The organism is Streptomyces sp. NPDC000878 (assembly GCF_053599695.1).
In genome coordinates this window covers 112,610-170,280 of record NZ_JBSFMT010000015.1, presented here as the reverse complement: position 1 = coordinate 170,280, position 57,671 = coordinate 112,610, and the positions used below count along the sequence as shown (strand labels likewise).

Here is a 57,671-nt window from a genome sequence, read left to right as displayed (position 1 = left end):
CGTCCTGCTCCAGCTCGATCGCCTGCTCCAGGACGATCAGTGTGTGCTCGTAGACGTCCTTGTGCCGGTGGTGCTCGTCGCGCTCCAGGCGCAGGGCCGGCAGCTCGGGCAGTACGTGATCGGCGAGGCCGGTGTCCACCAGCAGCGTCAGGCCCTTGCGGGGGTGCGCGGACAGGACCAGCTTGTTCAGCTCGTCCCGCACCCGCTCGGCCGAGACGATCTCGATACGCCCGGCCATCTCGGTCATGGCGGTGACGACCTCGGGGGCCACCTCGAAGTCGAGCTGGGCGGCGAACCGCGCGGCCCGCATCATCCGCAGCGGGTCGTCCGAGAAGGACGCCTCGGGTGTGCCGGGGGTACGCAGCACACGCGCCGCGAGGTCCTCAAGTCCGCCGTGCGGATCGATGAACACCTTCTCCGGCAGCGCCACGGCCATCGCGTTCACCGTGAAGTCGCGCCGGACGAGGTCCTCCTCGATGGAGTCGCCGTACGACACCTCGGGCTTGCGCGAGGTCCGGTCGTACGCCTCCGACCGATAGGTGGTCACCTCGACCTGGTAGCCGTCCTTCTGGGCCCCGACCGTCCCGAAGGCGATCCCGACCTCCCACACCGCGTCAGCCCAGGGCCGCACGATCTTCAGTACGTCCTCGGGACGGGCGTCGGTCGTGAAGTCCAGGTCGTTGTCGACCCGCCCCAGCAGCGCGTCCCGGACGGAGCCGCCGACCAGGGCGAGGGAGAACCCGGCCCCCTGGAACCGGCGGGCGAGATCGTCTGCGACAGGGGCGATCCGCAGCAGTTCACTGACCGCGTGGCGCTGCCCCTGGCTCGGGGCGCTGGAGGTGTCTTCGTTGGCGTTCGGCACAACAGAAAAGGGTACGTGGCCCGGGCGACGGCCCGCGCCTTCATAAAACGTCCACGCACGCCACCGGGGACTCCTCCATCAATACACGCACATAGAGGACAGCCGGACGGTGTTCCACGATCTTGTGGAGCAGTCCGCGGCACTTACCCTCAGCGCGCATCGTTACCATGCGTGGACGCACATTCCGACGACCACTGACGACTAGGGACGGGCGAACGCGTGGCCGAGCCGGCAGACTTCCCGGGGCTGACTCCCTCTCCCGCGCGCCGGTGGTTCCGGCGGGCCGGAGTGCTGCTCACGGGGGCGCCCCTGCTGGCCGGTCTCCTCCAGCTCCCCGTCGGCCAGCCGGCATACGCCGCCGGGTCGGACCCGGTGGTCGTCTCCGTCGACACACTCACCCCCAGCGCCCCCACGGACGGGGACACGCTGACCGTGTCCGGCACGGTGACCAACAAGGGCAAGCGGACCGTCACCGACGCCCACGTGGACCTGCGTGTCGGACAGCTCCTGACCACCCGCTCGGGGATCGACGACGTCGCCGCGCGCACCGACTACGTACCGGGAGCCGACGGGACGGAGATCGGCGGGAAGTACGTCGAGAAGTTCTCGAAGCTCACTCCGGGCGTCTCCCAGCCGTTCACCATCTCCGTACCGGTCGACAAGCTGGACCTCGGCCAGGACGGCGTCTACCAGTTCGGTGTCTCGCTGTCCGGCGAGACCGCCACGGAACCGTACGAGCAGGTGCTCGGGATCCAGCGGACGTTCCTGCCGTGGCAGCCCGAGGAGGCGGACACCAGGACGCGGACGACGTATCTGTGGCCGCTGATCTCCACGGTCCACATGACGGCCGAGACCGGCCCGGGCGAGCAGCAGACACCCGTCTTCCTCAACGACGACCTCGCCACGGAGATCTCCCCGGGCGGACGCCTGGACCAGTTGCTCACCCTGGGCAAGGACCTCGACGTCACCTGGGTGATCGACCCCGACCTGCTGGCCTCCGTCGACGCGATGATCGGCACCTACGGCGTCCAGGGCGCCGACGGCACCAGTACACCCGGCACCGGTCGGGCGGTCGCCATGCAGTGGCTAGCCGAGCTCCAGGACGCGGTCGAGGGCAAGGAGGTCGTCGCCCTCCCCTTCGCCGACCCCGACCTCGCCTCCATCGCACACAACGGCAAGAACGTCACCGGCACGCTGAGCCACCTCAAGAGCGCCACGGATGTCGCCGCCAGCACGGTGGAGACGATCCTCCACGTCACACCGAGCACCGACTTCGCCTGGCCGGTGAACGGCGCCATCGACCCGTCGATCGTCAAGATCGCCACCTCGGCGGGCGCCGACAAGGTGATCGCGCGCAGCGACAGCCTCAAGGAGACCGGCGACCTCCCGTACACGCCCTCCGCCGCCCGCCCCGTCGGCGGCGGCACCACGGCGGTGGTCGCTGACACACGGCTGTCCACGGCCTTCCAGGGCGACATGACGAACGCCGACGGCTCCACGCTCGCGGTGCAGAAGTTCCTCGCCCAGAGCCTCACGACCACCCTCCAGACCAACAAGCAGCGCACCGTCGTCGTCGCCCCGCAGCGCATGCCGTCCACGAGCCAGGCCCAGACGATGGCGGAGGCGGTCACCGCCCTCCAGAACGCGAACTGGTCCCAGTCGCAGGACCTCACCGCGACCGCCGACACGAAGCCGGACCCGGGCGCCACCACCAAGGTGCCCTCGGCGTCCTCGTACCCCGCCACACTGCGCAGGCACCAGTTGCCGCAGTCGGCCTTCGCGCAGATCGCGACCACGCAGGACAAGCTCGACAACTTCAAGATCATCCTCACCGACCGGACCCGCGTGGAGACCCCCTTCGGGCGGGCCATCAACCGTGAGATGGCCACGTCCTGGCGCGGCCGGTCCGGCGCGGCGGACAGCTTCCGCAAGGGCGTGGAGTCGTACCTCGACGATCTGACCGACCAGGTCAAGCTGATCGAGAAGTCCGAGACGAAGCTATCCGGCGGCAGCGCCACGATCCCGGTGACCGTCCAGAACAACCTCGTCCAGCCCGTCGACAACCTCGTACTGCGGGTCACGTCGACGAACCCGACGCGGCTCAAGATCGGTGGCGAGGACTACCAGGAACAGCCTGTCGAGGTCTCCGGCGGGCACAGCCAGTCGGTGAAGTTCACCACGTCGTCCAACGCCAACGGCCCGGTCACGGTGATCGCCCAGCTGTACACGAAGGACGGCCAGAAGTACGGACCGGCCGTCACCTTCGACGTGAAGGTCACCGAGTTCACGGCCATGGTGATGCTGGTCATCGGCGGCGGCTTCCTGCTGCTCGTACTCGCCGGCCTGCGCATGTACACCCAGCGCAAGCGCGCCGCCGCCCGGCGCCCCGAGGAGTCCGGCCACGGATCCGAGGACGCGGCCACGGACGAGGACGACGGCACCGACAGGAACGACGAGAACCACGCCAGCCCCGAGAACCGTCCTCAGGGGGAGTCGGACACAGCGTTGCGGGCAGACGCCCCGGAGCAGCCGAGTGACCCGACGCCGGACACCGCACCGGAAAGCGCAGACCCGTCCGGGACGGGTGAGAGAGTGGACCGTTGAGCGATGTCGTGGCCGGTGGGCCCGGTGAACGATGAGGTGGGGTAACCATGAACGCGCCGTACGACGGTGACCGCGGTCAGGGCGCGGGCGACTCGGGCCACCCCGAGGGTCCGCCGCCCGAGCACGGCCAGGTGCCGGCGCAGCCCCCCGCCGACATGTACCTCCAGGACGCCTACACCCAGGATCCGTACCGGGCGCAGGACCTCTCCGCCCAGGACCCGGTGGCCGAGGCGCTCTACGACCGCGCCGCGCACCCTCCGCCGCCCCCCGGGACGTATCAGCCGCAGCCCCCGCTCTACGGACAGCCCGCCCCGTCGCCGAACGCCCCCGACCCCCAGGTCTGGGCCCAGACCCCGGCTCCCGAGCCGGACGGAGCCACGCAGTACCTGCCGTACGGCGACGACCCCCGCACCACCCAGTACGTGGGTGTCGACGCCCTGGTGACCCAGGCCGGGGAGGAACGGCACGAGCCGGACGCCTTCGCTCATCTCTTCCGGGACCAGCAGCAGGGCGGCGGACAGCAGCCCATGGAGCCTCCGGCGGTGCCCGGCCCGTCCCCCTCGCCCACCCCGGGCCACGGCCCCGCGCCGCAGGCGCAGACCCCGGCATCCGACGCCACGATGCAGCTCACCCCCAGAACAGCGCCCGCCCCCGCCGCGGCACCGGCGGCCCCCAAGAAGAGCGGTCGCGCCGCGGGGCTGCTGAAGTCGAGCGCCGTCATGGCGGCGGGCACGATGGTCTCCCGCCTCACCGGCTTCATCCGCTCCGCGCTGATCGTGTCGGCCCTCGGCCTCGGCATGCTGGGCGACTCCTTCCAGGTCGCCTATCAGCTGCCCACCATGATCTACATCCTGACCGTGGGCGGCGGCCTCAACTCCGTCTTCGTGCCGCAGCTCGTGCGCGCCATGAAGGAGGACGACGACGGCGGCGAGGCGTACGCCAACCGCCTGCTGACCCTCGTCATGGTGGCCCTCGGCACGCTCACCGCACTCGCGGTCCTCGCGGCCCCCCTGCTGGTGCGCGCCCTGTCGGTCAAGATCGCCGACGACCCGGCCGCCAACGAGGTCGCCGTCACCTTCACCCGCTACTTCCTGCCCACGATCTTCTTCATGGGCATCCACGTCGTGATGGGCCAGATCCTCAACGCGCGCGGCAAGTTCGGCGCGATGATGTGGACGCCGGTCCTGAACAACGTCGTCATCATCGTGACCCTCGGCATGTTCATCTGGGTGTACGGCAGCGCGGCGGACTCCGGCATGGGCGTCACCACCATCCCGCCGGAGGGCCAGCGGCTCCTCGGCATCGGCGTGCTGCTCGGCCTCGTAGTACAGGCCCTGGCGATGATCCCGTATCTGCGCGAGACCGGCTTCCGGATGCGGCTGCGCTTCGACTGGAAGGGCCACGGCCTCGGCAAGGCCGCGATGCTCGCCAAGTGGACGATCTTGTTCGTCCTCGCCAACCAGGCGGGCGCCCTCGTCGTCACCCAGCTGGCCACCGCCGCCGCGGGCGAGAACCCCAAGGTCCAGGGCACCGGCTTCGCGGCCTACGCCAACGCCCAGCTCGTCTGGGGCCTGCCCCAGGCCATCATCACGGTCTCCCTGATGGCGGCCCTGCTGCCCCGGCTGGCCCGCTCCGCCCACGAGGGCGACGCCGGCGCGGTCCGCGACGACATCTCCCAGGGCCTGCGCACCACCGCCGTCGCGATCGTGCCCATCGCCTTCGGCTTCGTGGCCCTCGGCATCCCGATGTGCACCCTGATCTTCGGCTCCTCGGGCACCACCGAGGCCACCAACATGGGCTTCATGCTGATGGCCTTCGCCCTCGGCCTGATCCCCTACTCCGTGCAGTACGTCGTCCTGCGCGCCTTCTACGCGTACGAGGACACCCGCACGCCCTTCTACAACACGGTGATCGTGGCCGCCGTCAACGCGACGGCCTCCGCCCTCTGCTTTTTCGTACTCCCGTCCCGCTGGGCCGTGGTCGGCATGGCGGCCTCGTACGGCCTCGCGTACGCGATCGGTGTCGGCGTCGCCTGGAACCGGCTGCGCAAGCGGCTGGGCGGCGACCTCGACGGCACCCGTGTCCTGCGGACGTACGCCCGGCTGGGCATCGCCTCGGTACCGGCCGCGCTGCTCAGCGGCACGGCCTGCTACGGCATCGGCCACACTCTCGGCCAGGGCGTCGGCGGCTCGTTCGCCTCCCTGCTCGGCGGCGGTGCCGTCCTGCTCGTCGTCTTCTATGTGGCCGCCCGCCGTATGCGCATTGAGGAACTCAACTCGTTGGTGGGTATGGTGCGCGGGCGACTGGGACGGTAAGTCGAGGGCACGCGCACAACCATCGTCCGCCACCGCGTGTCGTGCAGAGCGGCGGACTGTGGGCACAATTGGGTTTGGCGTCGGAAAGCTCGCATTGGATGGGGAGGCAGGAGCGACGGTGGCGGAACGGAGCACGGCTGCCGTCGACGTGGCAGACAACAGCGGCGACGAGCCGCTGACCGCGCAGGCGGACGAATCCACGGCCGACGGCGTGGCCCAGAATCGGGAGCGGGACACGGAGAACGACGAGGCACAGGGGAGCGGCGGGACCGAGAGTCCCGAAAAGGCCTCACCGCCCGAACTGCACAGCGGACACAAACTCGCCAAGCGATACCGCCTGGAGGAGTGCGTCACCCGTCTGGACGGATTCAGCAGTTGGCGCGCGGTCGACGAGAAGCTTCGTCGCGCCGTCGGCGTGCACATCCTGCCCGCGGACCACTCACGGGCGCGTTCCGTGCTGGCCGCGGCCCGCTCCTCGGCGCTGCTCGGCGACCCCCGCTTCGTGCAGGTCCTCGACGCCGTCGAGGAGAACGACCTCGTGTACGTCGTCCACGAGTGGCTGCCCGACGCCACGGAGCTGACCGCGCTCCTGGCCGCCGGCCCGCTGGAGGCGCACGACGCCTACCAGATGGTCAGCCAGATCGCCTCCGCGATGGCTGCCGCCCACCGTGAGGGCCTCGCGCATCTGCGCCTGACCCCGGGCACCATCCTGCGGAGTTCGTCCGGCCAGTGGCGCGTGCGCGGCCTCGCGGTCAACGCCGCGCTGCGCGGCATCACTTCCGACACCCCGCAGCGCACGGACACGGAGGCGATCGGCGCCCTGCTGTACGCCGCCCTCACCCAGCGCTGGCCCTACGAGAGCGACGCGTACGGCCTGTCCGGGCTGCCCAAGGGTGTCGGCCTCATCGCACCCGACCAAGTGCGGGCCGGAGTCCACCGCGGCCTGTCGGAACTCGCGATGCGCGCGCTCGCCAACGACGGCGCCACCGCCTCGCGGCACGAGTCCGCGTGCACGACGCCCGAGGAACTGGTCAAGGCGATCGGCGAGATGCCCCGCATCCGCCCGCCGGAGCCGGTGTTCACGGCCCCGCCCGAGTACCAGCGCACCACGTACCAGCAGGGCTCGTACGGCCGTCAGGCGCCCCGCCCGGGTGCCACACAGCCCCTGCCCAACCCGCCTCCCCCGCTGCAGAGCCGTACGGGCAAGGCGCTCAAGTGGGCCGTGTCGGCGCTGCTGATCGCCGCGCTGGGCCTGGGCAGCTGGCAGCTGGCGGACGCGCTCATCGAGCAGGGCAACAAGTCCGAGGACACCGACCAGACGCAGACAACGGACGGTGGAGACAAGAGCCCGGCGAAGCCTGTCAGCAAGCCGATCGCCATCGAGGGTGCCCGTGACTTCGACCCGCTCGGCGCGGACGGATCCGAGAATCCGGACGACATAGACAAGATCTACGACACCGCTGCGGGCACGTACTGGCAGACGAGCTACTACACCAGCTCCGACTTCGGACGGTTGAAGTCGGGCGTCGGAGTCATCCTCGATCTCGGCAAGGTCCAGCAGGTCGGAAAGGTGACCGTCACCTTCGTCGGTAACACTTCCGTCGAACTCCGCGCCGCCTCCGGGGACACCGGTACCGAGCCGACATCCCTCGACGATTACAACAAGGTGGCCGAGGGCTCGGGTGCGAGTGTGACGCTCAAGCCTGCCAAGTCCCTCAAGTCTCGCTATCTTCTGGTCTGGCTGACCGATCTCCCGAAGCAGGTGGACGACGGCCAGTTCCGCGGCAGGATCGTGGACGTCAAAGTGAGCAGCTGACAAGTGAAGGGGGAGGGGGTCCGATGGCAGATGGCAGCACATACGGTGACACAAGCGACCAGGACCTTCTCGCCCGGCATGTAGAAGGTGACCCCGACGCCTTCGGTGAGATCGTGCGTCGGCATCGTGACCGGCTCTGGGCGGTGGCCCTGCGGACGCTGGGGGACCGCGAGGAGGCCGCTGACGCCGTCCAGGACGCCCTCGTCTCCGCCTACCGGGCCGCCCACACCTTCCGCGGCCAGTCGGCCGTCACGACGTGGCTGCACCGCATCACGGTGAACGCCTGCCTGGACCGCGCCCGCAAGGCCGCCTCCCGCAAGACCTCACCGGTCGACGACACCGAACGGCTGGAGCAACTGCTCGAACCGCACGAGTCGGCGTCCGCCCCGGCCGAGCGCAACGATCTGCACCGCCAGCTCATCGAAGCCCTCGGCACCCTTCCGCCCGACCAGCGCGCCGCCCTCGTCCTGGTCGACATGCAGGGCTACCCGGTCGCGGAGGCCGCCCGCGTCCTCGACGTGCCCACCGGGACGGTGAAGAGCCGCTGCGCCCGGGGCAGAGCCAGACTGCTGCCGCTGCTCACCCATCTGCGGCCGGAAAACACCGGTGGCGGCAAGGAATCAGGTGATGGACGGAACCGGGCGCAGGGGACATCCGTCCCACCCGCAGCGGGACCAACGGATGCAGGGCCAAGCGATTCAACTGCTGTGAAGGGCGGAGGTGGGCGAGCGTGACATCAACGACCGACACGGCCGGGCATCCGGACGTCACGGAGATCTCCGACCTCACCGAAGGCCTGCTCACACCGTCCCGGACCGCAGACGTGGAACGGCATCTGGACGGGTGTGTCCTCTGCACCGACGTGTACACCTCCCTGGAGGAGATCCGCGGCCTCCTCGGCACCATGCCGGCCCCCGTGCGCATGCCCGACGACATCGCCGACCGCCTCGACGCCGCGCTCGCCGCCGAGGCCGATGTTTCACGTGAAACATCGGCTCCCGCCGACCGGCTCGCGGACCGTCCCACGGGTCACGCTCACGCGGCCACCGGGCCGGGGCGGAAGGACCGTGCGCGACGCGGGCGGCGCCGGACCATTGTCCTGAGCACCGTCTTCACCGCTGCCGCCCTGGGACTCGGCTCCCTGCTCGTGTCGTCGCTGGGCGACGACTCCAAGCAGCCCGAGGCCGCGAGCACGTTCTCCGGGCAGAAGGTCGAGACCCAGGTCGCGGAACTCCTCAAAGGCGGCAAGGTCAAGAACAGCCCCCGCAGCGGAGGGCCGTCAGTGGGCATCGAGTCCCATCCCAGTGAGCCGGGGACCAACGAACACGATGGCCTCATCTTCAACGTGCCTACAGTGCCCGACTGCGTCATGAAGGGCATCGGCCGCAAGGGCGCATCCGTCCTCGGGGTCAAGGAAGGCACCTACAACGGCACGGACGCGTACCTCGTTCTGCTGCCCGCAGCAAACGACGACACCCGCGTCACCGCCTACGTCGTCGACTCGGCTTGTGTGAAGCAGCCGTCGGTTCCAGGAGAGGTTCTGCTGACGCAGTCCTACGCGCGTCGCTGAGCGCGAACACCCTCCTCCCTCCGCGATATCCCGTACCGAGTGGCGCCTCTGTGTGCCCGGACACAGCGGGAATGCGGGCCCCGTAGGATCCGTTGGGTGGGGTGAGAGTTCTGAGAGAGGCTCCCACCGGTCGACGAAGCCGTCCAGAAACGAGGAAACACGCCGTGAGCGACGTCCGTAACGTGATCATCATCGGCTCAGGGCCTGCCGGCTACACGGCGGCGCTCTATACCGCACGCGCGTCGCTGAAGCCGCTGGTCTTCGAGGGCGCCGTCACTGCCGGCGGTGCGCTCATGAACACCACCGAGGTCGAGAACTTCCCCGGCTTCCAGGACGGCATCATGGGCCCCGACCTCATGGACAACATGCGGGCCCAGTCCGAGCGCTTCGGTGCCGAACTCGTTGCGGACGACATTGTCTCCGTCGACCTCACGGGTGACATCAAGACCGTCACGGACACCGCGGGCACCGTGCACCGGGCGAAGGCCGTCATCATCGCGACCGGCTCGCAACACCGCAAGCTCGGTCTGCCGAACGAGGACGCCCTGTCCGGCCGCGGTGTCTCCTGGTGCGCGACGTGTGACGGCTTCTTCTTCAAGGACCAGGACATCGCCGTGATCGGCGGCGGCGACACCGCGATGGAGGAGGCGACCTTCCTCTCCCGCTTCGCCAAGTCGGTGACGATCGTCCACCGCCGGGACAGCCTGCGCGCCTCCAAGGCGATGCAGGAGCGCGCCTTCGCCGACCCGAAGATCCGCTTCGTCTGGGACAGCGAGGTCGCCGAGATCCAGGGCGACCCGAAGCTCTCCGGACTGAAGCTACGCAACCTGAAGACCGGCGAGCTGTCCGACCTGGCCGTGACCGGCCTGTTCATCGCGATCGGCCACGACCCGCGCACCGAGCTTTTCAAGGGCCAGCTGGACCTCGACGAAGAGGGCTACCTGAAGGTCGAAGCTCCCTCGACCCGGACCAACCTGAGCGGTGTCTTCGGCGCCGGCGACGTGGTCGACCACACCTACCGCCAGGCGATCACCGCCTCTGGCACCGGCTGCTCCTCGGCTCTGGACGCCGAGCGCTTCCTCGCCGCCCTGGCGGACAACGAGGAGCAGGCCGAGCCCGAGAAGACCTCTGTCTGACCCCCATCCGCCCCACCGCAGTATCGAATTAAGGAGCCCCCTGTGGCCGGCACCCTGAAGAACGTGACCGACGACTCCTTCGACGAGGACGTCCTCAAGAACGACAAGCCCGTCCTGGTGGACTTCTGGGCCGCTTGGTGCGGACCGTGCCGTCAGATCGCGCCGTCCCTTGAGGCGATCGCCGCCGAGTACGGCGACAAGATCGAGGTCGTCAAGCTCAACATCGACGAGAACCCGGGTACGGCCGCCAAGTACGGCGTGATGTCCATCCCGACCCTGAACGTCTACCAGGGTGGCGAGGTCGCCAAGACCATCGTCGGCGCCAAGCCGAAGGCCGCGATCGTGCGTGACCTTGAGGACTTCATCGCCGAGTAGTTCGACGCAGCAGCCGATGTTTCACGTGAAACATCAGTGGGCCGGTCCGAAAGGACCGGCCCACTCGTCTTTTCCCAGCTCCTAGAGCGGCCGAAGCACCGGCTCCTTCTGTACTGCTCCCAGCAGTCGGTCGATCGCCAACTCGACGTCTTCCTTCCAGGAGAGCGTCGTCCGCAACTCCAGCCGGAGGCGCGGATGCACGGGATGGGGTCGCACCGTCTTGAAGCCCACGGCAAGCAGATGGTCGGCGGGCAGGACGCAGGCCGTCTCCTTCCACCGGGCGTCCCCGAAAGCCTCGATCGCCTTGAAGCCCCGTCGCAGCAAGTCCTTGGCGACCGTCTGCACCATCACGCGCCCCAGTCCCTGCCCCTGGTAGCCCGGCATGATGAAGGCGGTCATCAGCTGCACCGCGTCCGGCGAGACCGGGCTCGTGGGAAACGCCGTGGCGCGGGGAACGTAGGCCGGAGGGGCGTAGAGCACGAACCCCACCGGGTTGTCGTCGACGTAGACGACACGGCCGCAGGAACCCCAGTCGAGCAGGACGGCCGAGATCCACGCCTCCTTCTCCAGCGCGGGCGTGCCCGCCTTTACCGCGGCTTCCCCGCTGACGGGATCCAGCTCCCAGAAGACACACGCACGACAGCGCTTGGGAAGGTCCTGAAGGTTGTCCAGCGTGAGCGGTACGAGCCGACGCCCCATGAAGGCTGTTCCTCGCTTCCCTCGCCCGCAGCGTCGCGGGCGGCTGTCAGAGCGCTCCGTTCCCTGAGCAGACTGCCGACGAACCCGCCGACGGCGCCCAGTCCCAGACCCGCGCTCACCAGTCCGGTGCGGCTCACCGTTCGCATGGCCCTCGCCTCCTCAACTCAGAGGTGCTGCCAGGTGGATGCGCCATACCCGAACGCATCGTATCCACGAAGCGATTGCATCGATACTGCCTGAAAGCAAAGAGCGGGCCGTGTCCCGGTACACACCGGAACACGGCCCGCTCCGACCGCCGAACGAGCGGAAACCCGCCCGGCCGGTCGAGGCCTCAGTCCTCCGAGTCCTCGGAGTCGTCGTCCAGAAGGCTCTTCTGAAGGACCGGCCCCTCGCCCGGGGCAAGGCTGCTGAGGATGCGCTCCAGATCCTCCATCGAGGCGAACTCGACGGTGATCTTGCCCTTCTTCTGCCCGAGGTCGACCTTCACCCGCGTCTCGAAGCGGTCCGAGAGGCGGCCCGCCAGATCGGTCAGCGCCGGAGACACCAGGGCCCCCGCCCGCGGCCCCTTGGAACGCGCAGCCGACTTCGGCCGCGAGCCCATCAGGGTCACGATCTCCTCGACGGCCCGCACCGAGAGGCCCTCGGCCACGATCCGGTGGGCCAGTCGGTCCTGCTCCTCCGAGTCGTCCACGGAGAGAAGCGCCCTGGCGTGCCCGGCGGAGAGGACTCCGGCGGCGACACGGCGCTGGACCGCCGGCGAGAGTTTCAGCAGCCGCAGGGTGTTGGAGACCTGCGGACGGGAACGGCCGATCCGGTCCGCCAGCTGGTCGTGCGTGCAGTGGAAGTCCTGGAGCAACTGGTCGTAGGCTGCCGCCTCTTCCAGCGGGTTCAGCTGGGCCCGGTGGAGGTTCTCGAGCAGCGCGTCCAGGAGGAGCTTCTCATCCTCCGTGGCCCGGACAATCGCCGGGATCGCCTCAAGGCCAGCTTCGCGGCAGGCCCGAAAGCGGCGCTCGCCCATGATGAGCTCGTAGCGAGCGGGCCCCACCTGCCGTACGACGACGGGCTGGAGGAGACCGACCTCCCTGATGGAGGTGACCAGCTCCGCCAACGCGTCCTCGTCGAACACGTCACGCGGCTGACGCGGGTTCGGCGAGATGGAGTCGAGGGGCAGTTCGGCGAAGTGAGCACCGATGGGCGGCGCCGGTGCCTCCCCGAATTCGTTCGAGGAGAAGTCCTCTGTTTCACGTGAAACAGGCGGCAGCGTGGCCACCTTCGCCGCGGCCACTCCGCGCTCGGCGGTGAGTACGGGTACCGCCGCCGGTGAAGTGGAGGCTGAACCCCCCATCGCCGGTGGCGTCGGCCTGTCTCCGGTCGGTGCAGCAGGGATCAGTGCGCCGAGACCACGGCCCAACCCCCTCCGTCGCTCACTCACTGGATCCCCTCCACGAGGCTCTGTTCACTCTGTGCGCCGATATGGGCGTGCTGCGCGTCATAGCTGACGCCGACACCCTTCAGCGCGATTTCCCGGGCTGCCTCAAGGTAGGACAGGGCACCGCTCGATCCTGGATCGTAGGTGAGCACCGTCTGACCGTAGCTCGGCGCCTCGGAGATACGGACCGAGCGCGGAATGCTCGTCCGCAGCACCTCGTCGCCGAAGTGGTTGCGCACCTCGTCCGCGACCTGCGACGCAAGACGCGTCCGGCCGTCGTACATGGTGAGCAGGATCGTCGTTACATGCAGATCCGGGTTGAGGTGGGCCCGTACCAGATCGACGTTGCGCAGCAGCTGGCCCAGTCCCTCCAGCGCGTAGTACTCGCACTGGATCGGGATGAGGACCTCGGCGCCGGCGACCAGTGCGTTGACCGTCAGCAGACCGAGCGAGGGCGGGCAGTCGATGAGGATGTAGTCCAGAGGCTGTTCATACGCCTGGATCGCACGCTCAAGCCGGCTCTCTCGTGCCACCAGTGACACCAGCTCGATCTCCGCACCGGCGAGATCGATGGTGGCGGGTGCACAGAAGAGGCCCTCGACATCGGGGACCGGCTGAACGACTTCCGAGAGTGGCCTGCTGTCGATCAACACGTCATAGATAGAAGGAACATCGGCGTGATGGTCGATCCCCAGTGCCGTGGAAGCGTTGCCCTGAGGGTCGAGGTCCACGACCAGAACGCGAGCCCCGTGCAGGGCCAGCGAGGCGGCGAGGTTGACGGTTGTCGTCGTCTTCCCCACTCCGCCCTTCTGGTTGGCGACCACCATGACGCGGGTCTGCTCCGGCCGTGGCAGGCCTTCGCCGGCCCGCCCCAGAGCCTCCACCGCCAATTGGGCAGCACGACCGATGGGAGTGTCGTCCATCGGGGGCGGTGTTTCACGTGAAACATCCTCCCCAATCGACTCGGTTCGGGGACCGGGGACCGGATCGGTCATCGGTCCCGCGATGTTGGCGTTGGACCGCAAGGATTCACTCTCCTCGACTTCAGGCTCGCAATGAACAGAGCCTGCCATGTCTTCGGGGTCGCGAACCAGTGAGGCCTGGTGTTCTGTGGAGAAATCCACCTCTGTGGACAACTCCGTTACCTCTCCGGGTGAACGGAGAGGCTTTCGGTCGCGGGGGGCGGCCGCGGCCCGGCCGCGGCTGATGATGCCGTGCAGCAGTGAGCGACGTTTCACGTGAAACAAGATGCCTAGCTGCGAGGGCCACGGTGGCGCGACACTCCGAGATGTGTAGGTTTGACAGCTTGTGTGGAGTAAGGCTCGTCGTCAGTGCGGATCAACGAACGTGACGAAAAACTCCCGACTCAACGCCGACGCTCTCCACACCGACGCCCTCAGCGCCGACGACGTGTCCGTCCCGTCCGGGCAGCCTTGGCCCGCTTCGCCGCGAACCGCACCCCACCGGGACTCTCCCCGACCACGACCCGCACAACGGTGGACAGCGGGTCCACCACTCCCTCACCCACATGCAGGATGGACGTCTCGACCGCCCCGAGCTTGCTCAGCGCGGTGGACGAAGCCTTCAGCTCCTCCTCCGCGGTGTCCCCCTTGAGCGCGAGCATCTCCCCGTACGGACGCAGCAGCGGGATGCCCCAGGTGGCCAGCCGGTCCAGCGGAGCCACGGCACGCGCCGTCACCACATGGACCGGCTGAAGCGACCCCATGACCTCCTCGGCCCTCCCACGGACAACCGTCACATGGTCCAGGCCCAGCAGCTCGACGACCTCGGTGAGGAAGTTGGTCCGGCGCAGCAGGGGTTCGAGCAGCGTGATCTTCAGGTCCTCCCGGACCAGTGCCAGCGGAATACCGGGCAGACCGGCACCCGAGCCGACATCGCACACCGTGACGTTCTCGGGCACGACCTCCGAGAGCACCGCACAGTTCAACAGGTGCCGCTCCCACAGGCGGGGCACCTCACGCGGCCCGATCAGACCGCGCTGCACACCCGCCTCGGCGAGCAGCTCCGCGTATCGGACCGCGTCCGCGAAGCGATCGCCGAACACCTCGCGCGCCTCCTCGGGCGCCGGGGGAAGCTCCGCTGCCTCCGTCACGGGGGACCGTCCTTCCGTACCGCATGAGCGCACTGGGCGCTGATCACCAGGACTATCAGGGACCGGTGCTGTCGAGGACCACAAGGGGACGAACAGGGGGCCAACAGCTGCCGGGAACCAAGGCTGACAAAGTTCGGCCCCGCCTGCGCAACAGACGGGGCCGGAGGGACGTACGTACCGGTCAGGCGGGAAGGACGACGACGAAGCGCTGGGGCTCCTCGCCCTCGGACTCGCTGCGCAGGCCGGCGGCCTTCACCGCGTCGTGCACGACCTTGCGCTCGAACGGGGTCATCGGCTTCATCTTGACGGGCTCGCCGGAGCTCTTGACCTCGGCCGCGGCCTTGGCGCCCAGCTCCGAGAGCTCCTCGCGCTTCTTGGCACGGTAGCCCGCGATGTCGAGCATCAGTCGGCTGCGGTCCCCGGTCTCCCGGTGCACGGCCAGGCGCGTGAGCTCCTGGAGTGCCTCCAGCACCTCGCCGTCCCGGCCGACCAGCTTCTGCAGGTCGCGGCTGCCCGCGTCGCTGATGATCGAGACAGCGGCGCGGTCGGCCTCGACATCCATGTCGATGTCGCCGTCGAGGTCGGCGATGTCCAGCAGACCCTCAAGGTAGTCCGCCGCGATCTCGCCCTCCTGCTCCAGGCGGGACAGGGTGTCGACACCCTCTGCTGCGGCGGAGGTGGTGGTGCCTTCCGTCACGGGATGGACTCCTTCTTACTTCTTGGACGGGGACTTGGGGCGCTGCGGACCCTTGCGCTGTCCGGACTGGGCCTTGCTGCGGCCACCGGAGCCGGGCTTGGAGGCTGCCTGCTTGGCGGCTCCTCCGGCCGGCTTGGCGTCCTCGGGCTCGTCGGACTTGATCAGCGACGTGGTGGGGGTGTCCGGATCGGCACCGCCCGCGGGCTTGGGGCCGCCCGACTGACGCTGGGACTTGCTCTGACGCTTGGGCTGCTGGCGCTTGGCGGTGCCGGTGGCGGGCGTACCGTCCTCGGTCTCGGTGACCTCCGGGTTCACGCCCTTCGTCACCGTGCCGTCGGCCTGGGCCGCCAGACCCGCCTTGTTCAGACCGTTGATGAACTTGCGCTCGAACTCGTTGCGGTCACGGCCCTTGGAGACGATGGCCTTCACGATGGCACGCTCACCGCGGCTGCGGGTCTTGCCGTGCTGCGTGACGTGCTTGTGCAGGCGCTCCAGGTAGGCGGCCTGAGCCTTGCTGCCCGGGGTCGGGTTGTTGCGGATGACGTACATCTGCTGGCCCATGGTCCACACGTTGGTGGTCAGCCAGTAGACGAGGACACCGACCGGGAAGTTGATGCCGAAGACGGCGAACATGATCGGGAAGACGTACATCAGCATCTTCTGCTGCTGCATGAACGGCGTCTTCACCGTGGTGTCGACGTTCTTCGTCATCAGCTGGCGCTGCGTGTAGAACTGCGACGCCGACATCAGGACGATCATGACCGCGGTGACGATGCGGACGGTGGTCAGCGAGGCGTCGAGCGCCGTGACGTCAGCCGCGCTGTCCGTGAACTTCGCGGCCAGTGGAGCGCCGACGATATGCGCCTTCTGCGCGCTCTCCAGCAGTCCCTGGTTGATGACACCGATCGTGTCGTTGTTCGCGATGCTGTTGAGCACGTGGTACAGCGCGAAGAAGAACGGCGACTGCGCCAGGATGGGAAGGCACGAGGAGAGCGGGTTGGTACCCGTCTCCTTGTACAGCTTCATCATCTCTTCGGACTGGCGCTGCTTGTCGTTCTTGTAGCGCTCCTGGATCTTCTTCATCTCGGGCTGCAGTGTCTGCATGGCCCGGGTCGCCTTGATCTGCTTCACGAAGAGCGGGATCAGGCAGATGCGGATCAGGATCACCAGGGACACGATGGACAAGCCCCAGGCCCACCCGGTGTCGTCGCCGAAGATCGCGCCGTACACGCTGTGGAACTGGACGATGACCCAGGAAACGGGTGTCGTGATGAAGCTGAAAATACTGGCAATCGTGTCCACTAATCATGCTCCTTGGACATGGGACGGGGTCTCGGCGGCCGGGCTCGAAGGATTCTGCCCCTTGATGGCCGCGCCGGCGGCGGAGGTCCCGCCCTTGCGTGCATGCCAGGCGTTGCGCAGCATTTCGTGCCACCGCGGACGCTTGCGCGGCGGGACATGGTCCACACCGCCGAGCGACCACGGGTTGCACCGCAGGATGCGCCAAGCCGTGAGTGCCGTTCCCTTGACCGCGCCGTGCCGGTCGATGGCCGTATGGCCGTAGTGGGAGCACGACGGGTAGTACTTGCAGACCGGCCCGAGCAGCGGACTGATCGTCCACTGGTACAGCTTGATCAGAGCCAGTAGCGGGTACTTCATCGCGCGCCCCCTCCCAGCAGCCGCTGCAGAGCGGCGTCCAGGTCTCGGGCCAGCTGTGCATGGTCGGCATCGCCCGCACCGGGCAACGCTCGTACGACTACCAGGCTACCGGGGGGCAGCTCGGCGACTCTGTCCCGCATCAGGTGGCGAAGCCTGCGCTTCACCTTGTTGCGGACGACCGCGCCGCCCACTGCCTTGCTGACGACGAAACCCGCACGCGTCGGGGGAGCGCTCTCCCCAGGCGCGTGCGGGTCCGTGGTACCGCTACGAAGATGGACGACGAGAAGCGGGCGGCCGGCCCGGCGACCCCGTCGTACCGCGGTCGCGAAGTCCTCGCGCCGCCTCAGCCGATGCTCGGTAGGCAGCACGACGTCATGACCTGATCAGGATCAGGCGGACAGGCTCGCGCGACCCTTGCCACGGCGGTTCGCGAGAATCGCGCGACCGGCACGGGTACGCATCCGCAGGCGGAAACCGTGGGTCTTCGCGCGGCGACGGTTGTTCGGCTGGAAGGTGCGCTTGCTCACTCGGGGGCTCCAGAAAGAATCGGTAGGTACCGGGGTGCCGTCTTGGCTGTCACCGTGCGCCCACGAGTAGCTCGCTTACGCCCGAGTGCACCGCTCCCGATCACTGGAAGGTGCCCTGGTGGGAGCACTTGTTGGTGATCTATGCCCATCGGAGGCAGGCGGCAGCAGCCATCGACAACTCGACCTGGTCACGGTACGCGGGGCTACGCCATCCGGTCAAACCAGCACCCGGGGCGAGACACTATCCACAGCCTGGGGACAACAACTTGAACCGCACCCGTCGCCCTGACTACCTTGGCCGGACTCCCATTCGCCCGTCCCACCCGATGTACATCCCGATACGTCCCAGAACCACACGTTCGTGGGACCCGCGAGAGAGCGTGCCCTGTGGCTGACGTACCTGCCGATCTTGCCGCAGTGTGGCCACGAGTGCTCGAACAACTCCTCGGTGAGGGCCGTGGACAGGGCGTCGAGGTGAAGGACGAGCGCTGGATCAGGCGCTGTCAGCCGCTGGCCCTGGTCGCGGACACCGCACTGCTCGCCGTACCGAACGAATTTGCGAAAGGCGTGCTCGAAGGCCGCCTCGCGCCGATCGTCAGCGAAACCCTCAGCCGCGAGTGCGGCCGGCCGATCCGTATCGCGATCACCGTGGACGACTCCGTCGGCGAGCCCTCCCCGCCCGCGCCCCCCGCCCCGCCGCAGTCGCGCTACGAGGAGCCCGAGCTGCCGTCGGCCCGCGACCCGTACCAGGGGTACGGCCGCCATCGCGCCGACGACCACTCCCAGACGCGCGACGGCCAGCAGCCCTCCCACGGGGACCAGCTCCCCACCGCCCGCCCGGCCTACCCCTCCGAGTACCAGCGCCCCGAACCCGGCGCCTGGCCCCGGACCACCCAGGACGACTACGGCTGGCAGCAGCCCCGGCTCGGCTTCCCGGAGCGCGACCCGTACGCCTCACCGTCCTCGGACTACCGCCCCCAGCCGCCGCGCGACCGCTCCCCGTACGAACAGCAGCGGTCCGAATACGAGCAGCAGCAGTCCGAGTACGGCCAGCAGCGCAACGACTACGAACAGCAGCGCTCGGAGTACGAGCAGCGCGACAACCGCCGCGACCTCTCGGAGTCCCCGTCGGGCGGCGGCCACGCACACCGGGGCGGACCCGGCGGCTCCATGCGCCCCGGCGGAGGCGCACCCGGCCCGTCGGCTTCGCGGCAGAGCCCGGCGCAGGGCCCCGGCGAACCCACGGCACGCCTCAACCCCAAATACCTGTTCGACACCTTCGTCATCGGGGCGTCGAACCGTTTCGCCCACGCGGCGGCCGTCGCCGTCGCCGAGGCACCCGCGAAGGCGTACAACCCCCTCTTCATCTATGGGGAGTCGGGGCTCGGCAAGACGCACCTCCTGCACGCGATCGGGCACTACGCGCGGAGCCTCTACCCCGGCACGCGCGTGCGGTACGTCAGCTCGGAGGAGTTCACCAACGAGTTCATCAACTCCATCCGCGACGGCAAGGGCGACAGCTTCCGCAAGCGCTACCGCGAGATGGACATCCTGCTCGTCGACGACATCCAGTTCCTCGCGGACAAGGAGTCGACGCAGGAGGAGTTCTTCCACACCTTCAACACGCTCCACAACGCGAACAAGCAGATCGTGCTCTCGTCCGACCGGCCGCCCAAGCAGCTGGTGACGCTTGAGGACCGGCTGCGGAACCGTTTCGAGTGGGGACTGATCACCGACGTCCAGCCGCCCGAGCTGGAGACGCGCATCGCGATCCTCCGTAAGAAGGCGGTCCAGGAGCAGCTCAACGCCCCGCCGGAGGTCCTGGAGTTCATCGCCTCCCGCATCTCGCGCAACATCCGCGAGCTGGAGGGGGCGCTGATCCGGGTGACGGCGTTCGCGTCGCTCAACCGGCAGCCGGTGGACCTCGGCCTCACCGAGATCGTCCTGAAGGACCTGATCCCCGGCGGCGAGGACTCGACCCCCGAGATCACCGCGCCGGCCATCATGGCGGCGACCGCCGACTACTTCGGCCTCACGGTCGAGGACCTCTGCGGCAGCTCACGCGGCCGTCAGCTGGTCACGGCCCGCCAGATCGCCATGTACCTGTGCCGCGAACTCACGGACCTGTCCCTGCCGAAGATCGGCGCGCAGTTCGGCGGCCGTGACCACACGACCGTCATGCACGCCGACCGCAAGATCCGTGCGCTGATGGCCGAGCGCCGCTCCATCTACAACCAGGTCACCGAGCTGACCAACCGCATCAAGAACGGCTGACAGCAGCGCGGTCACCCCACCGAGGGCGCCCCGGGACGAGTTCCCGAGGGCGCCCTTCGGCGTTCTCCGGCAGCTCTCTGAAGGGTTCCTGGAGGGTTCCCGCCCGTTCTCCCGCCGTTCCCGGTGCCCGTCGGCCGTTGCCGGGCCGCAACCCGCTGTTCGAATGCGGGCCGAGTTACGGCCACCCTCCACAGATTTGGTGACTTTCTCGCGTCCACACCCTGGGGACCGGGAAGTTGTCCAGACTGTGTCCACAGGCAAGGCTGGTGATAGACCATCAGACCAGGTCAGGTGGTTGTGGATTGGTGGACAAAAGATCTCCACAGGCTGTGGACGAAGAAATGATCCACAGGCTGTGCACGGAGTTGTCCACCGACGGCCCACAGGCTGCGGCCGGTTGTCCCCAGCGATCACCGGCTTCTCCACACCTCTGTCCACTGTTCGGCAACACGACGCGCCTCCTCACCGTGTCGAGTGAAAGGCGTCACACGAAGGTGCCGGGTTGGGCTGTGGGAAAGGTGGGTAAAGCTGGGGACGGCGCTGGGGAGAAGTGACCCCCGCCTGTGCATGGGGTGTGCAGAACTTTCTGTTCTCCACAGAGAGGGCGAGTTATCCACCGCCTCCACCCACAGGGTCAGTGGACAAAATCTCCCGCCTGAGCTGCGAAAACGGGGTTATCCACGGTATCCACAGCCCCTACTACTACTGACAACTAGAGAGAGCTCGGAATCCGTTTCGAAGCGGGTCCTGTGCACAACTCGCTGTCGGGAGCCCGGCTGCCCCTCGTCACGACTTGACCCCGACAGGCACCTACTGTCAGTGCCGTGCGTCAGACTGTTCCCCGGTGTCCTTCCCAGCACGGGGACCGACGACACCGAGACAGACGACGAAGCCAGGCAGGCCGAGAAGCGCCGGCAACAGCAGGAGGCGGCAACAGTGAAGATCCGGGTGGAACGCGACGTACTCGCGGAGGCAGTTGCCTGGGCGGCGCGCAGCCTCCCGGCCCGTCCGCCGGCCCCTGTCCTCGCCGGGCTGCTGCTGAAGGCCGAGGAAGGCCAGCTGAGCCTGTCGAGCTTCGACTACGAGGTCTCCGCGCGGGTCTCGGTCGAGGCCGAGGTCGAGGAGGAGGGCACGGTCCTGGTGTCCGGCCGCCTCCTCGCCGACATCTGCCGCGCCCTGCCCAACCGCCCGGTGGAGATCTCCATGGACGGCGTACGGGCGACGGTGGTGTGCGGCTCCTCCCGCTTCACGCTCCACACACTGCCTGTGGAGGAGTACCCGGCGCTGCCGCAGATGCCCACCGCGACCGGCACGGTGCCCGGTGAGGTCTTCGCGTCCGCCGCCGCCCAGGTGGCCATCGCGGCCGGCCGTGACGACACGCTGCCCGTCCTCACCGGTGTGCGCATCGAGATCGAGGGCGACCGGGTCACGCTGGCGTCCACCGACCGCTACCGCTTCGCGGTCCGTGAGTTCCTGTGGAAGCCGGAGGACCCGGAGGCGTCCGCGGTGGCCCTGGTGCCCGCCAAGACGCTCCTGGACACCGCCAAGGCCCTCACGAGCGGCGACAGCGTGATCCTGGCGCTGTCCGGCTCGGGTGCGGGCGAGGGCCTCATCGGTTTCGAGGGCGCGGGCCGCCGTACGACGACCCGGCTCCTGGAGGGCGACCTCCCGAAGTACCGCTCGCTGTTCCCGACGGAGTTCAACTCCATCGCCGTGATCGAGACCGCCCCCTTCGTGGAGGCCGTCAAGCGTGTGGCCCTGGTGGCCGAGCGGAACACCCCGGTGCGGCTCAGCTTCGAGCAGGGCGTGCTCATCCTGGAGGCCGGTTCCAGCGACGACGCACAGGCTGTGGAAAGGGTCGACGCCCAGCTGGAGGGCGACGACGTCTCGATCGCCTTCAACCCGACGTTCCTGCTGGACGGCCTGAGCGCCATCGACTCCCCGGTCGCCCAGCTCTCCTTCACGACGTCCACGAAGCCCGCGCTGCTCAGCGGCAAGCCGGCCGTGGACGCCGAGGCGGACGAGGCGTACAAGTACCTGATCATGCCGGTGCGCCTGAGCGGCTGAGCGGCTCCGGAAGGACACCGCAGGTGTGGGCATACGTTTGAGCGCGTATGCCCACAGATGTGCGTGAGCGTCCGGGTTTAGGCTCGGACGTGGGTACGAGCAACAGGAGTGCCCTCATGCCACGTCGCAACCTAAGGAACAACTGATGCAGCTCGGTCTCGTCGGCCTCGGCAAGATGGGCGGCAACATGCGCGAGCGGATCCGCCGCGCAGGCCACACCGTCGTCGGATACGACCGCAACCCGGACGTCGCCGATGTCCACAGCCTCAAGGAGCTTGTGGACGGGCTCAGCGCCCCGCGGGTGGTGTGGGTGATGGTCCCGGCCGGCGCCCCGACCCAGTCCACCGTAGACGAGCTGGCCGAGCTGCTTGAGCCCGGTGACGTCGTCGTGGACGGCGGCAACTCGCGCTGGACGGACGACGAGAGGCACGCGGAGGAGCTGGCGGCCAAGGGCATCGGCTTCGTCGACTGCGGTGTCTCCGGGGGCGTCTGGGGCCTGGAGAACGGCTACGCGCTGATGTACGGCGGCGACGCCGAGGACATAGCCAAGGTCGAGCCGGTCTTCGACGCCCTCAAGCCCAAGGGCGACTTCGGGGCGGTGCACGCGGGCAAGGTGGGCGCCGGGCACTTCTCGAAGATGGTCCACAACGGCATCGAGTACGCCATGATGCAGGCCTACGCCGAGGGCTGGGAGCTCCTCGAGAAGGTCGACTCCGTCACGGATGTGCGCGAGGTCTTCCGGTCCTGGCAGGAGGGCACCGTGATCCGTTCCTGGCTGCTCGACCTGGCGGTCAACGCCCTCGACGAGGACGAGCACCTGGACAGGCTGCGCGGGTTCGCCGCGGACTCCGGGGAGGGCCGCTGGACCGTGGAGGCCGCGATAGACCACGCCGTTCCGCTGCCCGCGATCACCGCGTCGCTGTTCGCGCGGTTCGCGTCCCGGCAGGACGACTCCCCGCAGATGAAGATGATCGCAGCGCTGCGCAACCAGTTCGGCGGCCACGCGGTCGAGGCGAAGTAATCCACAGGGCCGCCCAGCGGTCCACAAGCTCGGGGGAGGTCGGCGAACGACCATGCACGTCACGCATCTTTCGCTGGCCGACTTCCGCTCGTACGCCCGGGTCGAGGTCCCGCTCGATCCGGGCGTCACCGCGTTCGTGGGCCCCAATGGGCAGGGCAAGACCAACCTCGTCGAGGCGGTCGGCTATCTCGCCACCCTGGGCAGTCACCGGGTCTCCTCGGACGCGCCCCTGGTCCGCATGGGCGCCGACCGGGCGATCATCCGGGCACAGGTCAAGCAGGGCGAGCGGCAGCAGCTGGTCGAGCTGGAGCTGAACCCCGGCCGTGCGAACCGCGCCCGCATCAACAGGTCGTCGCAGGTCAGACCCCGTGACGTCCTGGGGATCGTACGGACTGTGCTGTTCGCGCCGGAGGATCTCGCGCTGGTGAAGGGGGATCCGGGTGAGCGGCGGCGGTTCCTCGACGAGCTGATCACCGCGCGCTCCCCGCGGATGGCGGGTGTGCGCTCCGACTACGACCGTGTCCTCAAGCAGCGCAACACGCTCCTCAAGTCGGCGGCGCTGGCCCGGCGGCACGGCGGGCGCACGATGGACCTGTCGACGCTCGACGTGTGGGACCAGCATCTCGCGCGCGTGGGAGCCGAGTTGCTGGCCCAGCGGCTCGACCTGGTGGCCGCGCTCCAGCCGCTGGCCGACAAGGCGTACGAGCAGCTGGCGCCCGGCGGCGGTCCGATCGCCCTGGAGTACAAGCCGTCGGCGCCGGGTGAGGCACACGCGCGCGAGGAGCTGTACGAGCAGCTGATGGGGGCTCTGGCGGAGGTCCGCAAGCAGGAGATCGAGCGGGGTGTGACCCTGGTGGGTCCGCATCGGGACGATGTGCATCTGAAGCTCGGTCAGCTGCCCGCCAAGGGGTACGCGTCCCACGGTGAGTCGTGGTCGTACGCGCTGGCGCTGCGGCTGGCCTCGTACGACCTGCTGCGGGCCGAGGGGAACGAGCCGGTGCTCGTGCTCGACGACGTGTTCGCGGAGCTGGACACCCGGCGCCGGGAGCGGCTGGCGGAGCTGGTGGCGCCCGGCGAGCAGGTGCTGGTGACGGCCGCGGTCGACGACGACGTACCGCATGTGCTGGCGGGGACGCGGTACTCGGTGGCGGACGGGGCGGTGGAGCGCGCATGAGCGCCCAGGAGCCCCTGTCCGGGGGAAGCCCCGAGGAAGCCCCCAAGCCGTCCCCCGAGCCCTCCGGGGTGGATCTCGCGCGGGTGGCGCTGCGGGCGGCGAAAGAGGCCGCACGCGCGCGTGGGGACGCGGCGCAGCAGAAGAAGCAGTCGCGGCGCGGGGGCGGGCTGCGCTCCGGCTCGGGGCGGGACGGGCGTGACCCCATGGCGCTCGGTGCGGCGATCAACCGGCTGGTGACGGAGCGCGGGTGGGAGGCGCCGGCCGCGGTGGGCGGGGTGATGGGCCGCTGGCCGCAGATCGTCGGTGAGGATCTGGCCAACCACTGTGTGCCGGAGTCGTACGACGAGGACGAGCGGGTGCTGATCGTGCGCTGCGACTCGACGGCGTGGGCGACGAACCTGCGGCTGCTCGCTCCGCAGCTGGTCGCACGCCTGAACGAGGACCTGGGGCACGGCCGGGTGCGGCTGATCAAGGTGCTCGGCCCCCATGGTCCGGCCCGTCGGTTCGGCCCGTTGCGGGCGCCCGGGAGCACGGGCCCGGGCGACACCTACGGGTGAGCCCCGCCACTCTCTGTGGGTGAGGTGTGTCACATGCCGGGCAGGTCGGGGGCGTGCGGACGGTGGTGCGCGCTTTTGCGAATCGCCACCTGACTCCCCGGTAGCCAAGGGTTGACACCCGGAAGCGCTGAGTGCCTCTCCAAGCCCCTTGGAGCCCCGCTCCGCATATGGGGACTCGGGAGAGACCGGTTGAGGGCGGCACATGCGGACTCAGGTACCGGCAAACCCCCATCACTGTCGGCGCTACCGGTAGACTGGGAGCTAATCCCGCCCCACGGGAGGGGAACACCGGGAAATGCGTTCCCACCGCTGACCAAGGCTTACCAACGCAACATGCCGCAGCCGCTCCGGCCACCCCGCCGGGAGTCGGCTTGTGCTGTGCCAGAAAGGGCGCTTCGTGGCCGATTCCGGCAACCCCAACGAGAACATCCCGTCCACCGACGCCGGCGCGAAACCCGAGGCGACCTCCATGAACGGCGAGGTCACCGCCTCGTACGACGCCAGCGCCATCACCGTCCTCGAGGGTCTGGACGCGGTCCGCAAGCGACCCGGCATGTACATCGGTTCGACCGGTGAGCGTGGTCTGCACCACCTGGTGCAGGAGGTCGTCGACAACTCGGTCGACGAGGCGCTGGCCGGTCACGCGGACACCATCGACGTGACGATCCTCGCCGACGGCGGAGTGCGCGTCATCGACAACGGCCGTGGCATCCCGGTGGGCATCGTCCCCTCCGAGGGGAAGCCGGCCGTCGAGGTCGTACTGACTGTGCTGCACGCGGGCGGCAAGTTCGGCGGCGGCGGCTACGCGGTCTCCGGCGGTCTGCACGGCGTCGGTGTGTCCGTCGTGAACGCCCTGTCCAGCAGGGTCGCCGTCGAGGTGCGGACCGACGGCTACCGCTGGACGCAGGACTACAAGCTGGGCGTCCCGACGGCTCCGCTGGCCCAGCACGAGGCGACGCAGGAGCACGGCACGTCGGTCACCTTCTGGGCCGACGCCGACATCTTCGAGACCACCGAGTACTCCTTCGAGACGCTCTCGCGGCGCTTCCAGGAGATGGCGTTCCTCAACAAGGGGTTGACGATCAACCTCACTGACGAGCGCGAGGTGGCGAAGGCCACGACGGGTGCGGACGAGGCGGGTGCCGACGCGAAGGACGAGGTCAGGACCGTCTCGTACCACTACGAGGGCGGCATCGTCGACTTCGTGACGCACCTCAACTCCCGTAAGGGTGACGTGGTCCACGCGACCGTCATCGACCTGGAGGCGGAGGACAAGGACAAGAGCCTGTCCCTCGAGGTCGCGATGCAGTGGAACACCGGTTACAGCGAGGGTGTGTACTCCTTCGCCAACATCATCCACACGCATGAGGGCGGCACGCACGAGGAGGGCTTCCGGGCGGCGCTGACCTCGCTGATCAACAAGTACGCGCGCGACAAGAAGCTGCTCCGTGAGAAGGACGACAACCTCACGGGCGACGACATCCGCGAGGGTCTGACCGCGATCATCTCGGTCAAGCTGGCCGAGCCCCAGTTCGAGGGGCAGACGAAGACCAAGCTGGGCAACACGGAGGCGAAGACCTTCGTACAGAAGGCGGTCTACGAGCACCTCAACGACTGGCTGGACCGCAACCCGGTCGAGGCCTCGGACATCATCCGCAAGGGCATCCAGGCGGCCACCGCGCGCGTGGCGGCCCGCAAGGCGCGTGACCTCACGCGTCGCAAGGGTCTGCTGGAGACGGCGTCGCTGCCGGGCAAGCTGTCCGACTGCCAGTCGAACGACCCCACCAAGTGCGAGATCTTCATCGTCGAGGGTGACTCCGCCGGCGGCTCGGCCAAGTCCGGCCGCAACCCGCAGTACCAGGCGATCCTCCCGATCCGCGGCAAGATCCTCAACGTCGAGAAGGCCAGGATCGACAAGATCCTGCAGAACCAGGAGATCCAGGCGCTGATCTCGGCGTTCGGTACCGGTGTCCACGAGGACTTCGACATCGCGCGGCTGCGCTATCACAAGATCATCCTGATGGCGGACGCCGACGTCGACGGCCAGCACATCAACACCCTGCTGCTGACCTTCCTGTTCCGCTTCATGCGCCCGCTGGTCGAGGCCGGACACGTGTTCCTGTCGCGTCCGCCGCTGTACAAGATCAAGTGGGGCCGGGACGACTTCGAGTACGCGTACTCGGACCGTGAGCGCGACGCCCTGATCGAGCTGGGCCGGCAGAGCGGCAAGCGGGTCCGTGAGGACTCGATCCAGCGCTTCAAGGGCCTCGGCGAGATGAACGCCGAGGAGCTGCGCATCACGACGATGGACCAGGAGCACCGGGTCCTCGGCCAGGTCACGCTCGACGACGCCGCGCAGGCAGACGACCTGTTCTCGGTCCTGATGGGCGAGGACGTCGAGGCGCGCCGCGCGTTCATCCAGCGCAATGCCAAGGACGTCCGCTTCCTCGACATCTGAGTCGGTCTCAGCTGACCGCACCAGAAAGGATCTTCACCAGCAATGGCCGACGAAATCACTCCTGGCACGCCTGAAGAAGGCGGCGAGATCACCCTCCGCGTCGAGCCCGTCGGGCTCGAGACGGAGATGCAGCGCTCCTATCTCGACTACGCGATGTCCGTCATCGTGTCGCGTGCGCTGCCCGACGTACGGGACGGTCTCAAGCCCGTCCACCGCCGTGTGCTGTACGCCATGTACGACGGCGGCTACCGGCCCGAGAAGGGCTTCTACAAGTGCGCCCGCGTCGTCGGTGACGTCATGGGCACCTACCACCCGCACGGCGACTCCTCGATCTACGACGCGCTGGTCCGTCTCGCGCAGCCGTGGTCGATGCGGATGCCGCTGGTGGACTCCAACGGCAACTTCGGCTCTCCCGGCAACGACCCGGCCGCCGCCATGCGGTACACCGAGTGCAAGCTGAAGCCGCTGTCCATGGAGATGGTCCGTGACATCGACGAGGAGACCGTCGACTTCACGGACAACTACGACGGCCGCAACCAGGAGCCGACGGTTCTGCCGGCGCGCTTCCCGAACCTGCTGATCAACGGCTCGGCGGGCATCGCGGTCGGTATGGCGACGAACATCCCGCCGCACAACCTCCGTGAGGTCGCGTCCGGTGCCCAGTGGTACCTGGAGAACCCCGAGGCATCCCACGAGGAGCTCCTCGACGCCCTGATCGAGCGGATCAAGGGCCCCGACTTCCCCAGTGGTGCCCTCGTGGTGGGCCGTAAGGGCATCGAGGAGGCGTACCGCACGGGCCGTGGCTCCATCACGATGCGCGCGGTCGTCGATGTCGAGGAGATCCAGAACCGCCAGTGCCTGGTGGTCACCGAACTCCCCTACCAGGTCAACCCGGACAACCTCGCGCAGAAGATCGCCGACCTGGTGAAGGACGGCAAGGTCGGCGGCATCGCGGACGTCCGCGACGAGACGTCGTCCCGTACGGGTCAGCGCCTGGTGATCGTCCTGAAGCGGGACGCGGTCGCCAAGGTCGTGCTGAACAACCTGTACAAGCACACCGACCTGCAGACGAACTTCGGCGCGAACATGCTGGCGCTGGTGGACGGCGTCCCGCGGACCCTGTCCCTGGACGCGTTCATCCGGCACTGGGTGACGCACCAGATCGAGGTCATCGTCCGGCGCACGAAGTTCCGGCTGCGCAAGGCCGAGGAGCGCGCGCACATCCTGCGTGGCCTTCTGAAGGCCCTGGACGCCATCGACGAGGTCATCGCGCTGATCCGGCGCAGTGACACCGTGGAGATCGCGCGTGAGGGCCTGATGGGCCTCCTGGAGATCGACGAGATCCAGGCCAACGCGATCCTGGAGATGCAGCTGCGCCGGCTGGCCGCTCTGGAGCGCCAGAAGATCGTCGCCGAGCACGACGAGCTGCAGGCGAAGATCCGTGAGTACAACGCGATCCTGGCCTCGCCCGTGCGTCAGCGCGGCATCATCAGCGAGGAACTCGCCGCGATCGTCGAGAAGTTCGGCGACGACCGACGCTCCAAGCTGGTGCCCTTCGACGGTGACATGTCCATCGAGGACCTGATCGCCGAAGAGGACATCGTCGTCACCATCTCGCGCGGTGGCTACGTCAAGCGCACCAAGACCGAGGACTACCGCTCGCAGAAGCGCGGCGGCAAGGGCGTACGCGGCACGAAACTCAAGGAAGACGACATCGTCGACCACTTCTTCGTGTCGACGACCCACCATTGGCTGCTGTTCTTCACCAACAAGGGCCGGGTCTACCGCGCGAAGGCGTACGAACTGCCGGACGCCGGACGTGACGCGCGTGGACAGCACGTCGCCAACCTGCTGGCCTTCCAGCCGGACGAGTCGATCGCGCAGATCCTCGCGATCCGCACCTACGAGGTGGCGCCGTACCTGGTGCTGGCCACCAAGGGCGGTCTGGTGAAGAAGACGCCTCTGAAGGATTACGATTCGCCGCGTTCCGGTGGTGTCATCGCGATCAACCTCCGTGAGACGGAGGACGGTTCCGACGACGAACTGATCGGAGCCGAACTCGTTTCGTCCGAGGACGATCTGCTGCTGATCAGCAGGAAGGCACAGTCGATCAGGTTCACGGCGACGGACGACGCACTGCGTCCGATGGGCCGGGCCACCTCGGGTGTCAAGGGCATGAGCTTCCGTGAGGGAGACCAGCTGCTCTCGATGAATGTTGTTCGACCCGGTACGTTCGTGTTCACTGCCACAGACGGCGGGTACGCGAAGCGGACCAACGTCGACGAGTACCGCGTCCAGGGTCGCGGCGGCCTCGGTATCAAGGCCGCCAAGATCGTCGAGGACCGCGGTTCTCTTGTCGGTGCGCTGGTGGTCGAGGAGACCGACGAGATCCTCGCCATCACGCTCTCCGGCGGTGTGATTCGTACGCGAGTCAATGAGGTCAGGGAGACGGGCCGTGACACCATGGGCGTCCAACTGATCAACCTGGGCAAGCGCGATGCCGTTGTCGGCATCGCACGAAACGCCGAGGCGGGACGCGAGGCCGAGGAGGTCGACGGCGACGACGCCGTGGACGAGCCGACGGCCGAGGGTGCCGCGACCACCGGCACGGACGAGGGCGATCAGTCCTCGTCGGAGTAGCGCGAGGAGTGAGTCATCGTGAGCGGAGCCACGGGCGCCGGTTCGTCCGGCAGTTCGTCCGGTCCCTCGACCGGTACGGACAATGACGGCGGCGGTCGTGGCTCCGCCGCGCGTGCGACCGATGCGCAGGGTGCGAGGGACGCGCAGAGTGCGACAGATCCGCACACGACCAACCTGCAGGCCATCAAGCCGCACAAGACCGGTTCACGCTCGCCCGACACACATGGATCCCAGGGATCCCAGGGGGGAACTGTGACGGACGCCAGAGGTCCGCAGACCCAGCAGTACGGGGCCGGCGCGGGCCCGGCCGCCCAGGGCGCCCCCGGTGCCCTGCCGGTGGCGGAGCCCGCCGCGCAGCGCCCCACGGCGCCGCCGCAGCAGGCCTCGCCGTTGCCCGGCGAACGGCAGCCGCAGCAGCCCGCGGGGCCCTACCACCCGCCGCAGGCCTACCCGGCTGCTCCGGTGGGCGGCCCCGCGGCCCCGGTCCAGGCACCGGCGGGCAGTCCGGCGACGGGGGCGGTACGGCGTCCGCGTACGGGCGCGCGCACCCTGCCCCGTACGCGCAAGGCGCGGCTGCGCGTGTCCAAGGCCGACCCGTGGTCGGTGATGAAGGTCAGCTTCCTGCTGTCGATCGCGCTGGGTATCTGCACGATCGTCGCCGCGGTGGTCCTGTGGATGGTCATGGACGCGATGGGCGTCTTCTCGACGGTCGGCGGCACGATCTCGGAGGCCACGGGCTCGAACGAGTCGAACGGCTTCGACCTCCAGTCCTTCCTGTCGCTGCAGAACGTGGTGCTGTTCACGTCGGTCATCGCGGTCATCGACGTCGTCCTCGCGACGGCGCTGGCGACACTCGGCGCGTTCATCTACAACCTCTCCGCGGGCTTCGTCGGCGGCATCGAGCTGACGCTCGCCGAGGACGAGTGAGCGTGTGAAGTCCGGGTGACGTGCGGGTCTCGCGCCGGTGAGCAGCGCCCTCAAACGTCGCCCGGCTATCGATTTTGGGACTGGCCGCGTCGTGCGCTAATCTTCAGAGGTCAGCGCGCGGGACATACACCGCAGAGCGCGGCGGGGCTATAGCTCAGTTGGTTAGAGCGCATCCCTGATAAGGATGAGGCCACAGGTTCAAATCCTGTTAGCCCCACAGCGAAAAGACCCCCAGCCAGTGATGGTTGGGGGTCTTTCGTTTGTTCTGGTGCTGCTGTCCTGGTGGTTCTCCGTGTGGCTTTGTACGCAAGTTCGCCGCTACACCGGGAGGGGGATCACAACAGGGGGATCACGGGATCACTGGATCACAGAGGGATCGTCCGGTTCCGCGTCCGGTTCCGCGTCCGTGTCGGTGGGTGAGTGGTGGCGGCAGCTCGGGGAGGAGCCGTGGGCCTCGGCTCCGATGCGCTGTTTCATCGTGGGGGGCAGGGAGCGGGCGTAGGACCAGTCCCAGGCGGCTGTCGCGGGGAGCGCCGCGGGTGCGGTGCAGTTGTGTGCCGGGCGGCTGTCGGCTACCGCCGCGGTGGCGGTCGTCGTGATCAGTCCGAGCGTCGTGCACAGCGCCAGGAAGGCGGTGACGACGGCGGTCCACAGCTTCATGACCTTGTTCTGGGCCATGGCCCCTCACTTTCGGGTCGGGCGATTTGCGTACTTTCCTCATGATGTGTATGGCGGACGGGAAGTGACGGACCTACGGCCGTGGCGCGTCGATCTTCTGATGAACACCACTCGGATGGGTGCAATAGGGATGGAAAGTGCGGGAGTGGAGTGAAGTGAGGTGGAGTGTGGCGAAAAATCACCGTGCGTGGAGATGTGATCACCCTCCGATCGGAGCGGTGCCGTCCACTTCTACTGCGGTGTGCCGGGCGGGAGTTGGCGGCCGGCGCAGGTCACCGATCGGTCTCGGTCGGAGGGTATAGTCGGGCGCCAGAAGGTCCCCTACGTCAAGGAAAGACGAGGTCGCACGGTGAAGAAGCTTCTCCTGGTCGCACTGGCCGCCATCGGCGGGCTCCTCGTGTACCGCCAGATCCAGGCGGATCGCGCCGAGCAGGATCTGTGGACGGAGGCGACCGACTCCGTGCCCACGGGTTCCTGAGTATCGACAGCAGTCTGTGAACAGACCCCGGCCGCCGACGCGGTCGGGGTTTTGTGTTGCTGAGGCAAATCGAGGTGTCTATAGGGCGGCTGTTTCGGGCGGTCGTGCGAATCGCGCGGTGGCGGGGCGGCCGGCGGGGCAGGATGAGCGACGGTCCGGGCAGAAACGGTGCCCGGACGGAGCTGGGCCGGTGGACGGTTCGGGCGGCGAGTGGGACGAGGGGTGGCGCGTGATGGGGCGGCGCACGGTGCGGGGCGCGGTCGTGGCGGCGGTGCTGTGCGCGTTGGTGGGAGTGGGCGCGGGCCCCGGGGCCGGCCCGAAGGCGTCCGCCGCGGCGGACGCGTACGCCTACGACTTCGCCGAGGACGCCCAGGCCGTAGAAGGGGCCGCGAGCACCACGGACGCCGTGCGGCTGGAGCCCGGCGGGACCTACCGGAGCACCCTCCCGGTCAACGGCAGGCTCTACTACCGCCTCGCACTCGACGCCACGTCGAACGCGTACGTCTCCGTCACCGCCGTCCCCCGGCAGGGCACCACGGTGTCCTCCTCCGACGGCGTCAAGGTGTCCGTGCAGGACGCCGACGCCCGTTCCTGCTCCTACGACAGCACCCGCTTCGGGGCCTCCAGCAGCCCGCATCCGGTCGCCGCCTGGGCCTCGCGCGCGACCGACGGCGCGACGACGGGCTGTCGGAGCGCCGGTACGTACTACGTCGTCGTCGACCGCATCGACTCGGCGGGCTCGTCCTCGGACGACTGGGACATGGAGCTGACGTACGTGTCGGAGCCGGGTCTCGTCAACGAGACGGCGACGGTCGCGCCCGAGTCCCCCGAGGCCTGGGACTCCGCCTCGCTCGATCCTCTTACCGGAGACGCTGTCCCGCGCGCGGGCGGTGCCGGCTTCGCCACGGCCACCGCGGTGGGGCAGGGCGTCTGGCGGGACGACATCACGCCCGGCCGGACGCTGTTCTACCGGGTGCCGGTCGACTGGGGCCAGCAGCTCCACGCCGTCGCCGAACTGGGAAGCTCCAGCGGCGGAAAAGGGTTCCTCAGCAACGTGCTCGTCATGTCGCTCTACAACCCCGCGCGCGGGTACGTCGACGACGAGGGCCTCGGCTACGACGGCAGACAGACCTCCGCCGCCCTCGATCCGCTGCCACCGGTCGCGTACGCCAACCGCTTCGGCGTCGGTGACCGGATGCAGGGGATGCGGTTCGCCGGCTCGTACTACCTCGTCGTCCATCTCGCCGAGCAGATGACGGAACGATTCGGCGCGGGACCGTACGGGCTGACGCTGCGGGTGCAGGTGAGCGGTACGGCGCAGGACGCGCCCGCGTATCTGGGGCAGTCCGTGCCCCGGGACACGTTCGCGGTCACGGAGGAGGAGCGGGAGGCGGCCGGCGGGTGGACGTCCGGTGGGTTGGCGGGCGGTACCGGAGCCGATGAGAGCGACGGGGGCGATGACGCCGTTATGCGGGTGGTCGCGGTGAGCGGCATCGGGGCGGGGAGCCTGCTGATGCTGGGGCTCGGACTGTGGACGGTGGTCGCCCGGCGGCGCGCCGCGCGCGCGTAGTCGCGTGGTTCAGATGCGGAACAGGGCCCAGAAACCGACGGCGTAGCAGGTCAGGGCGAGGAACAGCACCGGTATCGCCACCTTCGCGGACGGCCCGGGACGACGCTGACGACGTCGGCCGCGGCGCTGCGGAACCGCCTGCGGGGACCCGGGAACTTGCGGGACCTCGGCGACGTACGAAGAGGTGGGGGCGTACGCGTCCTGGTGGCGCAGCGTCGGAGTGGGGGTCGCCGTCGCGGTCGGGGCCTGGGTCTGGGTGGTGGCTCGGTGCGTGTGCGGATGGGGGGAGGGCGCGTGCGCGGTTTCGAAGGGCGGGGATAGGTGCAGGGCGGCCGTGGGGGGAGTGGCCGGGGCGCTCAGCTGGGGAGGGGGCAGATGGAAGCTGCCCGTGTCCGACATGGCGGACGGCTGGGGCGGAGCCGCTGACGGTGGCCGCGGGGGGACGGGGGCGATGGCCTGGGGGGCGTTCGGGTCCGTGGGCGCGGGGCGGGAGGGTGCCGTCGACGGTGGGTGCGTGGGGCGGGGTGGCGTGGCTTCCGGGTGGGGCGGGATGCCGTTGCGCTGAGCGGGGTTGGCCTGGTGGGCCTGTTCGGAGGCGGCGGCGCCGTCCGGGCTTGGTGGCTGGGGCGGTCGTACGGAGTCGGCGCCCGGCCAGATCGAGGCTGCGCCGGAGGACGGCCAGGGCTGCTCGGCGCCGGAGCCGGCGGGTGCGGGGGCTGCGGCCGGCCGGGAGGGTATGGCACCCGCGCCTGGTCCGGAGGGCGGGGAGACGGGTCCCGGCGGCGACGGCGGTACGGGATCCGGCATCGGGCCGGGCAGCGGAGCCCGCGTCGGCCTGAGGCCCGTGTGCGTGCCGCCCGTCGCCGGGCCGGTGGGTGTGCCGTCCGGGTTCGGTTCGCGGTACGGGTCGTACAGGCGTGCTGCTCCCGGGCCGGTGTACGTGCTGTTCGAGTCCGGGCCGCCGTACTCGCCGTGTCCGGCGCCTGTGGCCGGACCGCCCGCTGTGCCGCCGCCAGTTGTCCCGCTTGTGCGCGCGCCGTTCGTGGTCACGCCGGGGGCCGGTTTGAGGGGGCCGGTCGGGGCGAAGCCCCTTGGGAGGGGGCCGAGTTGGTCGAAGATCTCGATCAGCTCGTCGTCGGGGCCGGGCTCGGGCAGGAGTTCTGCGGCCTGGGCGAGGGCCTTGCGGGCGCCCGTGGCGGTGCGGAACCGTGCCTGCGGGTCCGGTTGCAGCAGCGTGGCCACGACCTGCCAGAGCGGCTCCGGTATGCCCTGGGGGGCGCTGGGCGTGCCGTGGTCCGCGAAGTACTCGATGAGGGCCTTGCTGTCCGGCTTGGCGCCCTCCAGGAGATAGAGCGCGACCAGGCCCACGGCGAACAGGTCGGAGGGGAAGTCCGGGTCCGCGCCCAGCATTTGCTCGGGAGCGAAGTAACCCGGCGTGCCCACCACGTAGTCGGTCTCCGTCAGGCGCGGCTCGCCCAGCCGCATCGCGATGCCGAAGTCGGACAGGCGCAGCCGCGGGCGGCCCGTACCGGTCGCTTCGAGCAGCACGTTGGCGGGCTTGATGTCGCGGTGGACGACGCCTTCCGCGTGCACGGCGGCAAGGCCCGAGAGGAGCTGGTCGAGGAGGGTGCAGACGAACCCGGGCGGCAGGGGGCCGTAGTCCGCGATCAGATGGACGAGCGAGCCGCCCGCGACCAGGTCCATCGTGAACAGGACCTTGTCGTCGTCGGCGGCCCAGCTGGCCGGGGCGAGCACATGCGGGTGGTCGATCCGCAGTGCCTGTTCGCGGACGAAGCGCAGCAGCGAGTGGGCGTCGCTCTGCTGGAGGACCTTGGCGGCGACGTACCGGCGGCGGCGGTGGTCCCAGGCGCGCCAGACGGCGCCGACTCCCCCGCGCCCGATCGGGTCGGCCAGTTCGTACCGGCCGGCGAAGACCTCACCCATGGCTCTGCGTCGATCCCCCTTCGGATCCCCGCTCGGTCGGCTCCGGACCGGCGGATGGTACGGCTCCTCCTACCCCGCTCCGGAGCCCGCTGTCACCCCGCTCGTCCAGAACCTGTCTCCGTACCTGTTTTCCCGCCCGTCTCCCCTGACTCCCGCTGACTCTCCCGGCTGTCGCCCTGACCGCGTCTCCTGTGCGCCTGCCCCGTTGCTGCTGCTCCTGAGCCGGAGCCCGGCCGCCGAACCCCCGGTCGGCGGCCGGGCCTGCGGCTCAGTTCTGGTGGGACTGGTAGTGCGTCACCGCGTCCGAGGTACGGCCTGCGCCGTACACCCGGAGGAACTCTGCCAGTTCCGGGTGGGTCGGGGCGAGAGTGTCAGCCGCCTCGATGATGTCCCCGGCGGCAGCCACCGAACGCAGCAGCGACTGGATCTCGCGGACCACCCGCTTGACCGTGGGCGCCCCCGAACTCGTCGTCGACTGCGTGGTGTTGCTGAGCACCGAACCCCCCTGCGACTTCTTGATCTCGTCCATCCGCTCGGTCGCCTCGGCCGCGCTGACGCTGCCGTCCGCGACCTGACCGGCCAGATCCTGCAGCAACTGCACGCGCTGCACCACTGCCGGATTGCCGATCTTGGCCCGCTGGCCGCTCATCAGCTGTGACAGCATCGGCGCGGACAGCCCCAGTACCCCCGCGAGACGAGCCTGGTTGAGGCCAAGATCGTCGATGAGCTTACGGAAGAGCGCCCCCAGCGGCTCTCCGTACCAGTTCCGCTGAAGCTCCCGCGCTCTTGCGGTGGCTTCCTGCTGTGCGGCATCCATTGCGTCTCCCCATCGCTTCCCCAAATACCGCGGTTCGCTGTAGCGAACCACGTCGAGCATCTTACGGAGAGTGGTCGTCCACGGGGACCCCCAATCCTTTTGCGGGATACCGGGGATGACCCGGTACTCTTGTCGACGGCACCCACCAGGACTTGGTTGTTCTGGACGGACGCCTTTTCTTCGGGGCCTTAGCTCAGTTGGTAGAGCGCTGTCTTTGCATGGCAGATGTCAGGGGTTCGACTCCCCTAGGCTCCACACCCGAAATGCCCTCTGAACTGCGGAAACGCAGTCAGAGGGCATTTTTTGCAGCTGGCCTTCCCCTGGCCCCGCTCGCGGTCACGCCCCGCCGAGGGGCGGAGGGCGTGACCGGGACGGAAGTGTCTGCGCGGGGGTGGGGAAGCAGAGGTCGCGTCAGAGATCGAACTCGTGCGGCGGCAGGTCGAGGGCGAAGCAGGCCTCCCGTACGACCGCCTGCTCGGTCTTGTCGAAGTCGCCGTCCGCGCCGCCGATGACGATGCCGATCTGGATCACGGCACGGGCCTCGGCCGGCTTCTTCTTGGCCTTGGCCACCTCCTGGAGCACGGTCACCTTGCCGAAGGCGAAGTCGGCCGTCAGCTTGGCGATGTTCTCGTCGAAGCGGCGGCGCAGATCGTCGGCGGGGAAGTTCTGCAGGACGTCGTTCGTGGCGATGAGCTGGGCCACGCGCTGGCGTTCCGCCGGGTCGATCGTGCCGTCGGCCGCGGCGACCAGGGCGCACATCGCCATGCTCGCGTCCCGGAACGCGCCGCTCTTCAAGTCGTTCTTCTTCGCCTCCAGTTGGGTCTGCATCGTCGATGCGGACTCCTTGATGCGGTCCCACAGGGCCATGAGAACTCCTCGTTGTTTCCACGTCTGTTCTACGTCTGTTTCTACGTCCTTGTAGAAGCTATCAGTCGTCCTTTTCCCCGCTTCAGGTAGCGCCTCCCGCACCCCGATGGTGGGGCCAGCTACACCCCCGGTTCGGGAGTACACGTCATCGTTTCCGAGAGCGCGCGACGGCATCGTTGAACCCAGTTGATCCCCGTGATCCACAGAGGTCCACAGCCAGCCCGCCGGAAGGAAACCGCCGTGAAGTCGCAGCTCTCGTCGAAGCCCAGGACGACCGGCGAGACGCTGCGTACGGGCGCCGCCGCCGCTCCCGGACCGCTCGCCTCCTTCGCCCGGTTCGTCCTGTGCGGCGGTGGCGTCGGCCTCCTCTCCAGCGGCGCCGTCGCGCTCCTCGCGGCGACGATGCCCTGGGCGCTGGCGAACGCGCTGATCACGGTCGCCTCGACCATCCTGTGCACCGAACTCCACGCCCGCTTCACCTTCGGGTCCGGCAAGAGCGCCGGATGGCGCCAGCACTGGCAGTCGGCGGGCTCGGCCACCGCCGCCTACGTCGTCACCTGCGCCGCGATGTTCGTCCTGCACCTGGTCCAGTCGTCGCCCGGCATGCTGACCGAGCAGATCGTCTACCTCAGCGCCTCCGGCCTCGCCGGCATAGGCCGCTTCCTGGTCCTCCGGCTGTTCGTCTTCGCCGCCGGCCGGAGCAAGAGCACGGCCGCGGTGGTCCCGGTGACCCTGGTGACGCCGGTGGCTTCGGCGACCCCGGGGATCCCGGTGGCTCCGGTCGCTCCGGGGATCCCGGTGCCCTCGACCGTCCGCCGCACCATCCTCCGGGCCCCGGCCATGAAGGGCATCGGCGGCCTGAGGACGAGTACGCGACTTGCGCCCGTCTCCTGACGAGGGCACGGGCCGCCGGCGGGCACCGGGAAGGGCCTCACACCGTCACACCAGCGTCGACGTCGAGTCGGCGCTGTCGTCGTCGGTGTCCGTACCGCCCGCTTCCGCGGCCCGCGTCGGCGGATGCTCCTTGGCCAGCTTCTCGCCCTCCACGTCGACATGCGGCAGCAGCCGGTCCAGCCACCCGGGGAGCCAGCTGACCCGGTCGCCTACCAGAGCCAGAACGGCCGGTACGAAGGCCAGCCGGACGACGAACGCGTCGAACAGCACGGCGATGGCCAGGCCGAAGCCGATCATCTTGATCATCGACTCACCGGCGGTGATGAAGCCGGAGAACACCGCGATCATGATGAGCGCGGCGGCCACGACCACCCGCGCGCTGTACCGGAAGCCGGTGGAGATCGAGGCGCCGGAACTGTCCCCGTGGACGTACGCCTCCCGGATGCGCGAGACCAGGAAGACCTCGTAGTCCATGGCGAGGCCGAAGACGATGCCGACCAGGAAGATCGGCATCAGGCTCATGATCGGGCCCGTGGTCTCCACCCCCAGCAGCGAGGCGCCCCAGCCCCACTGGAAGACCGCGACGACACACCCCAGCGCGGCCAGCACCGACAGCAGGAAGCCCACCGCGGCCTTCACCGGGATGACGATCGACCGGAACACCAGCAGCAGAAGCACGATCGCCAGACCCACCACGACGATCAGGTACGGGATCAGCGAACCCTGCACCTTCTGGGCCACGTCGATGTTCAGCGCCGTCGTCCCGGTGACGTCGAAGGTCGCTCCCGACGCCGCCGACTCGATCGAGGACCGTTCGTCGCGGATGGTGTGGACGAGGTCCACGGTCTTCTCACTGGTGGGCGCGTTCGCCGGTACCGCGGAGAACATCGCCGTGTCGCCCGCCGCGTTGAACCGCGGGGCAGCCACCGACACGACCCCGTCGGTCGCCCCGATCCGCTGCTCGATCGTCGCCACCGCGGCCTTCGGATCAGCGGCGTCCCGCGCGTCGACCACGATGGTCAGCGGCCCGTTGAAGCCCGGCCCGAACCCCTCGGCGAGGTCGTCGTAGGCGCGCCGCTCGGTGGTCGCCGTGGACTTCGCCTCGTCCCCGGTCTGCCCGAGCTGCAACCCCAGCACCGGCACCGCCAGCACGACCAGCCCCGCCACCGTCGCCAGCAGCACGGGTATCGGATGCCGCAGCACGAAATTGGCCCACCGGCTGCCCATGTTGCCCACGACGCCCTGGATACGCCGCCCGGTCTTCTTGTACGGCCGTGACAGCACCGCACGCGGCCAGAAACCCAGCAGCGCCGGTACCAGCGTCAGGGAGATCAGCACCGCGACGACGACCGCGCCCGCCGCCGCCAGACCCATCTTGGTCAGCATCGGGATACCGACCACCGAGAGCCCGGCCAGCGCGATGACGACGGTCAGCCCGGCGAAGACGACCGCCGAACCCGCGGTGCCCACCGCCAGACCGGCCGCCTCCTCCGTCGTATGCCCGTTGGCACGCTCCTCGCGGTACCGGAAGACGACGAACACCGCGTAGTCGATGCCACAGGCCAGACCGAGCATCGTCGCCAGTGTGCCGGTCGTCGACGACAGGCCGAACGTGCTGGCCAGAGTCGTGATCGAGGCCATGGAGACACCGACCCCGACAACCGCCGTCAGCAGCGGCAGCCCGGCCGCCGCCAGCGACGCGAAGGTCACCATCAGCACCACGGCGGCGATGGCGATACCGATGATCTCGCCCGCCCCGCCCGCCGACGGCTGGGTCGCCAGTGCCGTACCGCCGACCTCGACGGTCAGACCGGTGTCCCTGGCCTGCTCCACGGCGGCCTTCAGCGTGTCCTTGCTGGCGTCGCTAAGTTCGTCCGCCTGCACCGTGTAGGTGACCGTCGCGAATGCCGTCGTCCCGCTCTGGCTCACCGCGTTGGCGGCCTGGAAGGGGTTCACCACACCGGCGACCTGCGGTCCGCCCGACACCTCGTCCACCAGCCGGTCGATCGCCGCCCGCTCGTCGGACGCGGTGACCTTCTGCCCGTCCGGCGCGACGAACACCACCCGGGCGACCGCGCCGTTGGCCTGCGCACCCGGGAAACGCTCTTCCATCAGATCGAACGCCCGCTGGGACTCGACCCCAGGAGTGGAGAACTCGGTCTCAGGAGCCCCGGGCGCCTTGGCGGCGCCGAAACCGACGGCGGCCAGGACGGCCACCCACAGCAGGACGACGTACCAGCGCCGCCGGAAGGCCAGACGGCCCAGTCGAAACAGAAAGGTAGCCATGGACGGAGATCTCCGCTCTGCCCTCGGAAGCCCCCAAGCTCTCCGAGTATGGAGCGGCCGTGCGCCGTTCGCCCGTCGAGAAGATCTAGACCGGAGACCGCCTCCGACGATGTTTCACGTGAAACAACGAAGGGCGATGTTTCACGTGAAACATCGCTGTGGGGCGGGAGACCCTCAGGTCTCCCGCCCCACAGCGACACCACACACGAACCGTCCGTCGAGCAGTCGTCAGCGACGATCCTCGTCGCTCTCCGCCGCCTCCGACTCGGCCTCCTTCGCCTCGACCTCGGGGTCAAGATGCGACGGAGTGGTGCCGTCCACGGACGTCAGACGGCCCGTCTCCGGGACCTCGGTCGCGGCGGGCGGCTCGACCAGCCAGTCGGGGTTGGCCTGCTTGTCCCACCACTTCCACGCGGCGAAGGCGCCGCCCGCCAGGATGCCCAGCACGACCAGCCCCTTGGCGAGCCGGCCCGCCCGGGCCCGCCGCTCGTGCTTGCGGGCCAGCTTCCGGATCTCCTGCGGAGTGACCTGCCCACGCAGCGCGGCCAGCGCCGCGGCACCGCGTGCGGCGGCCTCCTCTCGTACGGGACCGGCTGCCGCGACCGCACGCTCCACGCGCGGCGCGGTGTAGTCGGCGGCCTGCCGGGCGGCCTTGGCGGTACGGACAGCGGCTTCGTGGGCGGCATGGTCGACCTTCGGCGGCACATGCGTACGGGCCTGCTCCAGTCGCGGCGCGAGATGCGCGCCGTACTGGACGCGAGCCTGCTCCGCGGCCTGGGACACCCTGGGCGCAAGCCGTACGCGTGTCTCGTGGGCGTACTGGGTGGCCCTGTCCTTGGCCGTGTCGGCGTAGGGCGCCACCACGTCCGCGGCGTGCAGGACGCTGTCCTTCGCCGAGCTGGTTGCGGCGCGCACGCTTTCGATGCGGGTCACGGGATCCTCCTCGTCGGTGGCGTACGGTTATTCGACTCTCCACCCTTTTACGGATCATGCCTGCCAATACACCGTGAGGCATGCGAGGGCGGGCATCCGGGTCATGGACGGCCGATCCCATGGGACTGGTGGCACCGAACCGATCGCATGTGGCAGCGGATGACGATCACATGCAATAGCGATGAATACCGGGCAACAGGAGCTTGTCGTCGACAATGCCACGGATCGCCGCGCCGTGCCCCCGTCCCGTGCCTACTCGACCGGTTTTCTGCGCAGCGCCGGAAGCGCAAGCGAAATCGCCGGATTTTCGCTCGGAGGAGGGCGCCGGGCGACGCACGGCGTGGACCGTGCAAGGATCGGGGAGTCACAAGAGGACAACGGAAGGCAGATCGTGGCCGAGCAGCTTTACGCCACCCTGAAGACCAATCACGGCGACATCGAAGTCCGGCTCCTGCCGAACCACGCGCCCAAGACGGTCCAGAACTTCGTCGAGCTCGCCACCGGCGGGCGTGAGTGGACCAACCCGGAGACCGGTGTGAAGTCCACGGACAAGCTCTACGACGGCACGGTCTTCCACCGGGTGATCAGCGGATTCATGATCCAGGGCGGTGACCCCCTCGGCAACGGCACCGGCGGTCCCGGCTACCAGTTCGAGGACGAGTTCCACCCGGACCTCCGCTTCGACAAGCCGTACCTCCTGGCCATGGCCAACGCCGGCCCGGGCACCAACGGCTCGCAGTTCTTCATCACCGTCTCCCCGACGGCGTGGCTGACCCGCAAGCACACCATCTTCGGTGAGGTCACCGACGCGGCCAGCCAGAAGATCGTGGACGCCATCGCGACCGCGGCGACCAACCCGCGCACCGACCGCCCGGTCAACGACGTCGTCATCGAGTCGGTGGTCGTCGAGACCCGCTAGGGCTCACCCCCGGGAACCCCTCCCACCAGCTCTTCCCGGAGGGGACCGACAGGGAACCAAACGCCCCGCTCATCCGTAAGGATGGGCGGGGCGGTGCATTGCATACGACGCCTGACCGAACGACGACGGACTGACGGACTTAGGGGATCCCATGGACCAGGCGCCAGGCAGCCCGCAGGGCCCGCAGGACGCCCAGAGCCTGCCCACCTGCTACCGCCACCCGGACCGCGAGACAGGCATCCGCTGCACCCGCTGCGAACGCCCGATCTGCCCCGAGTGCATGGTCAGCGCCTCCGTAGGCTTCCAGTGCCCGGAATGTGTGCGCAACGGCTCCGGCACGGGACACGCGCCGAACGCCTCCCGCCCCCGCACCCTCGCCGGCGGCACCGTCACGGCCGACCCCAGGCTCCTCACCAAGATCCTGATCGGCATCAACCTCGCCGTCTACCTGCTCCAGATGACGCTCGGCGACGAGTTCACGGACCGCTTCCAGCTCATCGGCAGCGCCTATGTCCCGAGCCTCGGCTCGATGGAGGGCGTCGCGGAGGGGCAGTGGTACAGGCTGCTGACGTCGATGTTCCTGCACGGCAGCGTCATGCACATCCTCTTCAACATGCTCAGCCTGTGGTGGATCGGCGGCCCCCTGGAAGCCGCTCTCGGCCGCGCCCGCTACCTCTCGCTGTACCTGGTCTCCGGGCTCGCGGGCAGCGCGCTGACGTATCTGATCGAGAACCCGCTCCAGCCGTCGCTCGGCGCCTCCGGTGCCATCTTCGGCCTCTTCGGTGCGACCGCCGTCCTGATGCGCCGCCTCAACTACGACATGCGGCCGATCCTCGCCCTGCTGGTGATCAACCTGATCTTCACCTTCGGGTGGAGCAACATCGCCTGGCAGGCCCACATCGGCGGCCTCGTCGCCGGTGTCGTCATCGGCTACGCCATGGTCCACGCCCCGCGCGAGCGCCGGTCCCTGGTCCAGTACGGCGTCTGCGCGGTGGTCCTGGTCGCGGTGGTCGCCATGACGCTGATCCGCACCGGCCAGCTCCTCTAGCGAGCCCCCGACCAGGGATACCTGGGTCACTCCTGTCACTGAGTGCCTGTTGTCCACAGTCCGTGGTGCTACCTGTGCACAGTGTGCGGGAACAGCTGTGCCTCCTGTCACCGACCGGAGTTTTCCCAGGTCAGGCAGGGGGCGAACAAGCTTGCGGTTACCGGTGTGTCAGTCGTACCGGCGTCAACACTCGATGAGTTATCCACAGATCGTCGTCTTTTCCCCAGGCGGGGTGTGGAAATTCAACCCTGGCTGTGGATAACTCAGCGAAAAGCCCTGGGCAGAGCCCTGAGGGCCAGCCTTGGAGGCCCTACTTCCACTGCGTGGAGACACCGAAGCCCGCGGCGATGAAGCCGAAGCCCACCACGATGTTCCAGTTGTCCAGCGAGTCGATCGGCAGCGTGCCGTCGGTCACATAGAAGAGGACGATCCAGGCCAGACCGATGAGGAACATCGCCAGCATGACCGGTGCGACCCAGCCGCGGCTGTTCAGTTTGATGGACGTCGCCTGCTTCGCGGGCGGCGGCGTGTAGTCGGCCTTCTTGCGGATACGTGACTTCGGCACGAGGGTCTCTCCTGTCGATGCGCTGCGTGGCCGCGCAGGGAACTTGGTCGGGCTCCGGGGCAGCGTACAAGGGGACACTTAGTGCTCCCCCGGGCGTCCGTTAGCGTAGTGCTTCCGCGGCGCCGAAGGAGATAAGGGTACGTTGAGCAATTCCGCCGACTTCCCCGGGACGGATCCCAGTCCTGCCCGTAACCGCCGTTTCCGCCCGGTCCGGGTGCTCACCGTGGGGGTCTTCGCCCTCGCGGGGCTGATTTTCTTCACGAGCTTCGACACGGCCAAGGGCACGAACATCCGCACGGACGCCTCCCTGCTGAGGCTCTCGGACCTCATCCAGGAGCGCAGCCACAAGAACGGCCGGCTCGACGAGTCCAACGCGGCCCTGCGCGGCGACGTCGAGGCGCTCGCCGAACGCGACGACGGCAGCACCAAGGCCGAGGACGCCAGGCTGGCGGCGCTGGAGAAGTCCGCGGGCACCCAGAAGCTCAAGGGCGAGGCCCTCACGGTCACCCTCAACGACGCCCCGCCGAACGCCACCGCGAAGCTCCCCGGCTACCCCGAGCCGCAGCCCGACTACCTGGTCATCCACCAGCAGGACCTCCAGGCCGTGGTGAACGCCCTCTGGCAGGGCGGGGCCAAGGGCATCAAGGTCATGGACCAGCGGCTCATCTCCACCAGCGCCGTCCGCTGTGTGGGCAACACCCTGATCCTTCAGGGACGCGTCTACTCACCCCCGTACAAGATCACGGCGGTCGGTGACCCGGAGAAGCTGAGGAACGCGCTCACGGCGTCCAAGGCGATCCAGAACTACATGGTGTACGTCAACGTCTACGGGCTCGGCTGGCAGGTCGACGAGGACGGGACGGTGACTCTGCCCGGCTACTCGGGCACAGTGGATCTGCAGTACGCGAAGCCTGTGAAGTAGCTGGCGTAGCTCACCACTGGGGGGCCTGTGTCGGGGCGCGTGATCATCAGGACGGTCAGTGAACTGTGCGTCACGGTGGGCACGGTGATCGTGCTCTTCGTCGTGTACGTGCTGTTCTGGACCGGCGTGAAGGCCGACGGCGTCATGGACGAGCAGATCGACCGGTTACAGGACCAGTGGTCGAAGGGCACGGTGACACAGGCGCCGGAATCCGAGCCGTCGGCCACCCCCACGACCACGGCGGGCCCGAAGCCGCCCGGTCCGTACAGCTCGGGCAAGCCCTTCGCGATCATGTACATCCCGCGGCTTGGTTTCACGTGGAACAAGCCCGTGCTCGAAGGCACGAAGACGAACACCCTGAAGAAGGGCCTCGGCCACTACGCCACCACCGCGCGGCTCGGCCAGGAGGGCAACTTCTCGGTCGCGGGCCACCGGCGTACGTACGGCGATCCGTTCAAGGACTTCCCGAAGCTGCGCCGTGGGGACGCGGTGGTGCTGACGGACGGGACGACGTGGTTCACGTATCGGATCGACAAAGGCCCCTACAAAACCGTGCCCACGGACATTGAGGTGATCGATCCTGTGCCACGTAAGAGCGGGTACACGCGTTCGGGCCGGTATCTCACGCTGACCACGTGCGATCCGGAGTGGGGGCACAGCCATCGGCTCATCGTCTGGGCACACCTGGATTCCACACAGCCTGTGGAGGCCGGGAAACCTGGGGCGCTGCGCCGTTAATCTGGTGAGGTACGCGTGAGTCCGGTGCCGCGAGTCGGGTGCCGTGGGCGACGGAAGGGACGGCATGTACGGCTGGATCTGGCGGCATCTGCCGGGGAACGCGTGGGTGAAGGCGTTGCTCTCCCTCGTGCTGGCGCTGGCGGTGGTCTACGTGCTCTTCCAGTACGTCTTCCCGTGGGCCGAGCCTCTCCTTCCCTTCAACGATGTGACGGTGAACGACCAGTGAGCGCACGGATTCTCGTCGTCGACAACTACGACAGCTTCGTCTTCAACCTGGTCCAGTACCTGTACCAGCTGGGCGCCGAGTGCGAGGTGCTGCGCAACGACGAGGTGTCGACGGCGCACGCGCAGGACGGCTTCGACGGTGTGCTGCTGTCGCCGGGCCCGGGTACGCCCGAGGAGGCCGGCGTCTGCATCGAGATGGTGCGCCACTGCGCGGCCACCGGGGTGCCGGTGTTCGGGGTCTGCCTGGGCATGCAGTCGATGCAGGTGGCGTACGGCGGTGTGGTGGACCGGGCGCCCGAGCTGCTGCACGGCAAGACGTCCCTCGTGGAACACGAGGGCAAGGGCGTCTTCGCGGGCCTCCCCACGCCCTTCACGGCGACCCGCTACCACTCGCTGGCGGCGGAACCGGAGACGGTCCCGGCCGAGCTGGAGGTCACGGCCCGTACGCACGACGGGATCATCATGGGCCTCAGACACCGCGAACTCCCGGTCGAGGGTGTGCAGTTCCACCCCGAGTCGGTGCTGACGGAGCACGGTCACCTGATGCTGGCCAACTGGCTGGTGGAGTGCGGCGACCGGGGTGCCGTGGCGAGGTCGTCGGGGCTCGCCCCGGTGGTGGGCAGGGCCACGGCGTGACCGCCCTGCGCCCCGAGCGCGAGTCCGGCTCCGCGTACGGAGACACCGGCGACCAGGGAACCCCGTACGGGCAGCAGGAGCCGTACGGGGTGCCGGGTGCGTTCGAGGCGGCGGCGGAGCGGCCGGCGGATCCGCTGAGCGACCCGTTGCCGGGGCAGCGGAACGACCCGCCGCCGGGCAGCGGGCGGCGCAGGCGCGGCCATGCTCGGCCGTACGACGCCTCGGCCGAGCAGGGGGCGGCGGAGCACCGCGGCTCCGGGCCCGAGTCGGAGTACGACTCGCGGGGGTACGCGCAGGACTGGCAGGTGGGGGTGTACGAGGAGCAGGTGCCGTACGCGCCTCCCGTGGCCCCTCGTGCGACGCAGCCGCCCGTGGCTCCTCCCGTGGTGCTGCCTCCGGTCGACGAGGAGACGGTGGCGCTGCGGCTGGCGGATCTGCCGCGAATACCCGACGAGGACTCGGTGTCGGCCGCCTCAGCCGGCGCAGGGGCCACAGGCGCCTCTGAGGGCCCTTCGGCGGCCGGTGGGCGGGCAGCGCGCCGGAAGGCCGCCAAGGCCCGTCACGGGCGCCATGGAGGCCCTCAGGAGGCATCGGAGGGCGCGGCGGCCGAGGCGGCGGAGGGAGCGCCCCTCTCGCGGGTGGCGGCGCGGCAGGCGGCGCGGGCGCAGAAGCCGGGCATGGCCGTGATGGCGAGCCGGGCGGTCGGCGAGGTGTTCATCACCACAGGTGTGGTGATGCTGCTGTTCGTGACCTACCAGCTGTGGTGGACGAACGTACGGGCGCACGCGCAGGCCGGGAACGAGGCGAGCAGCCTCCAGGACGACTGGGCGAGCGGGAAGCGGGCGCCGGGGGTGTTCGAGCCGGGGCAGGGGTTCGCCATCCTGGACATCCCCAAGCTGGACGTGGTCGTGCCGATCGCGGAGGGCACCAGCAAGAAGAAGGTGCTGGACCGGGGGATGGTCGGCCACTACGCGGAGGGCAGCCTCAACACGGCGATGCCGTCGGCGGCGACCGGCAACTTCGGGCTCGCGGGCCACCGCAACACGCACGGCGAGCCCTTCCGGTACATCAACCGGCTGAAGAAGGGCGACGCGATCGTCGTGGAGACGCAGGACAAGTACTACGTCTACAAGATGGAGGCGATCCTGCCGGTCACGTCGCCGAGCAACACGAGCGTGCTGGACCCGATCCCCAATGGCTCGGGTTTCACCGAGCCGGGCCGCTACATCACCCTCACGACCTGTACTCCGGAGTTCACGAGCAAGTACCGGATGATCGTGTGGGGCAAGATGGTCGAGGAACGGCCGCGCAGCAAGGGCAAGCCGGACGCGCTCTTGTAGTACCGGTCTCGTGCAGCAGTAAGGGCGATGAAGAGTGGCAGCGACGACGGACCACGACGAGCAGACCGCGGACGCGCCCGTTTCCCCCTCGCAGGCCCGCCCCAGGAGCACGGGCGGCAAACTGGCCACCGCGGTGAGCGTTTTCGGCGAACTCCTCATCACGGCGGGCCTGGTGCTGGGCCTGTTCGTCGCATATTCGCTCTGGTGGACGAACGTCGTCGCGGACCGCGAGGCGAACAAGCAGGGCGACGAGGTACGCGATCACTGGGCCGACACGGACACGGGCCCCGCCGCGTTTGACACCAAGGACGGCATCGGCTTCCTGCACGTCCCGGCGATGAAGAACGGCGAGGTCCTGGTCAAGAAGGGCACCTCGTCGAAGGTCCTGAACGACGGCGTCGCCGGCTACTACACGGACCCCATCAAGTCGGCGCTCCCCCAGGCGAAGTCGGGCAACTTCACCCTGGCGGCACACCGGGACGGCCACGGCGCCAAGTTCCACAACATCGACAAGCTGAAGAAGGGCGACCCGATCGTCTTCGAGACGAAGAACGAGTGGTACGTCTACAAGGTCTACGACACCCTCCCGGAGACCTCGAAGTACAACGTGCAGGTGTTGTCGGCGGTCCCGAAGGAATCGGGGAAGAAGAAGCCCGGCCGCTACATCACGTTGACGACCTGCACACCGGTGTTCACGTCGGAGTACCGGTACATCGTGTGGGGGGAGCTGGTGCGGGTGGAGAAGGTGGATTCGAAGCGGACGGTGCCGGAGGAGTTGCGGTGACGCGCAGCAACTCAGTGCCTCTAGCATGGCGAAGGCCCGAAGCCGCAACTTCCTTTTGCGGCTTCGGGCCCCTTTCTGTGGGTGGCGCAGTTACTCCAGGATCTCCAGCGGTGCTCCGGCGCTCCACTCCTCCAGCAGCCCGCGGTGTACGACAGTGATGCCGCCGTCGGCGGCGATGCTCAGCGCCTCTGGGGTGAAGGGGCACGTTGCCACGTAGAGCGCCACTTCCGCGCTGTACAGCACCTTGGCCGAGCCGACGAACTTCTGACGTCGGGGCTGGTGATGTTGAGGTAGGGCGCGAACCTCTTGCACTGGACGACGAGGCGTCGTCCGTCGGCTGCGAGCGCGATGATGTCGACGCCCCGGTCTCCGTGACCGCCTTGGACGACGACGTTCGTACAGCCGTCGCGGCGCAGCAGCTTGGCGATGTGGCGCTCGAACGTGCGGCCGTTCATGGCGTCCATGGAGGCCATGACTCCGGGGAGCGGCCGCCCCTCGTACGGGCTTTCGAGCCTCTGCAGCCGGGCGTGGTGCTGCCGGAGCCGCTGCTCGACTCGCTGGACGCCGGCCCGCAGGGCGATCAGCTCCCTGCGGTGCTCGCCCGACGTTTCGATGAGGGCGTTGAACATGGGGACGACGGTCTTGCCGAGGATGTGGGTGATGCGCTGGTCGATACGGTCGTCGAGGGTGATGGCTGTGTCGGCTGCCGGGGTGTCGACCGGGCGTGTGCGCGCCAGGTGCTCCATGTCGAGAAGGTAGGTGCGGACCCGACGGGCCACGTCGCTGTCGCGGAGGAGCATCGCCGCGTTGAGAACGGCTCGGCGGGACCAAAGGGCGAGGCTGGAGCGGGGCTGTGGACAACTCTCTGGATAGAGAGACAACGTGTCTCGCTTAAATTGCGCGAGCTCTTCGCCGCGCAGGATCCGCAGGCCGTTCACCGTCAGCTCGTCCCGGTGCCGCTGTGCCATCCGGTTGACAGCTCGCTCGGCGACCTCGAAGTACATCGCAACCATCGCCGTAGTCACATGCATGCCGTCCGGCAGCAGAGACAGTGCTTTGACTTTGTCCAGCACTTCGGTGCGTTCCAGCGCACTGTCCCGCAGCGCCTTCGACTCCAGCAGTGCCGCTTCGTTGATCACGTTCCGTTCTCCTCGGCTCGTCGGGTTTTCCTCACCCGTCCAACGAGTCCAGGCATACGAAGTTCTGGTCGGATTTCGTACACGGGTATGAGTGAGCCCCGGCGCCTGAGCAGGTGCCGGGGCTCACTCGTGTGACAAGCGGGTCAGCCGAAGATGCCGCCGTTGTCGTTGTCGCCGTTGTTTCCGCCGTTGTTGTTGTTTCCGAAGCCGACGCTCTGGAGCGTGACCTGGGTGCTGCCCGGGTCGTCGACCTCGTTGCCCCCGTCAGGGTCCTGGTCCGTGACGATCGCGGTGTCGCTCTGGTCGCTGCCGTTGCTGAACTGGATGTTGGTGAAGCCGGCCGCCTGCAAGGTCTGCTTGGCCTGTCCCACCGTCTGTCCGACGACGTTCGGGACCTCGGCCTTGTCGGCCGCCTTGCCGATCTGGATGCTCACCGTGGAGCCCGGGTCGGCCTGGGTGTTGGCCTGTGGCGAGGTCGCGATGACCTTGCCGATCTGGTTGTCGTCGTCGGTCTCGACCTCCGTGCACTCGCCGACGAGGCCGTTGGCCTGCATCTGCTGCTTGGCGGTGTCACAGTCCTGGCCGGTGACGTCCGGGACGGTCGACTTCTCTTCTTCCTTGGCGACTTCGAGCGTGACCGTGGAGCCCTTTTCCAGCTCGGTACCGGGGTCCGGGTTCTGGCTGAGGACCGTGCCCGGGTCCTGGGAGGACTCGGTCTCCTTGGTCTTGACGTCGAAACCCTTGTCCTGAAGCTGGGACGTGGCCGTGTCGACGTCCTTGTCGATGACGTTCGGCACCGCGATCTTCGGCGCCCCGGTCGACACCACCAGCGCGATGGTGTCGCCCTTCTTCACGTCGGCCCCGGGCGCCGGATTCTGCTCACAGATGTTGCCCTTGGGCTCTGCCTCACAGGCCTTGTTCGTGAACGTCAGTTTCAGTTCGACGTTCACCGCTGCCTTCTCGGCATCGGCCTTGGTCTGGCTGACGAAGTTGGGGTTCGTGATGGCGGCGTCGCTGACGTTCTGGCCGTCGAAGACCCACCTGCCGATCAGGATCGCCCCCACCAGCACCAGCAGGCCCGCCACGACCAGCAGGATCGTCGAGGTGTTCGACTTCTTCGGCTGCTGGCGCCGCCGGGGACCGCGGTCGTCGTAGCCGAAGCCGCCGTCGTCCGGGTTCATCGGGGGGAGCATGGTGGTCGCGCCGGCGTCGGAGCGCAGGGCGGTGGTGGCCTGGTCGTCGGGGTAGCCGTAGCTGCCGTAGCCGACCGAACTCATGGCCGCCGCGGCTGCGACCGGCTGGCCGTCGAGGCAGGCCTCGATGTCGAGGCGCATCTCGTCGGCGGACTGGTAGCGGTAGTCCGGGTCCTTGACCAGGGCCTTGAGGACGATGGCGTCCATCTCGGGCGTGATCTCGGGGTCGAACACCGACGGGGGCTGCGGTTCCTCCCGTACGTGCTGGTAGGCCACCGCGACCGGGGAGTCCCCGATGAAGGGCGGACGTACCGTCAACAGCTCGTAGAGGAGACAGCCGGTCGAGTACAGGTCGCTTCGCGCGTCGACCTGTTCGCCCTTCGCCTGTTCCGGCGAGAGGTACTGGGCTGTTCCTATGACCGCCGACGTCTGCGTCATCGTCATGCCGGAGTCGCCCATCGCGCGGGCGATGCCGAAGTCCATGACCTTGACCTGGCCGTTGCGCGTGAGCATCACGTTGGCCGGCTTGATGTCGCGGTGGACGATGCCGCTTCTGTGGGAGTACTCCAGTGCCTGGAGAATCCCGATCGTCATCTCCAGCGTCCGCTCGGGCAGCAGCTTGCGGCCCGAGTGGAGGAGTTCGCGGAGGGTCGAGCCGTCCACGTACTCCATGACGATGTACGGGATGGACGTCCCGTCGATGTAGTCCTCGCCGGTGTCGTACACGGCGACGATCGCGGGATGGTTGAGCGAGGCGGCCGACTGGGCCTCCCGGCGGAACCGGGCCTGGAAGGAAGGGTCGCGCGCGAGGTCGGCGCGCAACGTCTTCACTGCCACGGTGCGGCCCAGGCGGGTGTCATGTGCGAGGTATACCTCCGCCATGCCACCACGGCCGAGCACCTGGCCCAGCTCGTACCGGCCGCCGAGGCGACGCGGCTCTTCCATAGCTTCCTACCAGCCCTCTCCGTCGGTCCCGACCGCACCTGCTGTGTGGTCCGGCGGTGTGCCGTCCGGGGATACGGTACCCGGGTTCATTTGTGTGACCTGGCCAAGCCCGTCAGCCGATACCGGACCGGTATCGCAACGTGCACCGATGTGAAGGGGACGTGACGGGGCTCACTGCTTGCTCGCGATGACCGCCTCCATCACGCTCTTGGCGATGGGCGCGGCCAGACCGCCGCCCGAGATGTTGTCACGGACGGCGCCCTCGTCCTCGACGACCACCGCGACGGCGACCGGTGAGCTGCCGTCGGCGAGCTTGGCGTACGAGATGAACCAGGCGTACGGCTTCTCGCTGTTGTCGACGCCGTGCTGGGCGGTGCCCGTCTTGCCGCCGACGGTGACGCCGCTGATCTGGGCGTTCTTGCCGGTGCCGTCCTTGACGACCGTCTCCATCATCGACTGGAGGATCTGGGCGTTCTTGGAGGACAGCGGCTGGCTCATCTCCTCGGGCTCGGTCTGTTCGAGCACGTCGAGGTTGGGGGCCTGGAGCTTGTCGACCATGTACGGCTTCATCAGCTTGCCGTCGTTGGCGATCGCGGAGGCGACCATGGCCATCTGGAGCGGGGTCGTCGCGGTCTCGAACTGGCCGATCGAGCTGAGGGCGGTCTGCGGCTTGTCCATGTCCTCCGGGAAGTTGGAGGCGGCGGAGCGGACCGGGATGAACTGCTCGGAGTTGAAGCCGAACTTCTTGGCCTCGGCGAGCATCTTGTCCTTGCCGAGGTCGGCGCCGATCTTGCCGAAGACGGTGTTGCAGGAGTACTGGAGGGCGACGCGCATGGTCGCGTTCTCGCAGGGGATGTTGCCCTCGTTCTTCAGCTCGGTCGTGGTGTCCGGGAGGGTGTAGGGAAGCGGCGAGTTCGTCTTCTCGTCGGCGTCCGTGTACAGGCCGTTCTCGAGGGCCGCCGCCGCCGTGACGACCTTGTAGGTGGAGCCGGGCGGGTAGATGTCGCGCAGGGCCCGGTTGAGCATGGGCTCGTCGGGGTCCTTGGCCTTCTGGAGCTTCTGCCAGGCCTCGGAGTCCTTGTCCGAGTTCCCCGCGAACACCGAGGGGTCGTACGAGGGGAAGGAGGCCAGCGCCAGGATCGCGCCGGTGGACGGGTCGATGGCGGCCACCGCGCCCTTGCCGCGGTCCTTGAGGCCGTCGTACGCGGCCTTCTGGGCGGCGGCGTTGAGGGTGGTGACGACGTTGCCGCCCTGCTTCTTCTTGCCCGTGATCATGTCGAGGGTGTTGCGGAAGAAGAGCCGGTCGTCGTTGCCGGTGAGGATGCCGTCGTCGATGGACTCCAGCTGCGTCGCGCCGAACGCCTGCGAGGCGTACCCGGTGACGGGCGCCCACATGGGGCCGTCCTTGTAGGTGCGCTTGTACTCGAAGTCGGTGCTGTCGGACGTGGTGGAGCCGGTGATCGACTTGCCGTCGACGATGATGTCGCCGCGAGGTGTGGCGTACCGCTCGATGGCGACACGGCGGTTGTACTTGTCGTCCTTGAGTTCGTCGGCCCGGACGTACTGGAGCCAGTTGTCGCGGACGAGCAGGGCGAGCACGAGGAGTCCGCAGAAGAGCGCGATCCGGCGCAGGGGCTTGTTCACGGTCGGACCACCTGGGTCATCTCGGCGTCGGGGCTGGGGGCCGGGGCGGGCGCGGGGCGGCGCGCGGTGTCGCTGATTCTCAGGAGGATGCCGATGAGGGCCCAGTTGGCGATGACGGAGGAACCTCCGTACGCCAGGAAGGGCATCGTCATACCGGTGAGCGGGATGAGGCCCATGACACCGCCGGCGACGACGAAGACCTGGAGGGCGAAGGCGCCGGAGAGGCCGATGGCGAGGAGCTTGCCGAAGGGGTCGCGGGCGGCGAGGGCGGTGCGGACGCCGCGTTCGACGACCAGGCCGTAGATGAGCAGGATCGCCATGACGCCGGCCAGGCCGAGTTCCTCGCCGAAGGTGGCGAGGATGAAGTCGGAGTTGGCGGCGAAGCCGATGAGGTCGGAGTTGCCCTGGCCGAGGCCGGTGCCGAGGGTGCCGCCGGAGCCGAAGGCCCACAGGGCCTGCATGGACTGCTCGGTGTGGCCGGCGACGCCCTTCTGGCTGAGGAGGTACTCGTTCATCGGGTCGAGCCAGGCCTCGACGCGCTGCTGGACGTGAGACTCGAAGCCGGCGACGCCGACCGCGCCGGCCGCGGACATCAGCAGACCGAAGACGATCCAGCTGGTCCGCTCGGTGGCGACGTACAGCATGATGATGAACATTCCGAAGAACAGCAGCGACGTACCGAGGTCGGTCTCGAAGACGAGGATCAGGATCGAGATGATCCAGACCACGATGATCGGACCGAGGTCGCGGCCGCGGGGCAGGTACAGGCCCAGGAAGCGGCGGCTGGCGAGGGCGAGGGCGTCGCGCTTCACCATCAGGTAGCCGGCGAAGAAGATCGCGAGGGCGATCTTGGCGAACTCACCGGGCTGGACGGTGCCCAGGCCGGGGATCTTGATCCAGATCCGGGCGCCGAAGATGTTGACGCCGAGGCCCGGGACGAGCGGCAGGACCAGCAGGACGAGCGCGCCGGCCATGGAGATGTAGGTGTAGCGCTGCAGGATGCGGTGGTCCTTGAGGAAGACCAGCACGGCGACGAACAGGGCCACACCCAGCGCGGAGTACAGCAGTTGGCGTGGGGCGGCCTCGACGTAGATGCTGAGCCGCTGGAGCCGCTTGGACTGGTCCAGCCGCCAGATGACGACCAGGCCGATGCCGTTGAGCAGCGTGGCCAGCGGCAGCAGCAGCGGGTCCGCGTACGGGGCGAACTTGCGTACGACGAGGTGGCCGACGCCGGCGATCAGGCCGAGGCCGAGGCCGTAGGCGAGCAGGCCGGCCGGGACCTTGTCGTTGATGGCCAGGCCCACGTTGACGTAGGCGAACACCGGGATGACCACGGCGAACACCAGCAGCGCCAGTTCGGTGTTGCGTCGGCTCGGGGTGCCGATCGCGCCGATCGTGGACGTGTGGTGTGTCGGACTGTTGGTTGTACTGCTCATCGTATGAAGTGGCCCCTCACGGCTTGCCTACTGCTTACCGCACTGCGAGACCAGCTTCTGCTCTTCCTCAGAGAGGCTGGGGCCGGGTGTGGGAGTGGGTGCGGTTGTGGACGGGGACGCCGATCCGGACGGCGTCGGGCTCGGCGTCGGGCTCGGCGTTGCCTTGGACGCGGCGGCGGTACGGGTGGTTCCCGTGGTGCCTCCGGCCTCGCCTTCGCCGGTCTCGGCGTTGTTCGCGTTGTCGGCCGCGCGCCGGGCTTCCTGCTTCTTGCACGCGGAGGCCTGGGTGGCCAGTTCGGAGATCTTCGACTGGGCGTCCTTGAGGCCGCCCTCGGTGATCGTGGCCTTGACCTGCTTCTGCTGGTACGACGGCAGGTACTTGAGTTCGATCTCGGGGTGGTCCTTCTCGACCTTCGAGAGCGAGACCCAGGCCAGGTCCTGGCTGATGCCCCGGTACAGCGCGACGTGCTCGTCGTTGGCGCCGACGTAGTACTGGGTCTGGGTCCAGCGGTAGCCGCCGTACAGGCCCCCGCCGATGACGGCGAGGGCGAGCGTGATGTAGAGGGTTCTCTTGAACCACCTGCGGCCGGCGCTGGGCTTGACGAAGTCCTCGTCGGTGTAGCCGCCGAAGCTCCCGGTCTGGATGTAGCCGGTGGTGTCGCCGGAGCCGGGCGGGCCGAACTCGCCGCCCCCGCCGCCGTGCGCGGGCCGCTGCCGGCCGAGCCCGGAGGCACGTCCGGCGGGCGTCTGCATGGCGCCGCCGTCGTGCAGGTTGTGCTGGTTCTCGGCGACCGCGCCGACCACCACGGGTACGTCGGACAGCTGCCCGGCGAGGGTGTCCCCGGTGTCGAGGTCCAGGACGTCGGCGACGATCACGGTGATGTTGTCGGGGCCGCCGCCGCGCAGGGCCAGCTCGATGAGCTGCTGCACGGTCTCCTGGGGGCCCTGGTAGCTGGCGAGGGTGTCCTCCATGGTCTGGTGGGACACGACGCCGCTGAGCCCGTCGGAGCAGATCAAGTACCGGTCGCCGGCGCGGACTTCGCGGATGGAGAGGTCGGGCTCGACATGGTCGCCGCTGCCCAGCGCGCGCATCAGCAGGGAGCGCTGCGGGTGGGTGGTGGCCTCTTCCTCGGTGATGCGTCCCTCGTCGACGAGGCGCTGCACCCAGGTGTGGTCCTGTGTGATCTGCGTGAGGACGCCGTCGCGCAGGAGGTAGGCGCGCGAGTCGCCCACGTGTACGAGGCCGAGGCGCTGGCCCGTCCACAGGAGGGCGGTGAGCGTGGTGCCCATGCCCTCCAGCTGGGGGTCCTCCTCGACCATCATCCGGAGCTGGTCGTTGGCCCGCTGCACGGCGGTGCCGAGCGAGGTGAGGATGTCGGAGCCGGGGACGTCGTCGTCGAGGGCGACGATCGTGGAGATCACCTCGGAGGAGGCGACCTCACCGGCCGCCTGTCCGCCCATGCCGTCGGCGATCGCGAGGAGGCGGGGACCGGCGTAGCCGGAGTCCTCGTTGCCCTCGCGGATCATGCCTTTGTGCGATCCGGCGGCGAAGCGCAGTGACAGACTCATGCGCACCTCGCCCGTCGGCTCCGGGTACATCCGCACGGTGCCCACCCTCCGGTCGGGAGCGCGCCGCGGTCCGTCGCGTGGACCGCCGCCGCGTGCTCGCTCCGCTCGCGCCTATTCATGATGTAGCACTACTTCCGCAGCTCGATGACGGTCTTGCCGATGCGGATCGGCGCGCCCAGCGGAATCGGTGTGGGAGTAGTCAGTCGGGTCCGGTCGAGATAGGTGCCGTTCGTGGACCCCAGGTCCTCGACGATCCACTGGCCGTCCCGGTCCGGGTAGATCCTGGCATGCCTGCTGGAGGCGTAGTCGTCGTCCAGCACGATGGTGGAGTCGTGGGCCCGGCCGAGCGTGACGGTCTGCCCCTGGAGCGCGACGGTGGTGCCCGTCAGTGTGCCCTCGGAGACGACCAGTTTGCTGGGTGCGCCCCGGCGCTGCCTGCCGCCGCCGGACGGCTGCTGCTGGCGCTGCGGTGGTGGCGCGGCGGCCTGTCGGGCGGCGGCCTGCTGCTGCCGGCCGCTGTCACGCCTCGACCCGCGCTGGGTGACACGCGTACCGAACAGATCGCTGCGGATGACCTGCACGGCCACGATCACGAACAGCCACAGTACGGCCAGGAAACCCAGCCGCATGACCGTGAGGGTCAGCTCTGACATTGCCCCCGCTTCACCCTTCGGCTTGCCGGTAAATGATGGTGGTGCTGCCCACGACGATCCGCGAGCCGTCGCGGAGCGTAGCGCGGGTGGTGTGCGTTCCGTCCACCACGATGCCGTTGGTGGACCCGAGATCCTGGATGGACGGGGGCGTTCCGGGACGGATCTCACAGTGCCGGCGTGAGACGCCGGGGTCGTCGATCCGGACGTCGGCCTCGGTACTGCGGCCCAGCACCAGCGTCGCGCGGGTGATCTGGTGGCGTGCGCCGTTGATCTCGACCCACGCGCGCGTGCGGCCCGCTCCCGCTGTCGGCCGCTGCCCCATGGGCGGGCCCGCGGGGGCGGCGCCGGGACGTCCGCCGGGGGGCGGCGCGGCAGGCATCGGGGGCGGTGCGGAGGCCGGCGGATAGCCGTAACCACCTGCGGCTCCGCCCGCGCCGGGCCGGCTCGGCGGCGGAGCCGCAGGAGCGGCGGCGCCGGGGCCCGGACGGCCGGGGGCCTGCTGGTTGGTGGAGGAGGCGAGCGTACGGC

Annotated in this window: 50 protein-coding genes, 2 tRNA genes and 1 pseudogene (2 of these 53 running past the window's edge); 28 read left to right on the top strand and 25 right to left on the bottom strand. The window is 68.7% G+C overall.

Annotated features, from left to right (window positions below):
* A protein-coding gene (locus ACWDR4_RS16660) for a CCA tRNA nucleotidyltransferase (RefSeq protein WP_450409083.1) crosses the window boundary here: on the bottom strand, positions 1-862 show its 5' portion. The gene continues 581 nt to the left of window position 1, outside the view; the window shows 862 of its 1,443 coding nt (coding positions 1-862); the start codon lies at positions 860-862; its stop codon lies beyond the left edge, outside the window.
* A gap of 219 nt (positions 863-1,081) precedes the next feature.
* Between ACWDR4_RS16660 and ACWDR4_RS16655 the strand changes: the two genes are divergently transcribed.
* The 7 genes from ACWDR4_RS16655 (at position 1,082) to trxA (ending at position 10,678) form a co-directional block, all read left to right on the top strand.
* Positions 1,082-3,466 carry a DUF6049 family protein gene (locus ACWDR4_RS16655; protein ID WP_450409081.1) on the top strand — a complete coding sequence of 795 codons (2,385 nt, stop codon included), beginning with the start codon at positions 1,082-1,084 and terminating at the stop codon, positions 3,464-3,466.
* Between the two features lie 47 nt (positions 3,467-3,513).
* The gene (murJ, locus tag ACWDR4_RS16650; RefSeq protein WP_450409079.1) at positions 3,514-5,781 is read left to right on the top strand and encodes a murein biosynthesis integral membrane protein MurJ; all 2,268 of its coding nucleotides are present in this window, start codon (positions 3,514-3,516) and stop codon (positions 5,779-5,781) included.
* Positions 5,782-5,899: 118 nt separating this feature from the next.
* Positions 5,900-7,597, top strand: coding sequence for a protein kinase family protein (locus ACWDR4_RS16645; RefSeq protein ID WP_450409077.1), 1,698 nt, complete (start codon positions 5,900-5,902; stop codon positions 7,595-7,597).
* A gap of 23 nt (positions 7,598-7,620) precedes the next feature.
* Positions 7,621-8,331: an RNA polymerase sigma factor SigM gene (gene sigM, locus ACWDR4_RS16640; protein ID WP_450409076.1), complete on the top strand. Its 711-nt coding sequence runs from the start codon at positions 7,621-7,623 to the stop codon at positions 8,329-8,331.
* Positions 8,328-9,167 carry a hypothetical protein gene (locus tag ACWDR4_RS16635; RefSeq protein ID WP_450409074.1) on the top strand — a complete coding sequence of 280 codons (840 nt, stop codon included), beginning with the start codon at positions 8,328-8,330 and terminating at the stop codon, positions 9,165-9,167. The genes sigM and ACWDR4_RS16635 overlap by 4 nt, the downstream gene beginning before the upstream one ends.
* A gap of 164 nt (positions 9,168-9,331) precedes the next feature.
* Entirely contained in the window at positions 9,332-10,303 is a 972-nt protein-coding gene (trxB, locus tag ACWDR4_RS16630; protein ID WP_450409072.1) for a thioredoxin-disulfide reductase, read from the top strand.
* A 42-nt stretch (positions 10,304-10,345) separates the two neighbouring features.
* Positions 10,346-10,678 carry a thioredoxin gene (trxA, locus tag ACWDR4_RS16625; RefSeq protein ID WP_042163195.1) on the top strand — a complete coding sequence of 111 codons (333 nt, stop codon included), beginning with the start codon at positions 10,346-10,348 and terminating at the stop codon, positions 10,676-10,678.
* 81 nt (positions 10,679-10,759) lie between these two features.
* On the opposite strand, the gene ACWDR4_RS16620 is transcribed toward trxA, so the two are convergent.
* The 9 genes from ACWDR4_RS16620 to rpmH form a co-directional block, all read right to left on the bottom strand.
* Complete coding sequence (locus tag ACWDR4_RS16620) at positions 10,760-11,377, bottom strand: GNAT family N-acetyltransferase (RefSeq protein WP_450409070.1); 618 nt, start codon at positions 11,375-11,377, stop codon at positions 10,760-10,762.
* A gap of 331 nt (positions 11,378-11,708) precedes the next feature.
* On the bottom strand, positions 11,709-12,809 hold the full coding sequence (locus ACWDR4_RS16615) for a ParB/RepB/Spo0J family partition protein (RefSeq protein WP_450409068.1): 1,101 nt from the start codon (positions 12,807-12,809) through the stop codon (positions 11,709-11,711).
* The gene (locus ACWDR4_RS16610) at positions 12,806-13,879 is read right to left on the bottom strand and encodes an AAA family ATPase (RefSeq protein WP_450409097.1); all 1,074 of its coding nucleotides are present in this window, start codon (positions 13,877-13,879) and stop codon (positions 12,806-12,808) included. The genes ACWDR4_RS16615 and ACWDR4_RS16610 overlap by 4 nt, the downstream gene beginning before the upstream one ends.
* Positions 13,880-14,202: 323 nt before the next feature.
* Positions 14,203-14,919: a 16S rRNA (guanine(527)-N(7))-methyltransferase RsmG gene (gene rsmG, locus ACWDR4_RS16605; protein ID WP_450409066.1), complete on the bottom strand. Its 717-nt coding sequence runs from the start codon at positions 14,917-14,919 to the stop codon at positions 14,203-14,205.
* A gap of 181 nt (positions 14,920-15,100) precedes the next feature.
* Positions 15,101-15,616 (bottom strand): Jag family protein, encoded by a 516-nt coding sequence (locus ACWDR4_RS16600; protein WP_369029137.1) that lies wholly within the window; start codon positions 15,614-15,616, stop codon positions 15,101-15,103.
* Between the two features lie 15 nt (positions 15,617-15,631).
* Positions 15,632-16,918 carry a membrane protein insertase YidC gene (gene yidC, locus ACWDR4_RS16595; protein ID WP_450409064.1) on the bottom strand — a complete coding sequence of 429 codons (1,287 nt, stop codon included), beginning with the start codon at positions 16,916-16,918 and terminating at the stop codon, positions 15,632-15,634.
* A gap of 3 nt (positions 16,919-16,921) precedes the next feature.
* A complete protein-coding gene (yidD, locus tag ACWDR4_RS16590; RefSeq protein ID WP_450409062.1) occupies positions 16,922-17,275 on the bottom strand; it encodes a membrane protein insertion efficiency factor YidD in 354 nt (117 codons plus the stop codon).
* The gene (gene rnpA, locus ACWDR4_RS16585; protein ID WP_235476823.1) at positions 17,272-17,643 is read right to left on the bottom strand and encodes a ribonuclease P protein component; all 372 of its coding nucleotides are present in this window, start codon (positions 17,641-17,643) and stop codon (positions 17,272-17,274) included. The genes yidD and rnpA overlap by 4 nt, the downstream gene beginning before the upstream one ends.
* A 21-nt stretch (positions 17,644-17,664) precedes the next feature.
* A complete protein-coding gene (gene rpmH, locus ACWDR4_RS16580) occupies positions 17,665-17,802 on the bottom strand; it encodes a 50S ribosomal protein L34 (protein WP_006381191.1) in 138 nt (45 codons plus the stop codon).
* 387 nt (positions 17,803-18,189) lie between these two features.
* Here rpmH and dnaA point away from each other — a divergent pair, with 387 nt between their 5' ends.
* From dnaA to ACWDR4_RS16535, 9 genes are all read left to right on the top strand, one after another.
* Entirely contained in the window at positions 18,190-20,076 is a 1,887-nt protein-coding gene (gene dnaA / locus ACWDR4_RS16575; RefSeq protein ID WP_450409060.1) for a chromosomal replication initiator protein DnaA, read from the top strand.
* A gap of 936 nt (positions 20,077-21,012) precedes the next feature.
* Entirely contained in the window at positions 21,013-22,143 is a 1,131-nt protein-coding gene (gene dnaN, locus ACWDR4_RS16570; protein ID WP_105970234.1) for a DNA polymerase III subunit beta, read from the top strand.
* A 145-nt stretch (positions 22,144-22,288) separates the two neighbouring features.
* Positions 22,289-23,164, top strand: coding sequence for a phosphogluconate dehydrogenase (NAD(+)-dependent, decarboxylating) (gene gnd, locus ACWDR4_RS16565; RefSeq protein WP_450409058.1), 876 nt, complete (start codon positions 22,289-22,291; stop codon positions 23,162-23,164).
* 52 nt (positions 23,165-23,216) lie between these two features.
* Positions 23,217-24,338, top strand: coding sequence for a DNA replication/repair protein RecF (recF, locus tag ACWDR4_RS16560; RefSeq protein WP_450409056.1), 1,122 nt, complete (start codon positions 23,217-23,219; stop codon positions 24,336-24,338).
* Entirely contained in the window at positions 24,335-24,895 is a 561-nt protein-coding gene (locus ACWDR4_RS16555) for a DUF721 domain-containing protein (protein WP_450409054.1), read from the top strand. The genes recF and ACWDR4_RS16555 overlap by 4 nt, the downstream gene beginning before the upstream one ends.
* Positions 24,896-25,292: 397 nt before the next feature.
* Positions 25,293-27,353, top strand: a complete 2,061-nt coding sequence (gyrB, locus tag ACWDR4_RS16550) for a DNA topoisomerase (ATP-hydrolyzing) subunit B (protein WP_450409052.1) — start codon at positions 25,293-25,295, stop codon at positions 27,351-27,353.
* Positions 27,354-27,395: 42 nt separating this feature from the next.
* A complete protein-coding gene (gyrA, locus tag ACWDR4_RS16545; protein ID WP_450409050.1) occupies positions 27,396-29,993 on the top strand; it encodes a DNA gyrase subunit A in 2,598 nt (865 codons plus the stop codon).
* Positions 29,994-30,011: 18 nt separating this feature from the next.
* Positions 30,012-30,920: a DUF3566 domain-containing protein gene (locus ACWDR4_RS16540; RefSeq protein WP_450409048.1), complete on the top strand. Its 909-nt coding sequence runs from the start codon at positions 30,012-30,014 to the stop codon at positions 30,918-30,920.
* A 143-nt stretch (positions 30,921-31,063) separates the two neighbouring features.
* Positions 31,064-31,137, top strand: a tRNA-Ile gene (locus tag ACWDR4_RS16535).
* A 140-nt stretch (positions 31,138-31,277) separates the two neighbouring features.
* Here ACWDR4_RS16535 and ACWDR4_RS16530 read toward each other — a convergent pair.
* On the bottom strand, positions 31,278-31,598 hold the full coding sequence (locus ACWDR4_RS16530) for a DUF6344 domain-containing protein (RefSeq protein WP_450409047.1): 321 nt from the start codon (positions 31,596-31,598) through the stop codon (positions 31,278-31,280).
* Positions 31,599-31,947: 349 nt separating this feature from the next.
* Between ACWDR4_RS16530 and ACWDR4_RS16525 the strand changes: the two genes are divergently transcribed.
* Positions 31,948-32,076, top strand: coding sequence for a DLW-39 family protein (locus ACWDR4_RS16525; RefSeq protein ID WP_003999697.1), 129 nt, complete (start codon positions 31,948-31,950; stop codon positions 32,074-32,076).
* Positions 32,077-32,266: 190 nt separating this feature from the next.
* Positions 32,267-33,646, top strand: a complete 1,380-nt coding sequence (locus ACWDR4_RS16520) for a hypothetical protein (protein WP_450409045.1) — start codon at positions 32,267-32,269, stop codon at positions 33,644-33,646.
* A gap of 9 nt (positions 33,647-33,655) precedes the next feature.
* On the opposite strand, the gene ACWDR4_RS16515 is transcribed toward ACWDR4_RS16520, so the two are convergent.
* Both ACWDR4_RS16515 and ACWDR4_RS16510 read right to left on the bottom strand, forming a co-directional pair.
* Positions 33,656-35,590 (bottom strand): protein kinase domain-containing protein, encoded by a 1,935-nt coding sequence (locus tag ACWDR4_RS16515; protein WP_450409043.1) that lies wholly within the window; start codon positions 35,588-35,590, stop codon positions 33,656-33,658.
* Positions 35,591-35,858: 268 nt separating this feature from the next.
* Complete coding sequence (locus tag ACWDR4_RS16510) at positions 35,859-36,407, bottom strand: helix-turn-helix domain-containing protein (RefSeq protein ID WP_235476814.1); 549 nt, start codon at positions 36,405-36,407, stop codon at positions 35,859-35,861.
* A 182-nt stretch (positions 36,408-36,589) separates the two neighbouring features.
* Here ACWDR4_RS16510 and ACWDR4_RS16505 point away from each other — a divergent pair.
* Positions 36,590-36,662 (top strand) — tRNA-Ala (locus tag ACWDR4_RS16505).
* A 156-nt stretch (positions 36,663-36,818) separates the two neighbouring features.
* On the opposite strand, the gene ACWDR4_RS16500 is transcribed toward ACWDR4_RS16505, so the two are convergent.
* Positions 36,819-37,274 (bottom strand): tellurite resistance TerB family protein, encoded by a 456-nt coding sequence (locus ACWDR4_RS16500; protein ID WP_450409041.1) that lies wholly within the window; start codon positions 37,272-37,274, stop codon positions 36,819-36,821.
* 285 nt (positions 37,275-37,559) lie between these two features.
* On the opposite strand from ACWDR4_RS16500, the pseudogene ACWDR4_RS16495 reads away from it, so the two are divergent.
* Positions 37,560-38,030 (top strand): annotated as a pseudogene (locus tag ACWDR4_RS16495) (GtrA family protein); the annotation flags it as partial.
* 183 nt (positions 38,031-38,213) lie between these two features.
* On the opposite strand, the gene ACWDR4_RS16490 reads toward ACWDR4_RS16495, so the two are convergent.
* Positions 38,214-40,454, bottom strand: coding sequence for an MMPL family transporter (locus tag ACWDR4_RS16490; protein WP_450409039.1), 2,241 nt, complete (start codon positions 40,452-40,454; stop codon positions 38,214-38,216).
* Positions 40,455-40,682: 228 nt separating this feature from the next.
* Positions 40,683-41,387 (bottom strand): DUF5324 family protein, encoded by a 705-nt coding sequence (locus ACWDR4_RS16485; RefSeq protein ID WP_450409038.1) that lies wholly within the window; start codon positions 41,385-41,387, stop codon positions 40,683-40,685.
* A gap of 391 nt (positions 41,388-41,778) precedes the next feature.
* On the opposite strand from ACWDR4_RS16485, the gene ACWDR4_RS16480 reads away from it, so the two are divergent.
* Both ACWDR4_RS16480 and ACWDR4_RS16475 read left to right on the top strand, forming a co-directional pair.
* Positions 41,779-42,306 (top strand): peptidylprolyl isomerase, encoded by a 528-nt coding sequence (locus ACWDR4_RS16480; RefSeq protein ID WP_450409036.1) that lies wholly within the window; start codon positions 41,779-41,781, stop codon positions 42,304-42,306.
* Between the two features lie 151 nt (positions 42,307-42,457).
* Positions 42,458-43,354, top strand: a complete 897-nt coding sequence (locus ACWDR4_RS16475; RefSeq protein WP_450409035.1) for a rhomboid family intramembrane serine protease — start codon at positions 42,458-42,460, stop codon at positions 43,352-43,354.
* 310 nt (positions 43,355-43,664) lie between these two features.
* On the opposite strand, the gene crgA is transcribed toward ACWDR4_RS16475, so the two are convergent.
* Positions 43,665-43,919 carry a cell division protein CrgA gene (gene crgA / locus ACWDR4_RS16470; protein ID WP_450409033.1) on the bottom strand — a complete coding sequence of 85 codons (255 nt, stop codon included), beginning with the start codon at positions 43,917-43,919 and terminating at the stop codon, positions 43,665-43,667.
* Positions 43,920-44,061: 142 nt separating this feature from the next.
* Between crgA and ACWDR4_RS16465 the strand changes: the two genes are divergently transcribed.
* Genes ACWDR4_RS16465 through ACWDR4_RS16440 form a run of 6 tightly spaced genes read left to right on the top strand, consistent with a single transcriptional unit; the run spans position 44,062 to position 48,564 of the window.
* Positions 44,062-44,841 (top strand): DUF881 domain-containing protein, encoded by a 780-nt coding sequence (locus tag ACWDR4_RS16465; protein ID WP_450409031.1) that lies wholly within the window; start codon positions 44,062-44,064, stop codon positions 44,839-44,841.
* A gap of 27 nt (positions 44,842-44,868) precedes the next feature.
* Positions 44,869-45,579, top strand: coding sequence for a class E sortase (locus ACWDR4_RS16460; protein ID WP_450409029.1), 711 nt, complete (start codon positions 44,869-44,871; stop codon positions 45,577-45,579).
* Positions 45,580-45,622: 43 nt separating this feature from the next.
* The gene (locus tag ACWDR4_RS16455; protein ID WP_198539328.1) at positions 45,623-45,805 is read left to right on the top strand and encodes a hypothetical protein; all 183 of its coding nucleotides are present in this window, start codon (positions 45,623-45,625) and stop codon (positions 45,803-45,805) included.
* On the top strand, positions 45,802-46,440 hold the full coding sequence (locus tag ACWDR4_RS16450) for an aminodeoxychorismate/anthranilate synthase component II (RefSeq protein WP_369029156.1): 639 nt from the start codon (positions 45,802-45,804) through the stop codon (positions 46,438-46,440). Before ACWDR4_RS16455 ends, ACWDR4_RS16450 begins: the two co-directional genes overlap by 4 nt.
* On the top strand, positions 46,437-47,780 hold the full coding sequence (locus ACWDR4_RS16445; RefSeq protein WP_450409027.1) for a class E sortase: 1,344 nt from the start codon (positions 46,437-46,439) through the stop codon (positions 47,778-47,780). The genes ACWDR4_RS16450 and ACWDR4_RS16445 overlap by 4 nt, the downstream gene beginning before the upstream one ends.
* A gap of 34 nt (positions 47,781-47,814) precedes the next feature.
* Complete coding sequence (locus ACWDR4_RS16440) at positions 47,815-48,564, top strand: class E sortase (RefSeq protein WP_450409025.1); 750 nt, start codon at positions 47,815-47,817, stop codon at positions 48,562-48,564.
* A 90-nt stretch (positions 48,565-48,654) separates the two neighbouring features.
* Here the strand turns inward: ACWDR4_RS16440 and ACWDR4_RS16435 are convergent, their stop codons facing one another.
* The 8 genes from ACWDR4_RS16435 to ACWDR4_RS16400 all read right to left on the bottom strand — a co-directional run.
* Positions 48,655-48,777 carry a hypothetical protein gene (locus ACWDR4_RS16435; protein ID WP_450409023.1) on the bottom strand — a complete coding sequence of 41 codons (123 nt, stop codon included), beginning with the start codon at positions 48,775-48,777 and terminating at the stop codon, positions 48,655-48,657.
* A complete protein-coding gene (locus ACWDR4_RS16430) occupies positions 48,744-49,703 on the bottom strand; it encodes a restriction endonuclease (protein ID WP_450409021.1) in 960 nt (319 codons plus the stop codon). Before ACWDR4_RS16430 ends, ACWDR4_RS16435 begins: the two co-directional genes overlap by 34 nt.
* A gap of 143 nt (positions 49,704-49,846) precedes the next feature.
* Complete coding sequence (gene pknB / locus ACWDR4_RS16425) at positions 49,847-51,841, bottom strand: Stk1 family PASTA domain-containing Ser/Thr kinase (protein WP_450409019.1); 1,995 nt, start codon at positions 51,839-51,841, stop codon at positions 49,847-49,849.
* 171 nt (positions 51,842-52,012) lie between these two features.
* Entirely contained in the window at positions 52,013-53,485 is a 1,473-nt protein-coding gene (locus ACWDR4_RS16420; RefSeq protein WP_450409018.1) for a peptidoglycan D,D-transpeptidase FtsI family protein, read from the bottom strand.
* Positions 53,482-54,921: an FtsW/RodA/SpoVE family cell cycle protein gene (locus tag ACWDR4_RS16415; protein WP_450409017.1), complete on the bottom strand. Its 1,440-nt coding sequence runs from the start codon at positions 54,919-54,921 to the stop codon at positions 53,482-53,484. The genes ACWDR4_RS16420 and ACWDR4_RS16415 overlap by 4 nt, the downstream gene beginning before the upstream one ends.
* A 27-nt stretch (positions 54,922-54,948) precedes the next feature.
* Positions 54,949-56,520, bottom strand: coding sequence for a Stp1/IreP family PP2C-type Ser/Thr phosphatase (locus ACWDR4_RS16410; RefSeq protein WP_450409094.1), 1,572 nt, complete (start codon positions 56,518-56,520; stop codon positions 54,949-54,951).
* A 98-nt stretch (positions 56,521-56,618) separates the two neighbouring features.
* On the bottom strand, positions 56,619-57,143 hold the full coding sequence (locus ACWDR4_RS16405) for an FHA domain-containing protein FhaB/FipA (RefSeq protein ID WP_450409015.1): 525 nt from the start codon (positions 57,141-57,143) through the stop codon (positions 56,619-56,621).
* 10 nt (positions 57,144-57,153) lie between these two features.
* A protein-coding gene (locus ACWDR4_RS16400) for an FhaA domain-containing protein (protein ID WP_450409013.1) crosses the window boundary here: on the bottom strand, positions 57,154-57,671 show its 3' portion. Its footprint extends 355 nt past the window's final position; 518 of the gene's 873 nt are visible here — the last part of the coding sequence; its start codon lies off the right edge, out of view; it ends in the stop codon at positions 57,154-57,156.

Bases quoted from the DNA above. Each gene is read 5' to 3' on its own strand.
- murJ (WP_450409079.1), top strand. From the start codon at position 3,514: ATGAACGCGCCGTACGACGGTGACCGCGGTCAGGGCGCGGGCGACTCG.
- sigM (WP_450409076.1), top strand. From the start codon at position 7,621: ATGGCAGATGGCAGCACATACGGTGACACAAGCGACCAGGACCTTCTC.
- ACWDR4_RS16620 (WP_450409070.1), bottom strand. From the start codon at position 11,377: ATGGGGCGTCGGCTCGTACCGCTCACGCTGGACAACCTTCAGGACCTT.
- ACWDR4_RS16610 (WP_450409097.1), bottom strand. From the start codon at position 13,879: ATGGCAGGCTCTGTTCATTGCGAGCCTGAAGTCGAGGAGAGTGAATCC.
- yidD (WP_450409062.1), bottom strand. From the start codon at position 17,275: ATGAAGTACCCGCTACTGGCTCTGATCAAGCTGTACCAGTGGACGATC.
- gnd (WP_450409058.1), top strand. From the start codon at position 22,289: ATGCAGCTCGGTCTCGTCGGCCTCGGCAAGATGGGCGGCAACATGCGC.
- recF (WP_450409056.1), top strand. From the start codon at position 23,217: ATGCACGTCACGCATCTTTCGCTGGCCGACTTCCGCTCGTACGCCCGG.
- ACWDR4_RS16555 (WP_450409054.1), top strand. From the start codon at position 24,335: ATGAGCGCCCAGGAGCCCCTGTCCGGGGGAAGCCCCGAGGAAGCCCCC.
- gyrA (WP_450409050.1), top strand. From the start codon at position 27,396: ATGGCCGACGAAATCACTCCTGGCACGCCTGAAGAAGGCGGCGAGATC.
- ACWDR4_RS16530 (WP_450409047.1), bottom strand. From the start codon at position 31,598: ATGGCCCAGAACAAGGTCATGAAGCTGTGGACCGCCGTCGTCACCGCC.
- ACWDR4_RS16515 (WP_450409043.1), bottom strand. From the start codon at position 35,590: ATGGGTGAGGTCTTCGCCGGCCGGTACGAACTGGCCGACCCGATCGGG.
- ACWDR4_RS16510 (WP_235476814.1), bottom strand. From the start codon at position 36,407: ATGGATGCCGCACAGCAGGAAGCCACCGCAAGAGCGCGGGAGCTTCAG.
- ACWDR4_RS16500 (WP_450409041.1), bottom strand. From the start codon at position 37,274: ATGGCCCTGTGGGACCGCATCAAGGAGTCCGCATCGACGATGCAGACC.
- ACWDR4_RS16490 (WP_450409039.1), bottom strand. From the start codon at position 40,454: ATGGCTACCTTTCTGTTTCGACTGGGCCGTCTGGCCTTCCGGCGGCGC.
- ACWDR4_RS16475 (WP_450409035.1), top strand. From the start codon at position 42,458: ATGGACCAGGCGCCAGGCAGCCCGCAGGGCCCGCAGGACGCCCAGAGC.
- pknB (WP_450409019.1), bottom strand. From the start codon at position 51,841: ATGGAAGAGCCGCGTCGCCTCGGCGGCCGGTACGAGCTGGGCCAGGTG.
- ACWDR4_RS16415 (WP_450409017.1), bottom strand. From the start codon at position 54,921: ATGAGCAGTACAACCAACAGTCCGACACACCACACGTCCACGATCGGC.
- ACWDR4_RS16410 (WP_450409094.1), bottom strand. From the start codon at position 56,520: ATGTACCCGGAGCCGACGGGCGAGGTGCGCATGAGTCTGTCACTGCGC.
- ACWDR4_RS16405 (WP_450409015.1), bottom strand. From the start codon at position 57,143: ATGTCAGAGCTGACCCTCACGGTCATGCGGCTGGGTTTCCTGGCCGTA.